General features: G+C 69.0%; 58 protein-coding genes and 3 pseudogenes (1 of these 61 cut by a window edge). 42 read left to right on the top strand and 19 right to left on the bottom strand.

What is annotated here, in order from left to right; genetic code table 11:
• Nucleotides 1-236: 236 nt before the first annotated feature.
• From infA to truA, 8 genes are all read left to right on the top strand, one after another.
• Nucleotides 237-458, top strand: a complete 222-nt coding sequence (infA, locus tag C1737_RS14340; RefSeq protein ID WP_003418601.1) for a translation initiation factor IF-1 — start codon at nucleotides 237-239, stop codon at nucleotides 456-458.
• A gap of 44 nt (nucleotides 459-502) precedes the next feature.
• On the top strand, nucleotides 503-616 hold the full coding sequence (rpmJ, locus tag C1737_RS14335) for a 50S ribosomal protein L36 (protein ID WP_003879483.1): 114 nt from the start codon (nucleotides 503-505) through the stop codon (nucleotides 614-616).
• Between the two features lie 170 nt (nucleotides 617-786).
• On the top strand, nucleotides 787-1161 hold the full coding sequence (gene rpsM / locus C1737_RS14330; RefSeq protein ID WP_007167900.1) for a 30S ribosomal protein S13: 375 nt from the start codon (nucleotides 787-789) through the stop codon (nucleotides 1159-1161).
• Between the two features lie 6 nt (nucleotides 1162-1167).
• The gene (gene rpsK / locus C1737_RS14325) at nucleotides 1168-1584 is read left to right on the top strand and encodes a 30S ribosomal protein S11 (RefSeq protein ID WP_007167901.1); all 417 of its coding nucleotides are present in this window, start codon (nucleotides 1168-1170) and stop codon (nucleotides 1582-1584) included.
• Between the two features lie 10 nt (nucleotides 1585-1594).
• Nucleotides 1595-2200, top strand: coding sequence for a 30S ribosomal protein S4 (rpsD, locus tag C1737_RS14320; RefSeq protein WP_067950708.1), 606 nt, complete (start codon nucleotides 1595-1597; stop codon nucleotides 2198-2200).
• A 79-nt stretch (nucleotides 2201-2279) separates the two neighbouring features.
• The gene (locus C1737_RS14315) at nucleotides 2280-3323 is read left to right on the top strand and encodes a DNA-directed RNA polymerase subunit alpha (protein WP_068098454.1); all 1044 of its coding nucleotides are present in this window, start codon (nucleotides 2280-2282) and stop codon (nucleotides 3321-3323) included.
• 107 nt (nucleotides 3324-3430) lie between these two features.
• Nucleotides 3431-4069 (top strand): 50S ribosomal protein L17, encoded by a 639-nt coding sequence (gene rplQ, locus C1737_RS14310; RefSeq protein ID WP_102418716.1) that lies wholly within the window; start codon nucleotides 3431-3433, stop codon nucleotides 4067-4069.
• Nucleotides 4047-4907 carry a tRNA pseudouridine(38-40) synthase TruA gene (gene truA / locus C1737_RS14305; protein ID WP_102418715.1) on the top strand — a complete coding sequence of 287 codons (861 nt, stop codon included), beginning with the start codon at nucleotides 4047-4049 and terminating at the stop codon, nucleotides 4905-4907. Before rplQ ends, truA begins: the two co-directional genes overlap by 23 nt.
• Here the strand turns inward: truA and C1737_RS14300 are convergent.
• Entirely contained in the window at nucleotides 4904-5524 is a 621-nt protein-coding gene (locus C1737_RS14300; RefSeq protein WP_102419955.1) for a cutinase family protein, read from the bottom strand. The genes truA and C1737_RS14300 overlap by 4 nt on opposite strands.
• Nucleotides 5525-5581: 57 nt before the next feature.
• Entirely contained in the window at nucleotides 5582-6436 is an 855-nt protein-coding gene (locus tag C1737_RS14295) for a cutinase family protein (protein ID WP_068098452.1), read from the bottom strand.
• Nucleotides 6437-6555: 119 nt separating this feature from the next.
• On the opposite strand from C1737_RS14295, the gene eccB reads away from it, so the two are divergent.
• Nucleotides 6556-7926 (top strand): type VII secretion protein EccB, encoded by a 1371-nt coding sequence (gene eccB / locus C1737_RS14290; protein WP_102418714.1) that lies wholly within the window; start codon nucleotides 6556-6558, stop codon nucleotides 7924-7926.
• On the opposite strand, the pseudogene mycP reads toward eccB, so the two are convergent.
• Nucleotides 7891-9200 (bottom strand): annotated as a pseudogene (gene mycP, locus C1737_RS14285) (type VII secretion-associated serine protease mycosin). The gene eccB and the pseudogene mycP sit on opposite strands and share 36 nt — an antisense overlap.
• Nucleotides 9152-10561, bottom strand: coding sequence for a type VII secretion integral membrane protein EccD (eccD, locus tag C1737_RS14280; protein WP_102418713.1), 1410 nt, complete (start codon nucleotides 10559-10561; stop codon nucleotides 9152-9154). The pseudogene mycP and the gene eccD overlap by 49 nt, the downstream one beginning before the upstream one ends.
• Nucleotides 10562-10653: 92 nt before the next feature.
• On the opposite strand from eccD, the gene eccCa reads away from it, so the two are divergent.
• From eccCa to C1737_RS14235, 9 genes and pseudogenes are all read left to right on the top strand, one after another.
• The gene (gene eccCa, locus C1737_RS14275; protein ID WP_102418712.1) at nucleotides 10654-14343 is read left to right on the top strand and encodes a type VII secretion protein EccCa; all 3690 of its coding nucleotides are present in this window, start codon (nucleotides 10654-10656) and stop codon (nucleotides 14341-14343) included.
• The gene (locus C1737_RS14270; RefSeq protein ID WP_102418711.1) at nucleotides 14340-15560 is read left to right on the top strand and encodes a type VII secretion-associated protein; all 1221 of its coding nucleotides are present in this window, start codon (nucleotides 14340-14342) and stop codon (nucleotides 15558-15560) included. The genes eccCa and C1737_RS14270 overlap by 4 nt, the downstream gene beginning before the upstream one ends.
• A 49-nt stretch (nucleotides 15561-15609) precedes the next feature.
• Nucleotides 15610-15927, top strand: coding sequence for a WXG100 family type VII secretion target (locus C1737_RS14265; RefSeq protein ID WP_067918393.1), 318 nt, complete (start codon nucleotides 15610-15612; stop codon nucleotides 15925-15927).
• Nucleotides 15928-15943: 16 nt separating this feature from the next.
• A complete protein-coding gene (locus C1737_RS14260; RefSeq protein ID WP_067918385.1) occupies nucleotides 15944-16240 on the top strand; it encodes a WXG100 family type VII secretion target in 297 nt (98 codons plus the stop codon).
• 233 nt (nucleotides 16241-16473) lie between these two features.
• A complete protein-coding gene (gene rplM, locus C1737_RS14255) occupies nucleotides 16474-16917 on the top strand; it encodes a 50S ribosomal protein L13 (protein ID WP_067918384.1) in 444 nt (147 codons plus the stop codon).
• A gap of 17 nt (nucleotides 16918-16934) precedes the next feature.
• On the top strand, nucleotides 16935-17402 hold the full coding sequence (gene rpsI, locus C1737_RS14250) for a 30S ribosomal protein S9 (RefSeq protein WP_369804512.1): 468 nt from the start codon (nucleotides 16935-16937) through the stop codon (nucleotides 17400-17402).
• A gap of 149 nt (nucleotides 17403-17551) precedes the next feature.
• Nucleotides 17552-18889 (top strand): phosphoglucosamine mutase, encoded by a 1338-nt coding sequence (glmM, locus tag C1737_RS14245; protein WP_102418708.1) that lies wholly within the window; start codon nucleotides 17552-17554, stop codon nucleotides 18887-18889.
• A gap of 43 nt (nucleotides 18890-18932) precedes the next feature.
• Nucleotides 18933-19262, top strand: coding sequence for a hypothetical protein (locus C1737_RS14240; protein ID WP_067925467.1), 330 nt, complete (start codon nucleotides 18933-18935; stop codon nucleotides 19260-19262).
• 2 nt (nucleotides 19263-19264) lie between these two features.
• Nucleotides 19265-20598: pseudogene (locus C1737_RS14235) on the top strand (hypothetical protein).
• A 4-nt stretch (nucleotides 20599-20602) separates the two neighbouring features.
• Here the strand turns inward: C1737_RS14235 and C1737_RS14230 are convergent.
• The 4 genes and pseudogenes from C1737_RS14230 to C1737_RS26720 all read right to left on the bottom strand — a co-directional run bounded on the left by C1737_RS14230 (nucleotide 20603) and on the right by C1737_RS26720 (nucleotide 23375).
• Nucleotides 20603-21654 (bottom strand): annotated as a pseudogene (locus C1737_RS14230) (LLM class F420-dependent oxidoreductase).
• A gap of 42 nt (nucleotides 21655-21696) precedes the next feature.
• Nucleotides 21697-22536: a dienelactone hydrolase family protein gene (locus C1737_RS14225; RefSeq protein ID WP_068098443.1), complete on the bottom strand. Its 840-nt coding sequence runs from the start codon at nucleotides 22534-22536 to the stop codon at nucleotides 21697-21699.
• 23 nt (nucleotides 22537-22559) lie between these two features.
• Nucleotides 22560-22781: an Rv1535 family protein gene (locus tag C1737_RS14220; RefSeq protein ID WP_068098442.1), complete on the bottom strand. Its 222-nt coding sequence runs from the start codon at nucleotides 22779-22781 to the stop codon at nucleotides 22560-22562.
• 447 nt (nucleotides 22782-23228) lie between these two features.
• Nucleotides 23229-23375, bottom strand: a complete 147-nt coding sequence (locus tag C1737_RS26720; RefSeq protein ID WP_156764500.1) for a hypothetical protein — start codon at nucleotides 23373-23375, stop codon at nucleotides 23229-23231.
• An 83-nt stretch (nucleotides 23376-23458) separates the two neighbouring features.
• On the opposite strand from C1737_RS26720, the gene glmS reads away from it, so the two are divergent.
• From glmS to C1737_RS14190, 6 genes are all read left to right on the top strand, one after another.
• Nucleotides 23459-25324 carry a glutamine--fructose-6-phosphate transaminase (isomerizing) gene (glmS, locus tag C1737_RS14215; protein WP_102418707.1) on the top strand — a complete coding sequence of 622 codons (1866 nt, stop codon included), beginning with the start codon at nucleotides 23459-23461 and terminating at the stop codon, nucleotides 25322-25324.
• 90 nt (nucleotides 25325-25414) lie between these two features.
• Nucleotides 25415-26308 (top strand): DUF4436 domain-containing protein, encoded by an 894-nt coding sequence (locus C1737_RS14210; RefSeq protein WP_102418706.1) that lies wholly within the window; start codon nucleotides 25415-25417, stop codon nucleotides 26306-26308.
• A gap of 79 nt (nucleotides 26309-26387) precedes the next feature.
• Nucleotides 26388-27251 (top strand): DUF4436 domain-containing protein, encoded by an 864-nt coding sequence (locus C1737_RS14205; RefSeq protein ID WP_102418705.1) that lies wholly within the window; start codon nucleotides 26388-26390, stop codon nucleotides 27249-27251.
• 91 nt (nucleotides 27252-27342) lie between these two features.
• The gene (locus C1737_RS14200; RefSeq protein WP_067926499.1) at nucleotides 27343-28020 is read left to right on the top strand and encodes a rhomboid-like protein; all 678 of its coding nucleotides are present in this window, start codon (nucleotides 27343-27345) and stop codon (nucleotides 28018-28020) included.
• Nucleotides 28021-28065: 45 nt separating this feature from the next.
• Entirely contained in the window at nucleotides 28066-29487 is a 1422-nt protein-coding gene (locus C1737_RS14195; protein WP_102419953.1) for an NAD(P)H-hydrate dehydratase, read from the top strand.
• Between the two features lie 15 nt (nucleotides 29488-29502).
• Nucleotides 29503-30897: a glutamate decarboxylase gene (locus C1737_RS14190; RefSeq protein ID WP_068098438.1), complete on the top strand. Its 1395-nt coding sequence runs from the start codon at nucleotides 29503-29505 to the stop codon at nucleotides 30895-30897.
• A 29-nt stretch (nucleotides 30898-30926) separates the two neighbouring features.
• Here C1737_RS14190 and C1737_RS26615 read toward each other — a convergent pair whose 3' ends face one another.
• Nucleotides 30927-31487, bottom strand: coding sequence for a hypothetical protein (locus C1737_RS26615; protein ID WP_142393461.1), 561 nt, complete (start codon nucleotides 31485-31487; stop codon nucleotides 30927-30929).
• A 548-nt stretch (nucleotides 31488-32035) separates the two neighbouring features.
• On the opposite strand from C1737_RS26615, the gene alr reads away from it, so the two are divergent.
• The 8 genes from alr to groL all read left to right on the top strand — a co-directional run bounded on the left by alr (nucleotide 32036) and on the right by groL (nucleotide 39147).
• On the top strand, nucleotides 32036-33202 hold the full coding sequence (alr, locus tag C1737_RS14185; protein WP_199182841.1) for an alanine racemase: 1167 nt from the start codon (nucleotides 32036-32038) through the stop codon (nucleotides 33200-33202).
• Nucleotides 33203-33251: 49 nt separating this feature from the next.
• Nucleotides 33252-34307 (top strand): alpha/beta fold hydrolase, encoded by a 1056-nt coding sequence (locus tag C1737_RS14180; protein ID WP_199182840.1) that lies wholly within the window; start codon nucleotides 33252-33254, stop codon nucleotides 34305-34307.
• Nucleotides 34308-34383: 76 nt separating this feature from the next.
• Nucleotides 34384-34821, top strand: a complete 438-nt coding sequence (tsaE, locus tag C1737_RS14175) for a tRNA (adenosine(37)-N6)-threonylcarbamoyltransferase complex ATPase subunit type 1 TsaE (protein WP_068098461.1) — start codon at nucleotides 34384-34386, stop codon at nucleotides 34819-34821.
• Entirely contained in the window at nucleotides 34818-35441 is a 624-nt protein-coding gene (gene tsaB, locus C1737_RS14170; protein WP_102419952.1) for a tRNA (adenosine(37)-N6)-threonylcarbamoyltransferase complex dimerization subunit type 1 TsaB, read from the top strand. Before tsaE ends, tsaB begins: the two co-directional genes overlap by 4 nt.
• Nucleotides 35438-35905: a ribosomal protein S18-alanine N-acetyltransferase gene (gene rimI, locus C1737_RS14165; RefSeq protein ID WP_102418702.1), complete on the top strand. Its 468-nt coding sequence runs from the start codon at nucleotides 35438-35440 to the stop codon at nucleotides 35903-35905. Before tsaB ends, rimI begins: the two co-directional genes overlap by 4 nt.
• A complete protein-coding gene (tsaD, locus tag C1737_RS14160) occupies nucleotides 35902-36933 on the top strand; it encodes a tRNA (adenosine(37)-N6)-threonylcarbamoyltransferase complex transferase subunit TsaD (RefSeq protein WP_102418701.1) in 1032 nt (343 codons plus the stop codon). Before rimI ends, tsaD begins: the two co-directional genes overlap by 4 nt.
• Nucleotides 36934-37133: 200 nt before the next feature.
• On the top strand, nucleotides 37134-37436 hold the full coding sequence (groES, locus tag C1737_RS14155) for a co-chaperone GroES (protein ID WP_007167930.1): 303 nt from the start codon (nucleotides 37134-37136) through the stop codon (nucleotides 37434-37436).
• A gap of 88 nt (nucleotides 37437-37524) precedes the next feature.
• Nucleotides 37525-39147, top strand: coding sequence for a chaperonin GroEL (gene groL, locus C1737_RS14150; RefSeq protein ID WP_102418700.1), 1623 nt, complete (start codon nucleotides 37525-37527; stop codon nucleotides 39145-39147).
• Nucleotides 39148-39307: 160 nt separating this feature from the next.
• Here groL and C1737_RS14145 read toward each other — a convergent pair whose 3' ends face one another.
• The gene (locus tag C1737_RS14145; protein ID WP_067928147.1) at nucleotides 39308-39991 is read right to left on the bottom strand and encodes a TetR/AcrR family transcriptional regulator; all 684 of its coding nucleotides are present in this window, start codon (nucleotides 39989-39991) and stop codon (nucleotides 39308-39310) included.
• A 299-nt stretch (nucleotides 39992-40290) separates the two neighbouring features.
• Between C1737_RS14145 and C1737_RS14140 the strand changes: the two genes are divergently transcribed.
• The 3 genes from C1737_RS14140 to C1737_RS14130 all read left to right on the top strand — a co-directional run bounded on the left by C1737_RS14140 (nucleotide 40291) and on the right by C1737_RS14130 (nucleotide 43087).
• The gene (locus tag C1737_RS14140) at nucleotides 40291-41490 is read left to right on the top strand and encodes a cytochrome P450 (protein ID WP_102418699.1); all 1200 of its coding nucleotides are present in this window, start codon (nucleotides 40291-40293) and stop codon (nucleotides 41488-41490) included.
• Between the two features lie 249 nt (nucleotides 41491-41739).
• Nucleotides 41740-42054 carry a hypothetical protein gene (locus C1737_RS14135; RefSeq protein ID WP_142393460.1) on the top strand — a complete coding sequence of 105 codons (315 nt, stop codon included), beginning with the start codon at nucleotides 41740-41742 and terminating at the stop codon, nucleotides 42052-42054.
• 106 nt (nucleotides 42055-42160) lie between these two features.
• Nucleotides 42161-43087, top strand: a complete 927-nt coding sequence (locus C1737_RS14130) for an LLM class F420-dependent oxidoreductase (protein ID WP_102419951.1) — start codon at nucleotides 42161-42163, stop codon at nucleotides 43085-43087.
• A gap of 33 nt (nucleotides 43088-43120) precedes the next feature.
• Here C1737_RS14130 and C1737_RS14125 read toward each other — a convergent pair whose 3' ends face one another.
• The 6 genes from C1737_RS14125 to whiB3 all read right to left on the bottom strand — a co-directional run bounded on the left by C1737_RS14125 (nucleotide 43121) and on the right by whiB3 (nucleotide 46951).
• A complete protein-coding gene (locus C1737_RS14125; RefSeq protein ID WP_102419950.1) occupies nucleotides 43121-43771 on the bottom strand; it encodes a DUF1345 domain-containing protein in 651 nt (216 codons plus the stop codon).
• A 51-nt stretch (nucleotides 43772-43822) separates the two neighbouring features.
• Nucleotides 43823-44224 (bottom strand): hydrogenase, encoded by a 402-nt coding sequence (locus C1737_RS14120; RefSeq protein ID WP_067928112.1) that lies wholly within the window; start codon nucleotides 44222-44224, stop codon nucleotides 43823-43825.
• A gap of 64 nt (nucleotides 44225-44288) precedes the next feature.
• Nucleotides 44289-45026: a superoxide dismutase family protein gene (locus C1737_RS14115; RefSeq protein ID WP_102418698.1), complete on the bottom strand. Its 738-nt coding sequence runs from the start codon at nucleotides 45024-45026 to the stop codon at nucleotides 44289-44291.
• 37 nt (nucleotides 45027-45063) lie between these two features.
• Nucleotides 45064-45543: a hemerythrin domain-containing protein gene (locus C1737_RS14110; RefSeq protein ID WP_102418697.1), complete on the bottom strand. Its 480-nt coding sequence runs from the start codon at nucleotides 45541-45543 to the stop codon at nucleotides 45064-45066.
• A complete protein-coding gene (locus C1737_RS14105; RefSeq protein WP_102418696.1) occupies nucleotides 45540-46397 on the bottom strand; it encodes a Rieske 2Fe-2S domain-containing protein in 858 nt (285 codons plus the stop codon). Before C1737_RS14105 ends, C1737_RS14110 begins: the two co-directional genes overlap by 4 nt.
• 245 nt (nucleotides 46398-46642) lie before the next feature.
• Nucleotides 46643-46951, bottom strand: coding sequence for a redox-responsive transcriptional regulator WhiB3 (gene whiB3 / locus C1737_RS14100; protein WP_067928104.1), 309 nt, complete (start codon nucleotides 46949-46951; stop codon nucleotides 46643-46645).
• Nucleotides 46952-47305: 354 nt separating this feature from the next.
• Between whiB3 and C1737_RS14095 the strand changes: the two genes are divergently transcribed.
• The 3 genes from C1737_RS14095 (at nucleotide 47306) to C1737_RS14085 (ending at nucleotide 49550) form a co-directional block, all read left to right on the top strand.
• Complete coding sequence (locus C1737_RS14095; RefSeq protein ID WP_199182839.1) at nucleotides 47306-48133, top strand: hypothetical protein; 828 nt, start codon at nucleotides 47306-47308, stop codon at nucleotides 48131-48133.
• Between the two features lie 90 nt (nucleotides 48134-48223).
• Nucleotides 48224-48799, top strand: a complete 576-nt coding sequence (locus tag C1737_RS14090; RefSeq protein ID WP_066945594.1) for a sigma-70 family RNA polymerase sigma factor — start codon at nucleotides 48224-48226, stop codon at nucleotides 48797-48799.
• Nucleotides 48786-49550: an anti-sigma-D factor RsdA gene (locus C1737_RS14085; protein ID WP_197509463.1), complete on the top strand. Its 765-nt coding sequence runs from the start codon at nucleotides 48786-48788 to the stop codon at nucleotides 49548-49550. The genes C1737_RS14090 and C1737_RS14085 overlap by 14 nt, the downstream gene beginning before the upstream one ends.
• A gap of 14 nt (nucleotides 49551-49564) precedes the next feature.
• Here C1737_RS14085 and C1737_RS14080 read toward each other — a convergent pair whose 3' ends face one another.
• The gene (locus tag C1737_RS14080; RefSeq protein WP_046186907.1) at nucleotides 49565-49972 is read right to left on the bottom strand and encodes a DUF5319 domain-containing protein; all 408 of its coding nucleotides are present in this window, start codon (nucleotides 49970-49972) and stop codon (nucleotides 49565-49567) included.
• Nucleotides 49973-50146: 174 nt separating this feature from the next.
• On the opposite strand from C1737_RS14080, the gene guaB reads away from it, so the two are divergent.
• The 3 genes from guaB to C1737_RS14065 are packed head-to-tail and all read left to right on the top strand — an operon-like array spanning nucleotide 50147 to nucleotide 54669.
• Complete coding sequence (gene guaB / locus C1737_RS14075; protein WP_067928096.1) at nucleotides 50147-51745, top strand: IMP dehydrogenase; 1599 nt, start codon at nucleotides 50147-50149, stop codon at nucleotides 51743-51745.
• A gap of 7 nt (nucleotides 51746-51752) precedes the next feature.
• Nucleotides 51753-52880 (top strand): GuaB3 family IMP dehydrogenase-related protein, encoded by a 1128-nt coding sequence (locus tag C1737_RS14070; RefSeq protein WP_067928094.1) that lies wholly within the window; start codon nucleotides 51753-51755, stop codon nucleotides 52878-52880.
• 52 nt (nucleotides 52881-52932) lie between these two features.
• Nucleotides 52933-54669, top strand: a complete 1737-nt coding sequence (locus C1737_RS14065; RefSeq protein ID WP_102418694.1) for a GMC oxidoreductase — start codon at nucleotides 52933-52935, stop codon at nucleotides 54667-54669.
• Nucleotides 54670-54839: 170 nt separating this feature from the next.
• Here C1737_RS14065 and C1737_RS14060 read toward each other — a convergent pair whose 3' ends face one another.
• Nucleotides 54840-55733 (bottom strand): TauD/TfdA family dioxygenase, encoded by an 894-nt coding sequence (locus C1737_RS14060; RefSeq protein WP_068098457.1) that lies wholly within the window; start codon nucleotides 55731-55733, stop codon nucleotides 54840-54842.
• Between the two features lie 60 nt (nucleotides 55734-55793).
• Here C1737_RS14060 and C1737_RS14055 point away from each other — a divergent pair, with 60 nt between their 5' ends.
• Complete coding sequence (locus C1737_RS14055) at nucleotides 55794-56360, top strand: TetR/AcrR family transcriptional regulator (RefSeq protein WP_067928089.1); 567 nt, start codon at nucleotides 55794-55796, stop codon at nucleotides 56358-56360.
• Nucleotides 56361-56363: 3 nt separating this feature from the next.
• Here the strand turns inward: C1737_RS14055 and C1737_RS14050 are convergent, their stop codons facing one another.
• Nucleotides 56364-56526 carry the final stretch of a glycoside hydrolase family 65 protein gene (locus C1737_RS14050; RefSeq protein ID WP_102418693.1) on the bottom strand. Its footprint extends 2204 nt past the window's final position, so 163 of the gene's 2367 nt are visible here — the last part of the coding sequence; the start codon falls outside the window, past its right edge; it ends in the stop codon at nucleotides 56364-56366.

Here is a 56526-nt window from a genome sequence, read left to right as displayed (position 1 = left end):
GTCGAGGAGGCGGCTGGGCGGCCGACTCGATTTCGCCGTCCGCGATTTTGGTCAGGGGCCCTGACCAGGTATCGTGGGACAACGGTGCGTCATCCGCGCCGACTTTTTGCGTGCCCTGTCTTAGGAATTCCCTGGAATTTCCTGCCCTTGGCTCACGTTGCTAGTCGGGCGAATGCTGCGCCGGAATGGGCGCACATCAAGGATACGAAACCAAAGACGAGGATTGCTGAACAGATATGGCCAAGAAGGACGGTGCCATAGAGGTCGAGGGCCGCGTGGTCGAGCCCCTGCCCAATGCGATGTTCCGCATTGAGCTGGAGAACGGTCACAAGGTGCTCGCCCACATCAGCGGCAAGATGCGGCAGCACTACATCCGCATCCTGCCCGAGGACCGGGTGGTGGTGGAGCTTTCTCCCTACGACCTGTCCCGGGGCCGCATTGTGTACCGGTACAAGTAACAGCCCGAACCCAAGACAACGAGAAAGAACAGGATCGAACAGCCGTGAAGGTGAACCCGAGCGTCAAGCCAATCTGTGACAAATGCAGGGTGATCCGTCGGCATGGGCGGGTCATGGTGATCTGCTCCGATCCGCGCCACAAGCAGCGCCAGGGCTAGCGGCGATCGCACACAACTGAATGCAGACCTCCCAGCACCACTGAACTGCTCGCATCTTTAGAGATGGGCCAGTTCATCCACGTCCGGACGGAGGCCGGGCCCCGCCCCAGCTTTGGAGCGGGAACGGGCTGGGAACAGACCTCCGCCTAGAAAAAGAGGAAACGCCACCTATGGCTCGACTAGTAGGCGTCGATCTGCCGCGCGACAAGCGGATGGAGATCGCGCTGACCTACATCTTCGGCGTCGGCCGCACCCGGTCGAACGAGATCCTGGCAGCTACCGGAATCGACAAGGACCTGCGCACCAGGGACCTGACCGACGACCAGCTGACCCACTTGCGTGACTACATCGAAGCGAACCTCAAGGTTGAGGGTGACCTGCGCCGCGAGGTGCAGGCCGACATTCGCCGCAAGATCGAGATCGGCTGCTACCAGGGCCTGCGGCACCGCCGCGGCCTGCCGGTGCGCGGCCAGCGGACCAAGACCAATGCGCGCACCCGCAAGGGCCCCAAGCGCACCATCGCAGGCAAGAAGAAGGCCAGGTAACCGCCCATGCCACCAGCCAAGAAGGCAGCCTCTGCGCCCAAGAAGGGGCAGAAGACCCGCAAGCGGGAAAAGAAGAACATCCCGCACGGCGCCGCGCACATCAAGAGCACGTTCAACAACACGATCGTGAGCATCACCGACCCGCAGGGCAACGTCATCGCCTGGGCGTCGTCGGGCCACGTCGGGTTCAAGGGTTCGCGGAAGTCGACGCCGTTCGCCGCGCAGCTCGCCGCCGAAAACGCCGCGCGCAAGGCGCAGGAGCACGGCGTGAAGAAGGTCGACGTGTTCGTCAAGGGCCCGGGCTCGGGCCGGGAGACGGCGATCCGCTCGCTGCAGGCCGCGGGCCTGGAGGTCGGCGCGATCTCCGACGTCACCCCCCAGCCGCACAACGGCTGCCGTCCGCCCAAGCGCAGAAGGGTCTAGGGAAAGAATCATGGCTCGTTACACCGGACCCATCACCCGCAAGTCGCGCCGGCTGCGCACCGACCTGATCGGTGGCGACCAGGCCTTCGAGAAGCGTCCCTACCCGCCCGGCCAGCACGGCCGCGCGCGGATCAAGGAAAGCGAATACCTGCAGCAGCTGCAGGAGAAGCAGAAGGCCCGCTTCACCTACGGCGTCATGGAGAAGCAGTTCCGCCGCTACTACGAAGAGGCCACCCGCCAGCCCGGCAAGACGGGTGAGGAGCTGCTCAAGATCCTGGAAAGCCGACTGGACAACGTCGTCTACCGCGCCGGGCTCGCCCGCACGCGCCGGATGGCCCGCCAGCTGGTCAGCCACGGCCACTTCAGCGTCAACGGCGTGCACGTCAACGTGCCCAGCTACCGGGTGTCGCAGTACGACATCATCGACGTGCGGGACGGCTCGCTGAACACGGTGCCGTTCCAGATCGCCCGGGAGACGGCGGGCGACCGCCCGATCCCCAGTTGGCTGCAGGTGGTGGGGGAGCGTCAGCGGATCCTGATCCACCAGCTGCCCGAGCGGGCGCAGATCGACGTGCCCCTCGCCGAGCAGCTGATCGTCGAGTTCTACTCGAAGTAACAAGACTTTTCGGGCCGCCCGGCCCGGAAACCTCAACGGCATCAAATAGCGGGTGCCGAGAAGGAGAAGAAGAAACACCATGCTGATCTCTCAGCGACCCACACTGTCGGAAGAAGTACTGTCCGACAACCGCTCGCAGTTCGTCATCGAGCCCCTGGAGCCCGGATTCGGTTACACCCTGGGCAATTCGCTGCGCCGGACGCTGCTGTCGTCGATTCCCGGCGCGGCCGTGACCAGCATCCGCATCGACGGCGTGCTGCACGAGTTCACCACCGTCGCCGGGGTGAAGGAAGACGTCACCGCGATCATCCTGAACCTCAAGAGCCTGGTGGTGTCCTCGGAGGAGGACGAGCCGGTCACCATGTACCTGCGCAAGCAGGGCCCGGGCGCGGTCACCGCCGGTGACATCGTGCCGCCCGCCGGTGTCACGGTGCACAACCCCGAGATGCACATCGCGACGCTGAACGACAAGGGCAAGCTCGAGGTCGAACTCGTCGTCGAGCGTGGCCGCGGCTACGTGCCGGCGGTGCAGAACCGGGCCTCCGGCGCCGAAATCGGCCGGATCCCGGTCGATTCCATCTACTCGCCGGTGCTCAAGGTGACCTACAAGGTGGACGCGACCCGTGTCGAGCAGCGCACCGACTTCGACAAGCTGATCCTGGACGTCGAGACCAAGAGCTCGATCACCCCGCGTGACGCGCTGGCGTCGGCCGGTAAGACGCTGGTCGAATTGTTCGGCCTGGCACGCGAACTCAACGTCGAGGCCGAGGGTATCGAGATCGGGCCGTCGCCGGCCGAGGCCGACCACATCGCCTCGTTCGCGCTGCCGATCGACGACCTGGACCTGACGGTGCGGTCGTACAACTGCCTCAAGCGCGAGGGTGTGCACACCGTCGGCGAGCTGGTCAGCCGCACCGAGTCCGACCTGCTCGACATCCGCAACTTCGGTCAGAAGTCGATCGACGAGGTGAAGGTCAAGCTGCACCAGCTGGGCCTGTCGCTCAAGGACAGCCCGGCGAGCTTCGACCCGTCGCAGGTCGCCGGCTACGACGTGGCCACCGGCACGTGGTCCACCGAAGGCGCCTACGACGACCAGGACTACGCGGAAACCGAACAGCTGTAAAGGCCGTCCGGTGACGATGCGGCCGCTGAGGAACCGGACACCTACAACAGAAGCCCGTCCCGGCCCTACCTGATACGGGGGCCGGCCCCCAATGAGGAGATAGTGCAATGCCCAAGCCCACCAAGGGCCCCCGCCTCGGCGGGTCGTCTTCGCACCAGAAGGCCCTGCTGGCCAACCTGGCCACGTCGCTGTTCGAGCACGGCCGGATCAAGACGACCGAGCCCAAGGCGCGCGCCCTGCGGCCGTATGCGGAAAAGCTGATCACGCATGCGAAAAAGGGCTCGTTGCACAACCGTCGAGAGGTGCTCAAGAAAATCCGCGACAAGGACGTGGTGCACGCCCTGTTCGCGGAGATCGGGCCGTTCTTCGCCGACCGCAACGGCGGCTACACCCGCATCATCAAGGTCGAGCCGCGCAAGGGCGACAACGCCCCGATGGCGGTCATCGAGCTGGTGCGGGAGAAGACGGTGACGTCCGAGGCGGACCGGGCGCGTCGCGTCAAGGCTTCCAAGAAGTCTGACGCGCCCGTCGCCGCGGCGGCAGCCCCTCAGGCGGCGGTCGAGCCCGAGGAAGCCGTCGGCCCGACGGCCGACGAGGTGACCGAGACGGCCGAAGCCCCTGAGACCGGCGACGCCGGCGAGGCCACCGAAGCCCAGGCCAAGGCCGAGGAGAAGGCCGACAAGGCCGTCGCCGCGCGGGCCGAAGCCGAAAAGGCCGCCGAGGCTGACGAGGCTGACGAGAGTTAGCGACGCCGTCCGTCTGCGGCTCGACATCGCCTACGACGGAACGGAATTCGCAGGCTGGGCGCCCCAGTCCGGCCAGCGCACCGTCGCCGGAGTGCTCGACGAGGCACTGACCACCGTCTTCCGCACGCCGATGCGGCTGCGGGCTGCCGGGCGCACCGACACCGGTGTGCACGCCACGGGCCAGGTGGCCCACGTCGATGTGCCATCGGACGCGCTGCAGTACGCCTACCCGCGCTCGTCGCGCGCGGGCGAGTCGGAATTCGAGCCGTTGGTGCGCCGGCTGGGCCGGTTTTTGCCCACCGACGTCCGGGTGCTCGGCATCGCCCGCGCCCCGGCGGGTTTCGACGCGCGGTTCTCGGCCCTGCGGCGCCACTATGTGTATCGGCTGTCGACCGCCCCGTACGGGGTGCAGCCGCAGCTGGCCCGTTACGTCACCGCCTGGCCGCGTCCCCTGGACGTGGACGCGATGGCCGCCGCGTCGCGAGAGCTGGTGGGACTGCACGACTTCGCCGGGTTCTGCCGGCATCGCCCGAACGCCACCACCATTCGCGAGCTGCAGCGCCTGGAGTGGTCACGCGACGGCGACCAGATCACCGCGCACGTCAGCGCCGACGCGTTCTGCTGGTCGATGGTGCGCTCGCTGGTGGGGGCGCTACTGGCCGTGGGCGAACACCGCCGCCCGATGTCGTGGTGCCGCGAATTGCTCACCGCCACAAGCCGATCCAGCGACTTCGCGGCCGCGCCGCCGCATGGGCTGACGCTGGTGCGCGTCGACTATCCGGCCGATGACCAGCTGGAGGCGCGCAACCTGATCACCCGGGACCTGCGCACCCGCTAGACCTTCTTCGCGACGAAAGTCGCGGCCTGGTTGGTCAATCCGGGCACGTAGCTCAGGTGCGACGCCCACCGGGTGCCGGGTGAGCAGATCGGGTCGCCCGGGTTGCACAGGTCGATGGTCTTGCCGGCGAATTCGGGGGTCAGGGCGCTCATCAGCTGGCCCGCCCGGCTCGACGGATTTCCGAACAGCGCCACGGCCGCGACGTGATCGGCGGCCGCGGGCGGCAGCGGCTGGCGGAAGCCCAGGCCCGGCAGCGGTGCGGCCGTGACGATGTCGACGACGGCGGCGCCCTGCGAGTACCCGCCGAGCACCAGCTTGGTGTTGGGGCAATTGCCGGCCATCTGCTGGATGTGGTCGCTGGCGTCGTTGGCGCCGTCGGCGGCGGCCAGGAAGTCCTTGTTCGCCGGATAGTTCACCCCGTACGAGCCAACGCTTTTGGAAGTCTGCTGGCGCAGCGAGTTGACGAACGCCCCGCCGACCTTGCCGACACCGGGCGGTTCGTCGGTTCCGCGGGCGAACACCACCTCAACGCCGGGGCAGGACGCGAAGGCCTGCGGAAGCAGTTGGGGAGCAACCACTATCGCGGCGCCCGCGAGCAGCCCGGCGCCCAGCGTCAATGGAATGAGCCGCACCCCACGATGTTAGGGGCGCGTTGGTCTCGCGCCGGTAACGATTCAGACGAGAGGTGCTTGCGGAGTCACCGTGGTCGGCGCCGCCGGCGTGGGCGCGGGGTCGGTTCCGCCGTGGATCGAGGGCGGCGACCCGGGCGGGGTCTGCTGCCCGTACACCGGCGACGGCGTGGCGCCGGGCTGGTTCGGGACGGGGCCCAGCGGCGGACCGAACGCGGGGCTGGACGGGCTCGAGCCGGCCAGTTTCTGGGCGACGAACGCCGCGGCCTGGGTGGTGTAGACGGGGACATAGCCCTCGGTGTGCCCGCTCCACTCGTTACCGGGGCCGGCGTGGCAGATCGGGTCGTTGGGGTTGCAGTAGTCGGCGGCCTTCGAGCCCAGCAGCGCGCTCTGGGTGGGCAGCGTGCCGCCGGCGCGGTCGGCCACGTCACCGAAGGTGACGACGGCCGCGATGTTGTTGGCGTACTGCTCGGGCAGCTTGTTGCCCCAGCTGATGCCGCCGATCGGGACGCCGGCCACGATGTCCATCACCGACGCGCCCTGCGAGTAGCCGCCCAGCACGATCTTGGTGTTGGGGCAGGTTTCCACGCTCTTCTTGACGCGGTCGATGGTGTCGTTGGCGCCGTCGCCGCCGTGCAGCTGCAGCTTGCTGGCGGCGTAGTTCACGCCGTAGGGCAGGATGTTCAGGCCGGTCTGCTGGCGCAGCGAGTCCACCAACGCGTCGCCGACGCGGCCCAGGCCGGCCGGTTCGTTGGTGCCGCGGGCGAAGATCACCTCGACGTCCGGGCAGTCGAACGCCTGCGCGACCGGCGCCGCGGCGGGGGATAACAGCAGGCCAGACGCGGTGACCAGCGCAGAGCCCCCGAGCCCGACGCAGCGACCTATCCGGTGAGAAAACACGCCGTAACTTTACCTACCCTAAGCACGGTTCGAAAGTTCGCTGACCTGTGGATCAGCTAAGCGGCCCCTCGGCCGGCCGCTCTACCGTGTGCGCAACGACTACGCACGCTGGGGGATCGGTGCCGGCTCAGCAGACCACGTGGCTGCACATCAGCGGCTACCGATTCCTGCTGCGCCGTATCGAGTGCGCGTTGCTGGGCGGAAACATCCACACCCTCGTCGCCCGCTCGCGTGCGCCGGCGGCGGCGCTGACGGTCGGGTCCGTGCTGGCGGTGATCGCCGTCGCGGGAGTCACGGTCGTCGCGCTGCTGCGGCCACGGGTGGCGCTGGACGACGCCCAACTGGTGATGGGACGAGAGTCCGGGGCGCTGTATGTGCGGGTCGGCGACACCTGGCACCCGGTGCTGAACCTAGCGTCGGCGCGGTTGATCGCCGCGACGGCCGCCAACCCCCGGCCGGTGCCCGAGGCGGACCTGGCGCGCGTCAAACGCGGGCCGCTGCTGGGCATCCCGGGCGCGCCCCAACTCATCGGCCGGCCGTTGGCGGCGGACGAGTCGGCGTGGACGATCTGCGATGCGGCGGGGGCCGGCGCGACCACCGTGATCGTCGGCCGGACCGACGAGCCGACGATCCCCCGCCCAGGTTCCGGGCAGGCCCTTCTGGTCGCACCCACCGGGGGTTCGCCGGCCTACCTGCTCTACGACGGTCAGCGTGCGGTGGTAGATGTCGCCGACGCCGCGGTGGTGCGCGCGCTCCGGTTGGAAGGGCGCACGCCGCGGACCGTCTCGCCGTCGTTGCTGAATGCGATTCCCGAGGCGCCGCCGATCAGGGCGCTCCGGATTCGCGGCGCCGGCGACGAGGCGGCCGCGATGCCCGGATTTGCGGTGGGCAGCGTGGTGCGTGTCGTGCGGGCCGGGGGTGACGAGTATTACGTCGTGCTGGCCGCGGGGGTCCAGCGCATCGGAGAGGTGGCTGCCGATCTGCTGCGCTTCGGCAACTCCGGGAGCACCGCCAACGTGGTCACGGTGGCACCCGACGCCATCCGCGCGGCTCCGATCGTCGACTCGCTGCCGGTGGCCGGCTTCCCGGACCGGGCGCCGGCACTCTCGGACGACGGCGGCACGTTGTGCGTCTCCTGGCAGGCGGCGGCGCCGGGGCGATCCGGCGTCACGTTCCTCGGCGGCGGCGGGCTCCCACTGCCGGCCGGTCATACGCCGCTGACCTTGTCACAGGCCGACGGCCACGGCCCCGCGCTGGACGCCGTGTACGTGCCGCCCGGCCGGAGCGCCTACGTGCGCGTCGGCGCACGCTACCTGGTCACCGACAGCGGGGTGCGGTTCGCGATCCACGATGACGACGCCGCGCGCGCCCTCGGGCTGCCCGTGCCGAATCCGGCGCCCTGGTCGGTCCTGGGGGTGCTGCCGGCGGGACCGGAGCTGAGCAAAGAGAAGGCCTCAATCGCCCGCGACTCGGTGCCGCCGAGCCCGTAGGCGGCTCGCGGCCAGCCCGGCGGCCAGCGCCATCCCCAGTAGGGCGAGGCAGCCGGCGGTGCCGCGCAACGCGGTGTTCCGCGCGTGGGCATCCGGCGATGCGACCGGCGCCGGCGGGGTGATCGGCGCGGGCGCCCGTGGCGGCGCGGTCGCGGCGAGACCGGCATCGGTGCTGACGGCCGCGAGCGCGTCGACGGTGCCGCTGCCGACGAGCGGATCCCAACCTTCGGGTGGGTGATGCGCCGTCGACTCGATGCGCTGCATCACCTGGCGCGCCGTCAACGCCGGGAACCGGGATCGGATCAGTGCGGCCAGCCCGCTGACCACCGGTGCGGCGTAACTGGTGCCGGACACCGGTTCCGAGCCCAGCGGCGTCACCGCCTCGCCGGGTGCCGCGACGTCCACCCAGGGGCCGGCAAGGGTGAATGCCGATGGCGCACCCGCGGCGTCCACCGAACCGACCGTCAGCACGTAGTCGTCGTACCACGCCGGGCTGACCGCGACCGTGACGTTGTCCCAGCCGGCATCCTGGCGCTGGGGCGGGCACTGCCCGGCTCCGCCGGTGTTGCCCGCCGCGGCCACGACGACCGCATTCTTGACGTCCACGGCGTAGGCCAGCGCGGCGCCCAGTGCGCGGTCATCCAGCGCCGACGCGATCGGAACGCAGGCAACCGAGGAGATGTTGATCACCGATGCGCCGAGGTCCGCGGCGGTGCGGACGGCTCTCGCCATGGTGTCGACGTCACCGACACCTGCGCGGGACCGATCTTTGGCGGGGGAGAACCTGGGGCTGGACTGCCGAATGCTGATCAAGGTGGCTTCGGGCGCCATCCCGCTCAAGCCTGGCGCCGTCGAATCCTCTGTCGCACCGATGATCCCGGCCACCAGGGTGCCGTGCGCGTCGCAGTCCTGGGTGCCGTCGCCGGTGGACACGTAGTCGCCGCCGGGCACGACGTCGGGTAGCAGGCGGTGGCGCGAAACGCCGGTGTCGATGACCGCGACTCGTTGCCCCGCACCGCGGGTCAGCCGCCACACCCGCGCCAGCTCAGGGAGCAATGCCGGCCGGTCGGGCGCCGACCCCGCCGTCATCGTGGCGCACGTCTCGGCTTCGGTAACCACTGGTCGTCGACCTTGGGAGGCGAAATCGCCTGCGCCGGTGGTATCCCGGTGGCCACCACCGCCACCAGTGCCAACGCCGACAGGATGCGCGCGCCGCGCGACCCCCTCACGCGAGATTCAATCCCCGGACGGTGCCATAGAGCCCACAGACCCATAAGGTCAGCGGGACCATTGCGGCCAGCGCCAGCCACTCCAGCGCCTGGACGCTTCGTCGGGCAAGCGGCGGCAGCGATATCGCGGGAGCGACGAAGCCGAGGTACATCGCCACGGCGGCCAGCGTTGCCGTCCCCGCGGCAAGCCATGGCCCGCGCCCCGAGGTGTTGAAGGCGGCAACGCCGAAGGTTGTTCCTACGACTCCGATCCCGGCCACGACGAACGCCGGCATCCGTCTGCTGTCACCGGAGTGCGCCCGCAGCAGTAGCAATGCGCCGGTGATGGCGCCGAACGCCATGCACGACAGGCGGGGCGCTCCGGCTGCCACGGTGACGGCGGCACCGACGGCCGCCGATGACGAAAACCCCGCGAGGAGACTCGACAGCCAGGCGTCGGCGCGGAGCGTTTGGGCCGCCAGGCGCGCCTCGGCGCCGGTCCTGTCGGCGTCCGGGGTCGGCGGGAGCTGGGGTGACAAACCCGCCAAGACGACCGATACCCGTGCCGCAGCCCCGAGTAGGCCGAGCGACACCAGTGCCGATGCCGCGCCGATGGTGTGCGGCGGGGCGGCAGTGAGCACGCCCACCAACGCGGCCACCGCGACAACCGTCGCGAGGCACGACGCCGCGGTCACCGCGACCACGAAGCGGCCGGCGGATCGTGTCGCCAGTATGCAGGTGGCGGCCGCGGCCGTCGCGGCCAGCAGGACATGGCAGAAACCCGGGGCGCCGGGAACCGCCAGGAACCCGGCAGCCCCTGCGAACGCGGTGGCGATCGCGCTGAGAGCCAGCCCGGCTACCGCGTCCCGGTAGACCCGGTGGGCGACCGCGGCGGAGAGCAAGGCGACCAGCGCCGCGGCCGTCGTCACCCCCACCGTGGCGTGGGCGTCGTAGGCGCCGGGAACGTTTCGGGCAAGCGCCAGGGCACCGACGACGGTCAGGCCGCCCGCGGTCATCGCACCGGCGATCCGGGCCGCCAGTCGACGCCGCGCGTCCGCCTTGTGATCCGCCACCAGTGCCTCCGACACGGCCTCCGCGACGTCATGGTGACGAGCGGCGGGCGGCGGAGCCGACGGCCGGCTCAGCAGCAGGACGTCGCCGTCAGCAATTCCGCTCTGGGCGAGCGTCTTCGACGGGTCCAAAGCGGCGGACCCGGGGAGTGACAGGTGATAGCGCCGGCCGGACAGGTCGCCGCCGGCATCGCCGGCGTCCAGGAGGTCCACGATCGACGGGGTCAGCACGGCGAGGGGAATCCCGGCCGGGAGTGCCAGGTCGGCGGCGGCGGCGCCGGAGTGGATCGAGACACGGCACAGCCCCGAATCGGTTGCACGCAATGGTGGCCCCTTCGGTTGGAATGCCGCGAACATAGCCAGGTTTCGGGCTTCGGGTATGCCGCTGTCCACAGGTGAGTTGTCGTCGTCGCCGGTGCTGCCTACCGTGCGTCCAACGGGAGGACGGGATGACCCAAGGTTTCGTGCCGGTGGCGCGGCGGCCACCGCCTGCGGTGGCTACCGCGGACCTCGTCGTCGAAGCGCCGCCCGACCCACCGCATCTGGCGGCAGCCGGCCTTTTGCCCCTCCTGTTGCCGGCCGTGCTGGGGCTCGCCGGGGTGGGGGTCATGGCGGCGGCGTTGCGGTCAGGGCCGGGTGGCGGCCGCCCTCCCATGTTGTTGGCGTTCCCCGTCATGATGCTGGCTTCGTCGCTCGTGACCGTCCTGTCCGGGCGTGCCAGCCGCCGGAGTGGTGGCATCGAAGCCGCTCGCCTCGACTACCTCGGATACCTCAGTAGGTTGCGCGCCACGGTCATGGAAACTGCCGCCGCGCAGCGTCTCTCGCTGGGCTGGCGTCACCCCGACCCGGACGCGCTGTGGACATTGATCGGTGGGCCCAGGATGTGGGAGCGGCGAGCGGCGGATCCCGACTTCTGCGTCGTCCGGGTGGGAATCGGAGCCCAGCCGCTCGCCCCCCCTTTGGTAGCCCCACCGGTGGCCGAGTCCGGTGATCCGGTCACCGTGGCCGCCTTGCGTCGCTTCCTGGCAACGCATTCCACGATCGTCGCACCGATCGTCGTCGGCCTGCGCGGAAGTCCGCGCGTCAGGATCGACGGTGATGTGACCGCGGCGCGCGGGCTGCTGCGCGCGATGCTCTGCCAACTCGCCGTCCTGCATCCCCCGAATCAGCTACTGATCGTCGCGGTGATCAGCGACCGGAACCGCTCGGAGTGGGAGTGGCTGAAATGGCTGCCGCACAACCAACACCCGGCCGCGTCGGACGCGGTGGGCGAGGTCCGGATGGTCTATCGCAGCGTGGGGGAGGCGCACGACGCGCTCGCCGGCGCGCGGCCGGCGCACGCGGTGCTGGTCGCCGACGTGGGCCAGACCGTCGCCGGGTGCGCGGGCGCGACCGTCGTCGAACTCGGCGGCGGTCCTGCCGGGACGCCGGTCACCGTGATCCTTGCTGATGAGACTCATCAGCCGTCGCGGCCGGACCGGATGGAGCCCATGGACGCGCTGGTATGCGCCCGCCGGCTGGCGAGATACCGGGCCGGCGCGACCGTTCACGGCGGCGACGGCGCGGACTGGCCGGCCCTGTTGGGGATCGGCGACGTGAGCCGATTCGATCCTGTCGCGACCTGGCGGAGCCGAGTCCACCGCGATCGGCTCCGCGTCCCGATCGGCATCAGCGCCGACGGCGCGCGGCTGGAACTGGATATCAAGGAAGCCGCCGAAAACGGCATGGGCCCGCACGGGCTCTGCGTCGGCGCCACGGGGTCGGGCAAGTCGGAGTTGTTGCGCACGATCGCGCTGGGCATGATGACGCGCCATCCTCCGGCTGAGCTGAATCTGTTGTTGATCGATTTCAAAGGAGGTGCAACGTTTCTCGATTACGCGCGGGCTCCGCACGTGGCGGCGGTGATCACCAATCTCGCCGACGAGGCCCCGCTGGTGGCTCGGATGCGCGACGCCCTGGCCGGTGAAATGAATCGCCGGCAACGGCTGCTGCGCGAATCGGGCTGCGTCAGCGCCGTGGCGTATGAAGCCAGGCGCCGTACGGGTGCGGCAGCACCGGGCCTGCCCACCCTGTTCATCATCGTCGACGAGTTCTCCGAGTTGCTCAGCCAGCACCCGGATTTCGCCGACATGTTCGTGGCGATCGGGCGGCTCGGCCGGTCACTGGGCATGCACCTGCTTCTGGCCAGCCAGCGGCTCGACGAGGGCAGGCTGCGGGGACTGGACGCCCACCTGTCCTATCGGATCTGCCTGAAAACCCTGTCGCCCAGCGAATCACGCGGCGTGCTGGGAACGCTCGATGCGTACGGATTGGGGAACGACCCGGGGGCGGGCTACCTGCGCACGAGCGTGGGCGAGCTGATCCGCTTCTCGTCGGCGTACGTTTCGGGACCGACCGCCGCCCACGCACCGGCCGCCCGACCCGTGGGGATAACTTCTGCGCAGCGGTTCGGCACTCACACGGTCGGCGCCATCACCCGCACCCAAGGGGTCGGTGTGCCGTCGGGGCGGACGGTCCTGCACGCCGTTTTGGACCGGCTGGCCGGTCACGGGCCGCCCGCGCACCCCGTCTGGCTGCCACCGCTGGACGCGGCGCCGGCGTTGCATGCGGTGCTTCGCGACGGGATGCCCGCGCGGTGCGAGCTGACGGTTCCCCTCGGCATCGTCGACCGTCCCTTCGAGCAGCGGCGGACGCCGCTGTTGATCGATTTGCGCGGTGCCGCGGGCAATGTGGCGGTCGTCGGAGCGCCCCAATCGGGGAAGTCGACGGCGCTGCGCACCCTGGTCACGGCGCTGGCGGCCACTCATGGGGCGGACCGGGTGCAGTTCTACTGCCTGGACTTCGGCGGCGGAACGCTGACGTCGACACGCGCGATCCCGCATGTCGGCGCGGTTGCCGGCAGGACCCAACCGCGGCTCGTCACGCGGATCGTTGCCGAATGCGAGTCGGTCATCCGTTCGCGGGAAGCCATTTTCAGCGACCGCGGAATCGGCTCGATGGCGGAATACCGTCGCCTTCGGGTGCAGCACCAGGCGTTCGCGGACGATCCGTTCGGGGACGTGTTCCTCGTCGTCGACGGCTGGGGGAATATGCGTGAGGAATTCGGAACGCTGGAGGCATCGGTCATCGCCATTGCGAGTCAAGGGCTTTCGTTCGGCGTGCATGTCGTGTTGGCGGCGTCGCGGTGGGCCGAGATCAGGCCGGCCCTGAGGGACCAGATCGGCACCCGCATCGAGCTGCGGTTGGGTGACCCCGCCGATTCCGAGTTGGACCGCAAAGCGGCCCAACATGTGCCCCATGGCAGACCGGGCCGCGGTCTTTGCGGTGACGGGTCGCACATGATGATCGCCTTGCCGCTGGCCGAGATTGGCCCGAGCGAGTCCGTTGCGCCGCCGATTCCGTTGCTTCCGGAGCGGGTGGAGCGTGACACCGTCGCGGACCGGGCGGGCGACCGTATCCTCCTGGGCATCGACGAGCGTCGGCTGCAGCCGGTGACGTGTGACTTCGACCGGCAGCCTCATTTGTTGATGCTCGGCGACAAAGGGTGCGGGAAGACCGCGGCGCTGCGGACGCTGTGCCGCGAGATCGTCCGGACGCAGAGCCCGACGCAAGCCCGTGTCGTGATCGTCGATTTCCGGCGCTCGCTCCTCGGTGTCGTCGAGTCGGAGCATCTCGGCGGCTACGCCACGTCACCCGGCGCGCTGGCCGCACTGCTGCCAGATCTGCTCGACCTGCTGCGGCGGCGTATGCCTCCGCCCGGCGCGACCCAGGCGCAACTGGCTACCGGGTCCTGGTGGTCCGGTCCGGACATCTATTTCGTCGTCGACGATTACGAACTGGTCGCCACCCTGGCCGGTAACCCGTTGGCGCCGCTCACCGAATACCTGCCCTACGCAACCGATCTGGGCCTGCATCTGGTCATAACCCGGCGGAGCGGCGGTGCCGAGCGCGCGATGTTCGAGCCTCTGCTGGCCGGATTGCGCGACTTTGGCTGCACGACGCTGATGATGAGCGGATTCCCCGGCGAGGAGGTGCCGTTCGGCTCCCGTCGCCCCACGCGGTTGCCGCCCGGACGCGGTGTCCTGCTCACCGGTGACGGCGACGAACAGCTTGTCCAGGTGGCCTGGAGCGCGCCGTGAAAGCGCATCGCGCCGTCATCGAGGCCGGTCCCGCCACGATCCGTCGATTATGTTGCGGCACAGGTGCGGTCGTCGACGGCGCGCCATCCGAGGTCGTCGACGCGGCGCTTGGCGCGATCGACGATCCGGTGGCGCTGGTGGGTGAGCGTCCGGTTGCGGTGGCTTCGCTGTGGACCGCCGCCCTGCGGTCGGCGATCTGCAAGGACGGCAAGGGTGCCGTCGTGCTGCACCCCTCCTGGTGGCCGTCGTCGCGCATCAAAATCCTGAGCTCGGCCGCGGCCACCGTGTCCGACGGCGCGCTCGTGCGGCCGCGGTCGTGGTTGCTCAGGCGGGCCGCCCATACCGATGCCGAACCGACGCTCGTGGAGATCACCGGCGGGATGGTGGTGATCGGTGGTGATCGCGTCGTCGCCGTACCGCGCCGCCCCCCGCGCCCCGTAGCCGACGAGGTGCTGGCCGCCCTCGCGCGCATCCCCGGGGACGTCGTGCTCATCGACGCGCCGAGCGAGGTCCCCGGGGCGCCGGCTCTGGCCGCGGCGATCGCCCATGGCGCGAGCGGCATCGGACGGACGGCGCTGCCCATCGACGACGCAGGACTGGCCCGGCTGGCCCGATCGGCGGTGTCCGATGTGGACGAGCCGGCCGGGCCACGCGGTCGCGGCGATCGTGCCCCGGGCCGCGCGCGGACCCTGGGCGGCCTCGGCGCGGCCGCCATGGTGCTTGCCGCGGCGGCCCCGGCCCTGGTTGGCCGGCATGGCGCGTCGGCCCCACCGCAGGTGGACGCGCCGCCGACCATGTTTCTCGTCGAGGGCCGGGTGGCGGTGACAGTGCCGGCGGGCTGGCCCACGCAGCGGGTGACCGGCGGGCCGGGATCGGCGCGAGTGCAAGTTACCTCGCCGTCGGATCCCGAAGTGGCCTTGCACGTCACACAGTCGCCGGTCACCGCCGAAACGTTGAGCGGCACCGCCGAGCGATTGAGACGCGCCATCGACGCGGAGCCCGCGGGATCGTTCGTCGACTTCGATCCCACCGGGACCAGCGCCGGCAGGCCCGCGGTGACGTACCGCGAAGTCCGCGCCGGTCACGAGGTGCGGTGGACGGTGCTGTTGGACGGGCCGGTGCGGATCAGCCTTGGGTGCCAGAGCCGGCCGGGCAAGGAAGAGGCCGTCCGTGCTGTCTGCGAGCAGGCGGTGCGGTCGGCGCACGCGATCGGATGAACTCCGGATCGGATGGAACCGAATGGGCGTCGACGCGGTCGAATTGAGTATGGCTACACCGAACACACTGAGCACTGACTTCGACCTGATGCGGTCGGTCGCCGGGACCACGGACGCCCGCAACGAGGAGATCCGGGCCATGCTGCAGGCGTTCATCGGCCGCATGAGCGAAGTGCCGCCGTCGGTGTGGGGCGGGGCCGCCGCAGGGCGGTTCAAAGAGGTGGTGGATCGCTGGAACGCCGAGTCGTTGCGGCTTTATCACGTCCTGCATGCGATCGGCGAGACCATCCGGCACAACGCGGCCGCCCTGCAGGAGGCCGGCCACGACCACGCGACCCACATCGCCGCCGCGGGCGGAAACCTCTAGTCGAAAGGGTTCACCCGTGGAATCGGCGCTGTCCTATAACTTCGGCGAAATCGAATATTCGGTGCGCCAGCAGATCCACACCACGTCGGCCCGTTTCAATGCCGCGCTGGAGGAGCTGAGGTCGCAGATCGCCCCGTTGCAGCAGTTGTGGACCCGCGAGGCGGCCGCCGCCTACCAGGTCGAGCAGCAGAAGTGGCACCAGTCCGCGACGGTGCTCAACGAGATCCTGGTCGAGCTCGGAAACGCGGTGCGCGACGGCGCCGAAGAGGTGGCGAACGCCGATCGGCGGGCGGCCGGCGTCTGGGGTCGGTAGCCGCACGCACCCATGGTCGTCTGTGTGGTCCCGGCGGAGGAGAGCCGCTGGGACCACACAGTCATTTTGACCTGCGGGGACGCTCATCGGTAAGCTGCTCGGTTGGCGTGCGGTACGCCGGGGCTCGGGTCAATGTCGGTCGCCGAGAACCCCTCCTTCTGGACCCACCGCCAACGCCTGACCGGCACCCGGCTCGACCCGGGATCCACCTCGAGAAAGAAAAGGTAAGCGCTGTGCCCACCTACGCGCCAAAGGCGGGTGACACCACGCGGTCGTGGTACGTCATCGACGCCACGGACGTAGTGCTTGGCCGCCTTGCCGTCGCGGCAGCCACCCTGCTGCGCGGCAAGCACAAGCCGACGTTCGCCCCCAATGTCGACGGCGGTGACTTCGTCATCGTCATCAACGCCGACAAGGTCGCCCTTTCCGGCGACAAACTGCAGAGCAAGCTGGCTTACCGCCACTCGGGGTATCCCGGCGGTCTGCACTCGCGCACCACCGGCGAGCTGATGGAGAAGCACCCCGACCGCGTCGTCGAAAAGGCGATCGTCGGCATGCTGCCCAAGAACAAGCTCAGCCGTCAGATCCAGCGCAAACTCCACGTCTACGCCGGCCCGGAGCACCCGCACGCCGCTCAGCAGCCGGTTCCGTACGAGATCAAGCAGGTGGCCCAGTGACCGATACGACCGAGGCCCTGGACACCACGGCCACCCCGGAAACACCGGACGTCCCGGCCGAGGCGCCCGCGCCCGCGGCCGCCGAATCCTTCGTGTTCGACCGGCCCATCCAGACCGTCGGCCGCCGCAAGGAGGCCGTGGTGCGGGTGCGCCTGGTGCCCGGCACCGGCAAGTTCGACCTCAACGGCCGCAGCCTGGAGGACTACTTCCCCAACAAGGTGCACCAGCAGCTCATCAAGGCCCCGCTGGTCACGGTCGACCGGGTGGACAGCTTCGACATCTTCGCCCTGCTCCATGGCGGCGGGCCGTCCGGCCAGGCCGGGGCGCTGCGGCTGGGCATCGCCCGGGCGCTGATCCTGGCGCAGCCCGAGGACCGGCCCGCGCTGAAGAAGGCCGGATTCCTCACCCGTGACCCGCGTGCCACCGAGCGCAAGAAGTACGGCCTGAAGAAGGCCCGCAAGGCGCCTCAGTACAGCAAGCGCTGATCAACCATCACGTTCTGGCCGCAACGGGGCCTCAAACTGGGGCGTCCCGCGCCTCCGTCGGCGTGTCTGCGCCCAAACGCGCCCCGTTTCGGTCAGAAAAGAACGGGCACGTTAGGTGAACGACCGCCAACTGTGAGAGGTTTTTCCGCATGGGTCGACTATTCGGCACCGACGGTGTCCGCGGGGTCGCCAACCGGGAGTTGACCGCCGAGCTGGCGCTCGAGCTGGGCGTCGCCGCCGCGCGGCACCTGGCCAGCGCGGGCGGGCCCGGCCGGCGGGTCGCCGTGATCGGGCGCGACCCCCGGGCCAGCGGCGAGATGCTGGAGGCCGCCGTGATCGCCGGGCTGACCAGCCAGGGCGTCGACGCGCTGCGGGTCGGCGTGCTGCCCACCCCCGCGGTGGCCTACCTGACCGGCGCGTATGACGCCGACTTCGGCGTGATGATCTCGGCTTCGCACAACCCGATGCCCGACAACGGCATCAAGATCTTCGGTCCCGGCGGCCGCAAGCTCGACGACGACACCGAAGATCAGATTGAGGCGCTGCTCACCGCGGAAGTCGGGATGCGCCCCGTCGGCGCCGGGATCGGCCGGGTCATCGACGCCGAGGACGCCGACGACCGCTACCTGCGCCACCTGAGCAAGGCCAGCACGCTGCGCCTCGACGGCCTGACCGTGGTGGTCGACTGCGCCCACGGCGCCGCGTCGTCGGTGGCGCCGCGCGCCTATCGCGCGGCCGGCGCGCGGGTCATCGCGATCAACGCCGAGCCCAACGGCCTGAACATCAACGACAACTGCGGCTCCACCCACCTTGATTCGCTGCGCGCCGCCGTCATCGCCCACCGCGCCGACCTCGGCCTGGCCCACGACGGGGATGCGGACCGCTGCCTGGCCATCGACGCCAACGGCGAGCTCGTCGACGGCGACGCGATCATGGTCGTGCTCGCGCTGGCCATGCGCGAGGCCGGCGAGCTGGCCTCGGACACGCTGGTGGCCACCGTGATGAGCAACCTCGGGCTGCACCTGGCCATGCGCTCCGCCGGGATCACCGTGCGCACCACCGGCGTCGGCGACCGCTACGTCCTCGAGGAGCTGCGGGCCGGCGACTACAGCCTGGGCGGCGAGCAGTCCGGCCACATCGTGATGCCCGCGCTGGGTTCCACCGGCGACGGCATCGTCACCGGGCTGCGGCTGATGACGCGCATGGTCCAGACCGGCTCGTCGCTGACCGAGCTCGCCGCGCCCATGCAGACGCTGCCCCAGGTGCTGATCAACGTCCGCGTCGCCGACAAGAACATCGCCGCCGCGGCGCCGGCGGTGCGCACCGCGGTCGGCGACGCCGAGGCGGAACTCGGCGACACCGGGCGAATCCTGTTGCGCCCCTCCGGAACCGAGCCCGTCATCCGGGTGATGGTGGAGGCGCCCGAGGCGGACGTCGCGCAGCGCGTGGCGAACCGGGTGGCCGAGGCGGTCAGCGCCGCGCACTGAATCTCCTCGGAACCCGGGCGCGCGTCCGGGCGTCGGATTAGGCATGAGATTCGACAGGGGAGTACGACCGGTCGCCGTGGCGCGCACCGAGATCGACGTCCCGGCGACGCACCGCGTCGCCGATCAGTTCCGCGCCGCCGCCGACCTCCTCGACCGCGCCCTCAGCGATCAGCTGGGCCGGCTGGCTTTCGGCGGGGCCTGCGCCGGGCGGGCGCACACCACGCGCGGTGACGCGCTACGCGCTGAACTGGAGCGGCTGACCCTGCAGGTGGCGCAGTGGTCGCGCGGGTCCGTGGAGATCGCCGCCGCCCTCCGGGGCAGCGCCGACCGTTACGCGGACGCCGAACTGTATGCCGCGGCGCGGATCGCCTGATCATGGCCGACCGGTTGGACGTCGCCGCGCGCCTCGCCGAAGGATTGCCCGCGGTCGAGCACACCCAGAGTTACGTGCGGGCGTGCCACGCCCTGGGCTACCAACACCCCGACCTCACGGCGCATCCCGCACAGGTCCACGACTGGTACGACACCGAAGACGGCCTGGACCTGCGCGCCCTCGACCGTGACTGCGCGGAGTTGCGCGCGGCGGGCGACGCGGTCTCCGAAGCACTGCGGATGCAGCGCGCCCAGGTGGCCGAGCTGGCCGCGGCGTGGACGGGGCCCGGCGGGGAAGCCGCCGTCCGGTTCCTTCAGCGCCACTGCGACGCCGCCTGCGCGGTGACCACCGAATTGCGCGCGGCGGCGCAACGGTGTGAATCACTGCGCGACAACCTGTGGTACCTGGTCGACTCGAAGGTCGCGACCGCCATCGCCATCGACGACCGCACTCAGGCGCTGCGCCCAACCTGGTTGGCCGCGGCAGCGACGGTCACGACCGGTGCGGGGGATCGGCCGGCCGCTGAAGGGGTGGTGCGCGAGCAGGTAATGCCCTACGTGGACAACGAGATCCGCGACGACTGGCTGACGACGATGCGCTCGACACGCGACGGTGTGGCGACCTCCTACGACATGGTCACCGACAGGATGGCCGCCGCGCCGGCCGCCCGCTTCGAAGCTCCCGGGGACCTCGGGACCGGTTACCAGCCCCTGCCGCCGGCCCCGCCCGCCGCAGCACGGGTGGCGGTCACTCCCGCTGCCGCCACCCCGCCGGCGGATCCGGCGCCGACCGCGGCGACCGTCGCGCCGTCTCCCCCCCCACACCGCAGCCGGACTGGGGATCGACGCTCGGTGACGCGGCCGGCATACCCGGGGAAGGACTGGGCGACGGGCTCGCCGGTGGTGGGCTCGGCGGGGGTGAAGGTCTCCTCGGGCTGGCCAGCAGGATCGTCGACGCGGTCGGTGGGCTGATCGGCTCGGCGGGCAACGGATCCGAAGCCACCGATCCTTTCGGCGAGGGAGACCCCTTCGGCGAGGACCCGTTTGGGGCCGACGACACCGATGACGAGCCCGCCAAACCGGAAGACGTCGGCGACGCGGTGGAGGCCACGCCCGACGCGGTGGCTCAGCCGGTCGACGCGCCGCTGCCCGCGGATGCGCCGCCGCCCGCGGATGCGCCGGCGCTGACAGACCCGGCGCCACCGGCGGTCGCCCCACCGCCAGACGCACGCGCACCGGCTGCCGCTCCCGCGGGGGGTGACCCGGGGCCTGCGGCGACCGAACCGAAGACGCCGTGCGAGATCGCCGCGGACCAGCTTCCGCAGGCCGGGCAGTGACGGCTCACGCGGGGCGCAGCTGGAGCACGTCCTCGACGAAGCGGACGGATTCGGCGCGGTCGGTGGCCAGCGGGCTGAGCAGCAGCGTCGTCACCCCGGCCTCGGCGAAGGCGGCCAGGCGTTCGGCGACGTACCCGCGCGGGCCCACCAGCGACATGCCGCGCACCAGATCGTCGGGCACCGCGTCGATGGCCTCGCGCTTGCGGCCCGACAGGTAGAGCTCCTGGATACGGTCGGCGACCTCGCCGAACCCGTAGCGGGTCGCCAGGGCGTGGTAGAAGTTGCGGCCCTTGGCGCCCATCCCACCCAGGTACAGGCCCAGCTGCGGCTTGACCCACGCCAGCCGCTCGTCGACGTCGTCGCCGATGGCCACCGACGCGTGCACCATGACGTCCAGCGGGCCCAGCGCCGGGTCACGCTTGGCGGTCCCGGCCGCCAGCGCCTCGCCCCACACCGACGCCGCCTTGTCTGGGAGGTAGAAGACGGGCTGCCAGCCCTCGGCGATCTCGGCGGTCAGCTCGACATTCTTCGGGCCCAGCGCGGCGATGCTGATCGGGATCCGTTCGCGCACAGGGTGATTGATCAGCTGCAGGGCCTTGCCCAAGCCGGTGCCGCGACCCGGGGGCAACGGGATCTGGTAGTGCTTGCCGTCGTGCCGTCGTGCCGCAGCCGCTCGCGACGCCACACCTTGCGACAGATCTCCACGATCTCGCGGGTGCGCCCCAGCGGGGCGTCGAACTCCACGCCGTGGAAGCCCTCGATCACCTGCGGCCCGGAGGTGCCGATCCCCAGCTGAAATCGGCCGTCGGACACGAAGTCCAGCCCCGCGGCCGTCATCGCCAGCAGCGAGGGCGTGCGGATGTAGATGGGAAACACCCCGGACGCCAGCTCGACGGTGTTCGTCTTGGCGGCCAGGTAGCCGAGCTGGCTCACCGCGTCGAAGGCGTACGCCTCGGCCACCACCGCGATGTCGATGCCGGCCTTCTCGAGTTCGACCACGCGGTCCACACCCTGATGAAACCCGCCCGAATAATCCAGGGCGATCCCGATTCGCATCAACGACAGATACCACGACGGCGACAGTGGGCGATTACCCCGTCACTTCAACAGCGCGACGATCTTCTCTTCCAGGGCGACCGGCGGCGCATCGGGGTCCAGCGGATCGGTCTTGGGCAGGTGGGCGTCCGGATCGGCGAAGTCGCGATACGTCTTGTCCCCGCCCAGCGTGGCGAGCAGGTAGCCGGTCAGCAGCGCCCGTACGGTGCGCTGGGTGCGCCGGTTCGGGCCGGCCAGCCCGAACACCTTGGTCAGCCGCCGGCCCTCCACCAGCCCGCCGGGCTGGGCCTTGCTGACGATGCGCAGCGTGGCGGCGTCCCACGCCCGCGACAGCGACAGCGCGTTGGAGTTCAGCGACCGCGGATCCCCCGGCGCGGTCAGGATCAACCCGGGCAGCTTCAGTGTCGCGGCCGGCTGTTCGGCCGGGGGACTGGTCACCGCGGGGAACAACGCGGCCGCCGCCGCCAGCTTCTTCGGCATGCCGGCCGCGGCGAACACGGCGGCCGAGCCGCCGAATCCGTGCCCGACCACGCCCAGCTTGGCGGGATGCACGCTGATCTTGCCCGGCCCGAGCCGGACACCGGACACGATGTCCAGCGCGGTGCCGAGGTCGAACGCGAAGTTGAGGACGGACGGGGCCAGGCCGCGTTCGGTGTCGGGGGCGCCGGCCACGATGCCCCACGACGCCAGGTGCTCGAGCAGACCCGAATAGTTGGCGGCCCTGGTGAGCCAGTCGTGTCCGAACGCGATCCCGGGCAATCCCAGCCCCGCCTCCGGGGTGTACACCACGCCCGGTAGACCGGCGAAGGCCAGGTCACCACGCAAAACCCGGTGCGGGCCACGGCGGCTGAGGGCTGCGACGAGCTTGCGGGTGCGGGCCACGCGTCGACGTTAGCGCATCGGTGCTAGGCCCTGACCTCGATCATGCCGACCCGCCAGAGCACCGCATACACGTGGCGCAGCGGGATGCTGAGCAACCGGGCGGCGGCGTCCACCATCGGGTCGCCACCGCCGATCGGCTCGCGGTGCCGCCGCTTGGGCGCCGGCTTAGGCGCCGGAGCCACCGTGAGGCTCGGCGCAGCAGCGGACGAAAGGGTCACCACATCGTCGAACAGAACAGCAGTCATGATTCTCCCCTTGAAGGTCTGCGAAATTTCGGATTAACATCTATTAACGGTTACTTATCCGGCGGCTTAAGCGTTCCTGGACTATTTATAACGAACCGAATTAGAGGTACGGCGAGAAACGCGCTTACCGGGTAGCTGGACGATCGGCATTGATGTCTGTCTTAAACGGTTATTGCTGAGAATTACTGTCGCGCTGCGCGCATTCATCCTGGTCGACCACATGATCACCCAGGTGCTGACCGATCATGCGGGCGTCAACGATCCGTCCTTTCTGCTGGCTTCGTGATTGCCAGTCATAGCCGATAAGCAGAATGTTAAGTAGCTGAATTGCTGGAGCGATGACGCCAATGAAAACGCCACGAATACATCAGGTGAAAACGCTTCTATCGTTTATGTAGACGGCATGAGCAGGACGGTCAGCGGCCGTGCGGCGGCAAACCGGGTGGATTAGTTCACGTGCAACTGCGCGGTGCGGTAGGCCGCTTCGCATTGCTCGACGGTTCCGGTGAAGGTGTAGCTGCGGTGTTGCGAGAAGATGACCGCGCCGGTGTGCTCGCTGAGGCGGAGTTGGAAACGTCGGTAGGGGTCGGTCAAACCAGGCCTTTCGTGCAGGTGGGCGGGCTAGCCATCACCGCGGAGTGCGGGGCCGGTGGCCCGCCTGCACTACCCTGGTTCAAATGTGCGGAATCGTCGGCTACGTCGGGCAGCAGCCTGCCTGCAAGGTCGTCATGGATGCGCTGCGCCGGATGGAGTACCGCGGCTACGACTCTTCGGGGATCGCACTCGTCAACGGCGCCGGCGCGCTCACGGTGTGTCGCCGCGCGGGCCGGCTGGCCAATCTGGAGGAGGCGGTCGCGCAGATGCCGCCGGAGTCGCTGGGCGGCGCCACCGGCCTGGGCCACACGCGCTGGGCCACGCACGGGCGCCCCACCGACCGCAACGCGCATCCGCACCGCGACGCCGCCGGCAAGATCGCCGTCGTCCACAACGGCATCATCGAGAACTACCCGAGCCTGCGCCACGAGCTGGAGGCCTACGGCGTGGAGTTCACCAGCGACACCGACACCGAGGTGGCGGTGCACCTGGTGGCGCAGGCCTACCGGCACGGGCCGACCTCCGGTGACTTCGCCGCCTCGGTGCTGGCCGTGCTGCGCCGGCTGGAGGGGCACTTCACCCTGGTGTTCACCAACGCCGACGAGCCCGGCACCATCGTGGCCGCCCGCCGCTCGACGCCGCTGGTGCTCGGCATCGGCGACGGCGAGATGTTCGTCGGCTCCGACGTGGCCGCGTTCATCCCGCACACCCGCCACGCCGTCGAACTCGGCCAGGACCAGGCCGTGGTGCTCACCGCCGACGGCTACCGGATCACCGACTTCCACGGCAACCCCGACGTCCAGTACCGCGAGTTCCACATCGACTGGGACCTGGCCGCCGCGGAAAAGGGCGGCTACGAGTACTTCATGCTCAAGGAGATCGCCGAGCAGCCCGCCGCGGTGGCCGACACCCTGCTCGGGCATTTCGTCGACGGCCGGATCCTGCTCGACGAGCAGCGGCTCTCCGATCAGGAGCTGCGCGAGATCGACAAGGTGTTCGTGGTGGCCTGCGGCACCGCCTATCACTCCGGGCTGCTCGCGAAATACGCCATCGAGCACTGGACCCGGCTGCCGGTCGAGGTGGAACTGGCCAGCGAGTTCCGGTACCGCGACCCGGTGCTGGACCGCAGCACCCTGGTGGTCGCCATCTCGCAGTCCGGGGAAACCGCCGACACGCTCGAGGCCGTCCGCCACGCCAAGGAGCAGAAGGCCAAGGTGCTGGCCATCTGCAACACCAACGGCTCGCAGATCCCGCGCGAATGCGACGCCGTGCTCTACACCCGCGCCGGCCCCGAGATCGGCGTCGCCTCAACCAAGACGTTCCTGGCGCAGATCACCGCCAACTATCTGGTGGGCCTGGCACTGGCCCAGGCTCGCGGCACCAAGTATCCCGACGAGGTCGAGCGAGAGTACCGCGAGCTGGAATCGATGCCGGACCTGGTCGCGCGGGTGCTCGCGATGATCGAGCCGGTGGCCGCCCTGGCGCACCGGTTCGCCCAGTCCTCGACCGTGCTGTTCCTGGGCCGCCACGTCGGCTACCCGGTGGCGCTGGAAGGCGCGCTGAAACTCAAGGAACTGGCCTACATGCACGCCGAGGGCTTCGCCGCCGGCGAGCTCAAGCACGGCCCCATCGCGCTGATCGAGGACGACCTGCCGGTCATCGTCGTCATGCCCTCGCCCAAGGGGCAGGCCACGCTGCATTCCAAGCTGCTGTCCAACATCCGCGAGATCCAGGCGCGCGGCGCGATCACCATTGTGATCGCGGAGGAGGGCGACGACACCGTGCGGCCCTATGCGGACCACCTGATCGAAATCCCTTCGGTGTCAACCCTTTTGCAGCCGTTGCTGTCGACGATCCCGCTCCAGGTGTTCGCCGCGTCGGTTGCCCAGGCCCGAGGTTACGACGTCGACAAGCCCCGCAACCTCGCGAAGTCCGTCACGGTGGAATAGCCGCGCCGCTTCGGCCGTATCGCCGCGCGATCCGGGCGGTTCCGTTAGATTTCCTTGGGAAACAAGACACTCCGCAGGGGTAGGAGCAGCATGCCGTCGGCGGTCCGAAGATTCGCCATAGCAGGTCTTGTCGTGCTCATCGTCGCGACGTACGTCGCGTTGATCGAGCTCTACGAGGACACCGTCGAAGGGGCGGCTCCCGGCACCCTGAGCGACAACGCGGAGTCGGTCACCCAGAGCATGGCGACGTTGACTGTGGAAGAGATGCAGTCGAACTACAGCGCGGTCGTCGCCAACCTGGCCGTGTCGCCAGGACCCGCGCTGTTGGATCCGGTCACCCACCGGCTCAAGGAAGACCTGGTGCTGCGCGTCAGATCTTCGGCCCAGCCCAGCCGGCGCGAATACACACCGGGCATGCTTCCCGGCGTCTTTCCGGTCCCGCTGACCATCGCCGGACACCTCGAACGGTGGCCGTTCGACAACTACGCCTCCGGACCGATCGAGGTGCAACTCTTCCCCGGCGGCGACACGACCAAGCCGCCCGAACTCATCCCGGTGCGACTCATCGACCATCTGTCCGGCTTCAAGGTCTCCGCCACCACGATCCCTGGCCACGAGGCGTACCGGCTGAGCGTGCGGCGCGCGCTGAGCACCGCGGTGTTCGGCATCGTCATTTGCGGTGTGCTCATCGCCATCGCCGGCCTGGGCCTGGTCGTGGCGATCCAAACGCTGCGTGACCGGCGAAAGTTTCAGCCCCCGATGACGACGTGGTACGCGGCGATGCTCTTCGCGGTGGTACCGCTGCGCAACGCGCTTCCCGGACTGCCCCCGTTCGGGGCGTGGATCGATGTGACCATCGTGCTCTGGGTGATCGTCGCGCTGGTGATCGCGATGCTGCTCTACATCACCTGCTGGTGGCGGCATCTGCGGCCGGATGTCGTCGCCACTCCACCGGCGGAGCCGGTCCCCGCGCCGTCGGGCTGAACCTTCGGCGATCGCTTGGAATTCCTTGTGTTTCAAGACTTTGACGGCCACGGTGGCCGAATCGGGTAGGGGGGCGGTCGTGAGGTACGGGATCATCGCTCTGATCGTGGGCGTCGTCGGGGCATACGTCGCGTCGGTCGCGCTCTATGCCAGCAGCGGGGGGCATCACCACCCGGAGATCCCGGCCGGCGGTGACCGGAGCACGGCCACCCTGGTCATCGAGGACGTCCAGTCGAACTACAGCGTGCTGATGGCCAATCTGACCATTTCGCCCGGATCGGCCCTGCTGGATCCGCAGACCCAGCACCTCAACGAAGACCTCAGTCTGCGAGTGCGTTCCGTGGCGACGCCGACCCGCCGCAGCTGGACCAAGGGCATGCTGCCCGGCGTCTTCCCGGTCCCGCTGACCATCGCGGGAGAGATCGAGAATTGGCCGTTCGACCACTACGGTTCCGGGCCGGTCGAGATCGAGCTCATGCACGGCCCCGGGAACGTGCCCGAACGCATCCCCGTGACGTTCGTCAACCACCTCTCCGGCTGGCGGGTGTCCGTCGACGGGGCCGGCCCCTACCGGGTGAGCCTGCACCGCTCGCTCAGCGCGGGGGCGTTCGGCATCGTGATCTGCGGGGTGCTCATCGCCATCGCCGGCCTGGGTCTGTTCGTCGCCGTCCAGACGGTGCGCAACCGACGGAAGTTCCAGCCGCCGATGACGACGTGGTACGCGGCGATGCTGTTCGCGGTCGTACCGCTGCGCAACGCGCTTCCGGGCTCGCCGCCCTTCGGGGGCTGGATCGACGTCACCCTCGTGTTGTGGGTGCTCGTCGTCTTGGTCATCTCGATGCTGCTCTACATCCTGTGCTGGTGGCGGCATCTGCGACCGGAGATTCCCGCGCCCGCCGCGACGGCAGCGGCGGATCCGGTCGCTGCGCCGTCGACCCCGTGAAGGCCGCCGACGGGTAATTCGCGCGACGCAGCGGCCAGCGTGCGAAGGTGATGACGTGACGAATGCACCGGTGCGGTCCCGACTGCGCAGCATGGGGCTCGCCGTCTGGCATTACGTCAGCAGCGCGCCGTTGACCTACGGCTGGCTGCTCGTGCTGCTCGTCACGACGCTCATCCAGCACTGGCTGCCCCAGCGGCAACTGCACTCGATGCTGATGCACCATTCCACCAACATCCACGGGCTGGCCCGCGATCCGCTCGATGTGCTGTTCTCCAGCCTGCTGTGGATCGACGGCGGCAACCTGGCGCCCTACCTGATCCTGTTCTCGTTGTTCCTGGCGCCGGCCGAACACTGGCTTGGCCAGTTGCGTTGGCTCACAGTGGGATTGAGCGCGCACATCCTGTCCACCTATTTCAGCGAGGGCCTGCTGTATTTCGCGATCGAGGAGCACGACGCGTCGGAACGGCTGGTGCACGCCCGCGACATCGGCGTGAGCTACTTTTTGGTCGGGGTGATGGCGGTGCTGGCCTATCACATCGCGCGACCGTGGCGCTGGGGCTATCTCGGCGTGCTGTTCGTCATCTTCGGCTTCCCGTTGATCGCGATGGACCGCATCGAGTTGAACTTCACCGCGATCGGACACTTCACCTCGATCCTCGTCGGGCTGTGCTTCTACCCGATGACCCGCCACCAGGACCCCCGACAGCTGACTCCCGCGCGACTGCGGGCCATGGCGCGGCGGCGCGGTTCACCCGAGGTGTCGGCCTGAGCGGCAGCGGCCAATTGCGCGACCCCTACCCGTAATGTGGCTGTGGTGCGGCACTACTACTCCGTAGACGCGATCCGCCAGGCCGAGGCACCGCTGCTGGCCAGCCTGCCCGACGGGGCCCTGATGCGGCGCGCGGCCTTCGGCCTCGCCGCCGAGATCATCGCCGAGTTGCGTGCCCGCACCGGCGGGGTGGCCGGCCGCCGGGTGTGCGCGGTCGTCGGCTCGGGCGACAACGGCGGCGACGCCCTGTGGGCAGCCACCTTCGTGCGTCGCCGCGGCGCGGCCGCCGACGCGGTGTTGCTCAACCCGGAGCACACCCACCGCAAGTCACTGGCGGCGTTCACCAAGGCCGGCGGTCGCGTGGTGGAAAGCGTCTCGCCCACAACCGATCTCGTCATCGACGGGGTGGTGGGCATCTCCGGCTCGGGACCGCTGCGCCCGGCCGCGGCCGAGGTGTTCGCGGCGGTCGACCAGGCGGGCGTCCCAGTGGTGGCCGTCGACATCCCCAGTGGCATCGACGTCGCGACAGGCGCCATCACCGGCCCCGCGGTGCACGCCGTCCTGACCGTCACCTTCGGCGGGCTCAAGCCCGTGCACGCGCTGGCCGACTGCGGGCGGGTGCGGCTGATCGACATCGGCCTCGACCTCCCGGACACCGACGTGCTGGGTTTCGAGGCCGGCGACGTGGCCGCGCGGTGGCCGGTGCCGGGCCCACGCGACGACAAGTACACCCAGGGCGTGACCGGAGTGATGGCCGGCTCGTCGACGTATCCGGGCGCGGCCGTGCTGTGCACCGGTGCCGCGGTCGCGGCGACGTCCGGGATGGTCCGGTACGCGGGCAGCGCGCACCACGAGGTGCTAGCCCACTGGCCGGAGGTGATCGCCTCACCCACCCCGGCATCGGCCGGGCGGGTCCAATCCTGGGTCGTCGGGCCGGGATTGGGCACCGACGACACCGGGGCCGCCGCGCTGTGGTTCGCGCTGGAGACCGACCTGCCGGTGATCGTCGACGCCGACGGGCTGACCATCCTGGCGGCGCACCCCGAGCTGGCCGCCAACCGCACCGCGCCCACGGTGCTGACCCCGCACGCCGGTGAATTCGCCCGCCTGGCGGGTAATCCCCCCGGGGACGACCGGGTGGGCGCGTGCCGCAAGCTCGCCGACACCTTCGGCGCCACGGTGCTGCTCAAGGGGAACGTCACCGTGATCGCCGATCCGGGCGGCCCGGTGTACCTCAACCCGGCCGGGCAATCCTGGGCGGCCACGGCGGGCTCCGGCGACGTGTTGTCCGGCATGATCGGCGCGCTGCTGGCCTCCGGGCTGCCGGCGGCCGAGGCGGCCGCGGCGGCGGCGTTCGTCCACGCCCGGGCGGCGGCGCTGTCGGCCGCCGACCCGGGGCCGGGGGACGCGCCGACGTCGTCGTCGCGCATGGTTCCGCACATCAGGGCGGCGCTGGCCGCCCTCTAGAAAGGACTCTCCGCAGTGCCCCAACATCCTTCCCTGCCCGCCCACGCGATCACCCCCGCGTACACCGGCCGCCTGTTCACCTCGCCGGTGCCGGCGCTGCGGATGCCCGACGAGTCGATGGACCCCGAGGCGGCCTACCGCTTCATCCACGACGAACTCATGCTCGACGGCAGCTCGCGACTCAACCTGGCGACCTTCGTGACGACGTGGATGGACCCCGAAGCCGGGAAGCTGATGGCCGAGACGTTCGACAAGAACATGATCGACAAGGACGAGTACCCGGCGACCGCGGCGATCGAGCAGCGCTGCGTGTGCATGGTGGCCGACCTGTTCCACGCCGACGACCTGGACGACGCCGACCCCTACAGTGCCTGCGGCGTGTCGACCATCGGCTCCAGCGAGGCCGTCATGCTGGGCGGCCTGGCGATGAAGTGGCGGTGGCGAGCAAAGGTCGGCTCCGGCAAAGGGGGAGGCTGGGAGGGCCGCCGGCCGAACTTGGTGATGGGCTCCAACGTCCAGGTGGTGTGGGAGAAGTTCTGCCGCTACTTCGACGTCGAGCCGCGCTACCTGCCGATGGAGGAGGGCCGCTACGTCATCACCCCCGAGCAGGTCGTGGACGCCGTCGACGAGGACACCATCGGCGTGGTGGCGATCCTGGGCACCACCTACACCGGTGAACTCGAACCGGTCGCCGAGATCTGCGGCGCGCTGGACAAGCTGGCCGCCGGCGGTGGGGTGGACGTGCCGGTCCACGTCGACGCCGCCAGCGGCGGATTCGTGGTGCCCTTCCTGCACCCGGAACTCAAGTGGGACTTCCGGCTGCCCCGGGTGGTCTCGATCAACGTCAGCGGTCACAAGTACGGGCTGACCTATCCCGGTGTCGGGTTCGTGGTGTGGCGCAGCAAGGAATACCTGCCCGAGGAGCTGGTTTTCCGGGTCAACTACCTGGGCGGCGACATGCCGACCTTCACCCTGAACTTCTCGCGCCCCGGCAACCAGGTGGTCGGCCAGTATTACAACTTCCTGCGGCTAGGCCGCGACGGTTATAGCAAGGTCATGCAGGCGCTGTCCGGGACGGCGCGGTGGCTGGGCGAGCAGCTGCGGGTCAGCGACCACTGCGAGCTGATCTCGGACGGTTCGGCGATCCCCGTGGTCGCGTTCCGGCTCGCCGGGGACCGCGGATACACCGAGTTCGACGTGTCGCACGAGCTGCGCACCTACGGCTGGCAGGTGCCCGCCTACACCATGCCCGACAACGCCACCAACGTCTCGGTGCTGCGCATCGTGGTGCGCGAAGGGCTGTCGGCCGACCTGGCCCGTGCGCTGCACGACGACGCCGTCTCGGCGCTGACCTCGCTGGACAAGCTCAAGCCCGGCGGCCACTACGACGCCCAGCATTTCGCGCACTGATTGAGGTTTCTCAATAATTATCGAATAGGTCATTGGCTGGGCGAATGCCCAGTCGCATGGCCACCCCGCTGCCGCAGACCGTCCAATTCTAGATAGCGCTGCCATCGTCGACTGGGTGTCAATTTCTCGGCACTATAACGAAATGATGTTGCGGTGATTTCTCGGTAATACCAACGAACTTCGGCGCCGTCCCATAACGTGCCCGTTAGTACGATGCCCACGCCATCGGGACGCGCCCGGAGTTCGCCGCTCGTTTTCTCGTCCGCGGGATTTAGCCAGTACACACGCCAGGTCCGGTCTTCGTTATCGTATACACGAATGGTAGTTCCATACCGGTCACCGCGAGATGGACGTGTACTGCGTCGATCGACACGAGGGGGAAAGATGAATAGATCCTGTATTGCGCGGCCCTCCAGTATCCAAGAACTGAGCAATTCTCCTCGACTGGCTTTTACGTTGCCGTCATCGTCATATACTCGGGCAGCCAGTTCCCAGTCGCCGATGATGAAATCGAAAAGGTCGTCATCTTTAGGAAGGTCCGGCGAACGTGTTGCTGATATGAGCGCTGCGGCAAAGGCTTCGGAATTCATGGCTTCAGATTTCATCGGGGTTGAAATGCGGTGCTTTACGAGACCATTGAGTGTTTCTCCGGCGGTACATCTGATGCGGGTGTGACTTGTGGTGCGTCGGGCGTGTCGTGCGCATGGACGCGGAGTCTTTGGGTCGAGGATTCGGTTCGACCAAAAACCCGCTCCAAAGTCGAGGAACGCACACGTTCACCTACTCTGCCATCTGCGACTTGCCCGATAAACCCTGCTTCATCAGCCCGCGCGGCTGCGCAATGAACTGCAGCACGGATACAAGCAAGTGAAGTGGATCAAAGGCATCGAGTTCCTGGCCAGCTACACCGAGATCCGCAGCGGCTACGGCGGTTATAGCGAAGATCACAAGTGCTTCGGGCGTCACCAGACGATCTGAGCGGGACATGTTCCCAGCTCGTCGCGGCCGGCTTGTCGCTCGGAGGCGGGCACGCGCGGTGCCGCCCGACGCGGGGACGCGTGGGGCTTCTGTGGCTGTTGTGACAAAGTGGCGTCGTTGGTCCGCCGCGCCTGCGGCCGGTTCTGGGACAATGGCGGCCGTGGCTGTTACGCTGATATCCCTGACACCGGGCCTGGTCGCCGAGGCCCTGGTGGACCTGGGCGCCATTGAGCACAACGTGCGGTTGCTGTGCGAGCACGCCGGCCGCGCGCAGGTGATGGCCGTCGTCAAGGCCGACGGCTACGGCCACGGGGCCACCCAGGCGGCGCGCGCGGCGCTGGCCGCTGGCGCGGCCGAGCTGGGGGTCGCCACCGTCGCCGAGGCGCTGGCGCTGCGCGCCGACGGGATCGCCGCGCCCTTGCTCGCCTGGTTGCACCCGCCCGGCATCGACTTCGGGCCGGCGCTGCTGGCCGACGTGGAGATCGCGGTGTCGTCGGAGCGTCAACTCGACGAGCTGCTGGACGCGGCGCGCCGAACGGGCCGCACCGCCACGGTCACCGTCAAGGTCGACACCGGGCTCAACCGCAATGGCGTCCACCCCGCCCAGTACCCGTCGATGCTGACCGCGCTGCGCCGGGCCGTCGCCGAGGAGGCGGTTCGGCTGCGCGGCCTGATGTCACACATGGTGTTCGCCGATCAACCCGCCAACCCCGTCAACGACCTTCAGGCCCAACGCTTCAGCGACATGCTGACGCAGGCGCGCGAGCAGGGGGTGCGGTTCGAGGTGGCGCACCTGGCGAACTCGTCGGCCACCATGTCGCGTCCCGATTTGGCCTTCGACCTGGTTCGGCCCGGCCTCGCCGTGTACGGTCTGAGCCCGGTTCCCGAGCTCGGGGACATGGGTCTGGTGCCGGCGATGACGGTGAAATGCCCTGTGGCGTTGGTGAAGTCGATCTGCGCTGGCGAGAGCGTCTCGTATGGGCACACCTGGACCGCCGAGCGCGACACGAACCTGGCGTTGCTCCCGGTCGGCTACGCCGACGGCGTCTTCCGCTCGCTGGGCGGACGATTGGACGTGTTGATCAACGGCAGGCGGCGGCCCGGGGTCGGCCGGATCTGCATGGACCAGTTCGTCGTCGACCTCGGCCCCGGCCCGACTGACGTGGCCGAGGGCGACGAGGCGATCCTGTTCGGGCCCGGCAGCAGTGGGGAACCCACCGCGCAGGACTGGGCCGACCTCCTCGGCACCATCCACTACGAGGTGGTGACCAGTCCCCGCGGGCGCATCACCAGGACCTATCGCGAGGCGCAAACCATTGAGTCCTGAGGGAGCCCGCAGGCGCCAGAGGGGGGCTTGGCTTGCGGGAGGGGCGGGGGTGACTGCCCTCGCCGCCATCGTCGGAGCCTCGGCCCGCCGTTCGATGATCCAGCGCACCCGCGGCATCGAAGATCCTTACGCCGACGAGGATTTCGACAGGATCGACGACGATCGCCGCTCCGTGGTGACCACCCCCGACGGCGTGTCGCTGGCGATCCGGGAAGCCGGTCCGGCGGACGCCCCGTTGACCATGGTCTTCGTTCACGGGTTCTGTCTGCGGATGGGCGCCTTTCATTTTCAGCGGACGCGGCTGCCCGAGCAGGTGGGCCCGGGCGTCCGGATGGTCTTCTACGACCAGCGCGGGCACGGGCAATCCGACGAGGCCGCGCCCGAGAGCTACACGCTGACTCAGCTCGGTCAGGACCTTCAGAGTGTGCTCGAGGTGGTCGCGCCGCGCGGGATGGTTGTGCTGGTCGGCCACTCCATGGGCGGCATGACGGTGTTGTCGCACGCCCGCCAATTCCCCGGCCAGTACGGGCGCCGGATCGTCGGCGCCGCATTGATCTCCTCGGCGGCGGAAGGCGTTGCCCGGTCCCCGCTGGGCGAGATCCTGAAAAACCCGGCGCTGGAAGCGTTCCGGTTCACCGCACGGTCCGCGCCGAAGCTGATGCACCGCGGCCGCAACGTGTCGCGCTCGCTGATCGGCCCGGTCCTGCGGGCCGCCTCCTTCAGCGACCTGCAGGTCAGCCGGAGCCTGGACGCCTTCTCGCAGCGAATGATGAACGGCACCCCCATCCCGACCATGGTGGAGTTCCTGGATGCCTTAGAGCACCACGACGAGACCGCAGGCCTGTGGACCCTGCTGCGCATCCCCACCCTGATCGCCTGCGGTGACCACGACCTGCTGACCCCGGACGAATACTCCCGCAAGATGGCGGCGTCGCTGCCGCAGTCCGAGCTGGTCATCGTTCGGGGGGCCAGCCACCTCGCGCTGCTGGACAAGCCCGAGGCGATCAACGACGGGCTGGTCCGGCTGGTCAAGCGGGCCACCCCCGGCCGCGCCGCGCTGACGGCCCGGTGGATGCGGGAAAGGCTGCGGCGGCGTGATCGCTGAAAGGTCTGATGGCGGCGACCCGCCGCGCCCGTCTTCGCCGCGCTCGCGATCGCCGCAAGACGCGGGCACGGCCACCCTGGATCGCGTCGAGGACACCGTCGCGCTGGGGTCGCGCCTCGGCGAGCAGTTGCGCGCGGGGGACGTGGTGGTGCTCACCGGACCGCTCGGCGCGGGAAAGACCGTGCTGGCCAAGGGAATTGCCGCGGCGATGGACGTCGACGGCCCGGTCACCTCACCGTCGTACGTGCTGGCGCGGGTGCACCCGCCGCGGCGCCCCGGCGCACCGGCGATGATTCATGTCGACATGTACCGGCTCTTGGACACCGACGGCGCCGGCCTGCTCGGCGAGCTCGACTCACTCGACCTCGACACCGACCTCGACGACGCGGTCGTCGTTGTGGAGTGGGGCGAGGGCATCGTCGAACGCCTCGCCGAGCGTCACCTCGACATCCGACTGGAACGCCTGAGCGGATCGGACGCGCGGATCGCCTCGTGGCAGTGGGTGCGCTCGTGACGCTCGTTCTCGCCCTCGACACCGCCACCCCGGCGGTGACCGCCGGGATCGTCCGGCGCGACGACATGACCGTGCTGGCCGAGCGGGTCACCGTCGACGCCCGGGCGCACGCCGAACGGCTCACCCCGAACGTGGTGGCCGCCCTCGCCGACGCCGGGCTGACCATGGGTGACCTGGACGCCGTCGTGGTGGGCTGCGGCCCCGGCCCCTTCACCGGCCTGCGGGTCGGGATGGCCACCGCCGCCGCCTACGGCCATGCGCTGGGCATCCCGGTGCGCGGCGTGTGCAGCCTGGACGCCATCGGGGTGCGTACCACCGGCGAGGTGCTGGTGGTCACCGACGCCCGCAGGCGCGAGGTCTACTGGGCGCGCTACCGCGACGGGTTCCGCATGGACGGACCGGGGGTCCACGCTCCGGTCGACGTCGATCCCGGCGGCGCGCAGGCGGTGGCCGGCTCCAAGGAGCATGCCGAGCCGTTCGGCCTGCCGCACCGCGGGCCGGTCTACCCCACCCCGGCCGGGCTCGTCGCCGCCGTGCCCGACTGGTCGCAACGCCCATTGCCGTTGGTGGCGCTGTATCTGCGCCGCCCGGACGCCAAACCCATGGCGGCGGGCGGATGACGGCCACGAGCGAGCCCGTGACGCTCGGTGCGCTGACCCCCGCCGACGCGGCGCGCTGCGCGGAGCTGGAAAGGCAGCTGTTCGACGGCGACGACCCGTGGCCGGCCGCGGCCTTCAACCGGGAACTGGCCAGCCCGCACAACCATTACGTGGCCGCGCGGGTCGGCGGCGTCCTCGTCGGGTATGCCGGAATCTCGCGGCTGGGCCGCACCCCACCGTTCGAGTATGAGGTGCACACCATCGGCGTGGACGCCGCGTATCAGGGGCGGGGCATCGGCCGCCGCCTGCTCGAGGAGCTGCTGGTCTTCGCCGAGGGAGGCGTCGTCTTCCTGGAGGTCCGCACCGACAACGAGGCGGCCATCGCGCTGTACCAAAGCGTCGGGTTCGAGCGGATCGGCCTGCGCCGGCGCTACTACCGCGCCAGCGGAGCCGACGCCTACACCATGCGCCGGGGCGCCCAATGATCATCCTGGCCATCGAAAGCTCCTGCGACGAAACGGGAGTCGGCATTGCGCGGCTCGACGATGACGGCACCGTGACGCTACTGGCCGACGAGGTGGCGTCCAGCGTCGACGAACACGTCCGCTTCGGCGGCGTGGTCCCCGAGATCGCGTCGCGGGCGCATCTGGAGGCCCTCGGCCCCACCATGCGCCGCGCCCTGGCGGCGGCCGGCCTGGGCAAGCCCGACATCGTCGCCGCCACGATCGGGCCCGGCCTGGCCGGCGCGCTGCTGGTCGGAGTGGCCGCGGCCAAGGCGTATGCGGCCGCGTGGGGGGTGCCGTTCTACGCCGTGAACCACCTGGGCGGCCACCTGGCCGCCGACGTCTACGAACACGGGCCGCTGCCCGAGTGCGTGGCGCTACTGGTGTCCGGCGGCCACACGCACCTCCTGCACGTGCGTTCCCTCGGCGAACCGATCGTCGAGCTGGGCAGCACGGTCGACGACGCCGCGGGCGAGGCCTATGACAAGGTGGCCCGGCTGCTGGGCCTGGGCTACCCCGGCGGCAGGGTGCTCGACGAGCTGGCCCGCAGCTGCGGCCGGGAGGCCGCAGAGGTCCCCGCCTTCCCGCGCGGCATGACCGGCCCCGCCGACGACCCGTACGCCTTCAGCTTTTCCGGGCTCAAAACGGCCGTCGCGCGCTATCTGGAGAGTCACCCCGACGCGGTGAACGCCGATGTGGCCGCGGGTTTCCAGGAGGCGGTCGCCGACGTGCTGACCATGAAGGCGGTGCGGGCGGCGACCCGGCTCGGCGTCTCGACGCTGCTGATCGCCGGGGGAGTGGCCGCAAATTCACGGCTGCGGGAGTTGGCCGAGCAGCGCTGCGCGGCGGCCGGCCTGACGCTGCGGATTCCGAGGCCGCGGCTCTGCACCGACAACGGGGCGATGATCGCCTCCTTCGCCGCGCACCTGGTGGCCGCCGGGGCGCCGCCCTCGCCGTTGGATGCGGCCAGCGACCCGGGCCTGCCGGTGGTAAAAGCCCAGGTGAGCTGATCGCCCTTAGCGAATACCCGCTACGCAGCGGGGTGCCCTTGAGTGCTAGCACTCTCGTGTATAGAGTGCTAGGTGGCAATCGGCCAAACCCTGTGCCGGCACCCGCGACGACGGCGCTCGGGCTCGGACGACTGCCGAATCCCTTGATAATTCCGGGGCAACCGCCCCGGACCCGATCTAACTAGTGGAGGGCTCCAATCGTGGCGAAGGTGAACATCAAGCCACTCGAGGACAAGATTCTCGTGCAGGCCAACGAGGCCGAGACCACGACCGCGTCCGGTCTGGTCATTCCTGACACCGCCAAGGAGAAGCCGCAGGAAGGCACCGTCGTCGCCGTCGGTCCCGGCCGCTGGGACGAGGACGGCGAGAAGCGGATCCCGCTCGACGTCTCGGAAGGTGACACCGTCATCTACAGCAAGTACGGCGGCACCGAGATCAAGTACAACGGCGAGGAGTACCTGATCCTGTCGGCGCGCGACGTGCTGGCCGTCGTATCGAAGTAAGCACCGTGGCCCGCCCCGGCGATCCCCGCGCATGTTCGCGGGTGATTTCCGGGGCGGCACGCGTTATCGCCCTTCTTAAAGGAGCCTGATGAGCAAGATCATTGAATACGACGAGACCGCGCGCCGCGCCATCGAGGCCGGCGTCAACGCGCTCGCCGACGCGGTCCGGGTGACATTGGGGCCACGCGGCCGGCATGTGGTGCTGGCCAAGGCATTCGGCGGCCCGGCCGTCACCAACGACGGCGTGACCGTCGCGCGTGAGATCGACCTGGAAGACCCATTCGAGAACTTGGGTGCCCAGCTGGTGAAGTCGGTGGCGACCAAGACCAACGACGTGGCGGGTGACGGCACCACGACCGCGACCGTGCTGGCGCAGGCGCTGGTCAAGGCCGGCCTGCGGCTGGGTGCGGCGGGCGCCAACCCGATCGAGCTCGGCGTGGGCATCTCCAAGGCGGCCGACGCCGCGTCCGAGGCGCTGCTGGCGGCGGCCACCCCGGTGTCCGGCAAGGACGGCATCGCTCAGGTGGCGACCGTCTCGTCGCGCGACCAGCACCTCGGCGAGCTGGTCGGTGAGGCGATGACCAAGGTCGGCGCCGACGGCGTGGTCAGCGTGGAAGAGTCTTCGACGCTGAGCACCGAGCTCGAGTTCACCGAGGGCGTCGGTTTCGACAAGGGTTTCCTGTCGGCGTATTTCGTCACCGACTTCGACTCGCAGGAAGCCGTGCTGGACGACCCGCTGATCCTGTTGCACCAGGAGAAGATCAGCTCGTTGCCCGACCTGCTGCCCATGCTGGAGAAGGTGGCCGAGTCGGGTAAGCCGTTGCTGATCATCGCCGAGGACATCGAGGGCGAGGCGCTGGCGACGCTGGTGGTCAACTCGATTCGCAAGACGCTCAAGGCGGTTGCCGTGAAGGCGCCGTTCTTCGGCGACCGCCGCAAGGCGTTCCTCGAGGACCTGGCCGTGGTCACCGGAGGCCAGGTGGTCAACCCCGACGCCGGCCTGCTGCTGCGCGAGGTCGGCACCGACGTGCTGGGCTCGGCCCGCCGCGTGGTGGTGAGCAAGGACGACACCATCATCGTCGACGGGGGCGGCTCCAAGGATGCGGTCGCCGACCGGATCAAGCAGCTGCGCGCCGAGATCGAGAAGAGCGATTCCGACTGGGACCGCGAGAAACTGCAGGAGCGGCTGGCCAAGCTGGCCGGCGGCGTGGCCGTGATCAAAGTGGGTGCGGCCACGGAGACGGCGCTCAAGGAACGCAAGGAGAGCGTCGAGGATGCCGTCGCGGCCGCCAAGGCCGCCGTCGAGGAGGGCATCGTCGCGGGTGGCGGGTCGGCGCTCATCGGCGCGCGCAACGCGCTGAAGGAGCTGCGCGAGTCGCTGACCGGCGACCAGGCGGCGGGCGTCGCGGTGTTCGCCGAGGCGCTCGCGGCACCGCTGTACTGGATCGCCACCAACGCCGGCCTGGACGGTGCGGTCGCCGTGAGCAAGGTCAGCGAGTTGCCGGCCGGGCACGGGCTCAACGCCGACAAGCTCACCTACGGCGACTTGATCGCCGACGGCGTGATCGACCCCGTCAAGGTGACCCGGTCCGCGGTGCTCAACGCCGCGTCGGTGGCGCGCATGGTGCTGACCACCGAGACGGCGGTCGTTGACAAGCCGGCCGACGAGCACGACGACCACGGCCACGGTCACGGACATCACCACCACTAGTCAGTAGGAACAGCGAGGCCCCCGTATCCGCTTCGGAACGGGGGCCTTCGCTTTGCCTATGGCTACGCCGCGGCCTCAAACGAGAGCCGTTCATCAGTGGGTACAGGTGGCAGCGTTGCGGGTTGGGGTTGGTAGCTCCGGGTGGCTGAATGCGCTCTGGTCACGCCAATTTGGCTGATCCGCGAGCGCTGGAAGTCAGTTGCCTGGCATGCGTGAGAGCGGTTAGTGCATCGATGTCGCGGGTCAGCTGGTGGTAGAGGACGGCCGGTCCAAGCCATCTGCCCACGAGACTGCGGAGTGCCACTGGGTTGAGTGGCCGCTCGGGAGGATCGAGCAGAACCGACTGAAGTGTGCGTACAGCGAGTTCGATGAGGTCGTCCATCGCAGCGTCGTCGAAGCCATGGGCGGCCCAGTCGACGTCATATCGCCGGAACATTTCTCGTCCGAGAGCAAATGCCGCACCGGCGGTGAACGAGGCTGACGTGCCACCCGGTAACCGTGTCTCTAGGAACCGCGCCATCAGCGGGTCGTCGGCGAACTCCTCGGCCGCGAATGCTACGCCCTCGACGACGGCAGCCGCCGGATTTGTCCACCCACGCAGGTGATCGGCTAAACGATCGAGAAAGCCGTCAGCCGAACGCATCTGACTGCCGACCAGAAGCGCTTCAGCCCCAGGAAAGTAACGGTAGATGGTCTGGCGGCTCACTCCCAGAACGCGGGCCAGGTCGCTGACGCGGATGGCCGATCCGCCTTCGGCAACCAAGGAGTCAACCGCGTCCAGAATCCTGTTGACGGCTTCCTCATCGGAGGCCGGCGTGTGGCCCGACCATCCATGGCTACGCAAGGGCAAGGCCCATCATCGTGCTCCAGTTCGGCATGACGTGACAACCTGAAGTTAAAGGTATTGCGAACTGGGGCCGAGGTCAACGATATCTTGTCGCTTCGAACATGCCAGTTCATACGAAATCTCAAGAGCGAGTGCGCGCCTGCCGCGCAGGAGTTCCTCTTCACCACACCGCGCGAATCCGCAACAGTCAACAATGACGCGACATTTTACTCTGATTTGTCTTGTCAGTCAGCGCTGGGTCTGCTGTGATACATCGAGGAATCGCGGCCGGTTCCGCTGCACCAGGAGGACGGACCATGACCGTAACTGAGGTCAACGACATTCGGTACGACCCCTACGATGTGGAACTTCTCGCCGATCCCTACCCAATGTTCCGGCGGCTGCGCGAGGAGTCGCCGCTGTACTACAACGAGCAATACGATTTCTATGCGCTCAGTCGTTTCCAGGACGTGAGTCGTGCGCTTGTCGACACCGGCACGTTCAGTTCAGCCCGCGGAATGATCCTCGAAGTGATCAAGGCTAACATCGAAATACCCCCCGGCATCATCGTTTTCGAAGACCCACCGGTTCACGACATCCATCGTAAATTGCTCGCGCGGATGTTCACCCCCCGCAAGATCGTTGAGCTCGAGGACAAGATTCGCGCGTTTTGCGCACAATGTCTCGACCCTCTCGTCGGCACTGGACGTTTCGATTTCATCGCCGATCTTGGCGCTCAGATGCCGATGAGAGTCATCGGAATGCTGGTCGGCATTCCCGAAGACGACCAAGAACAAGTTCGGGAACGCTCGAATGCCTCGTTGCTCACCGAGGCCGGCCAACCCATGACACTGGCCTCGGAAGGCGTCCACTACGACGAGGTGTTCGCCGCCTACCTCGACTGGCGCGCCGAACATCCCTCCGACGACATCACAACCGAACTCCTCAACGTCGAATTCGACGACGAGACAGGAGTCCGCCGAACCCTGACCCGCGACGAAATCCTGCTTTACATCAGCCTCGTCGCCTCCGCAGGCAACGAGACCACCACCCGACTCCTCGGCTGGGCCGGAAAAGTTCTTGCCGACCATCCCGACCAGCGGCGCGAAATCGCAGCCAATCATCGGTTGATTCCACAGACGATCGAGGAACTGCTGCGCTACGAATCCCCCGTACCGCACCTCGCCCGCTACGTCACCCGGGACACCGAGTGGTACGGCCACACAGTGCCCGAAGGCAGCGTCATGATGCCGCTGATCGCATCAGCTTGCCGCGACCATCGCCAATTCCCGCCTGACGGAGACCGATTCGACATCCACCGCCAGCCGCGTCAGCACCTGGCGTTCAGCGTGGGAGCTCACTTCTGCCTAGGAGCGGCACTCGCCAGGCTGGAGGCACGAATCGCGCTCGAGGAAATCCTCAGGCGCTTCCCCGAATGGGACATCGACACCCAGAACGCACACTTATCATCAGCGTCGGCTGTCCGAGGCTGGGAATCGATGCCCGCGTTCATCTAGCTCAGACGCATCGGCAAGGATTCCAGGCCCCGCAGCGAGACGATGGGCCGCATTCGCAGGCTGTTTTGGCGCCAAGTCATAAGCGTGCACTCGTACCACCGCCGGATGCAGACGGCCGGATCGGGCCCGAGCGTACTCAAGGCTGTTGATTCCCCGGATTCGGTTTGTTGGGATCGGTAGCCAGGCGGGGCTTGTGCACTGGTTTCCACCAAGACACCAGAGAGGACAGCCATCATGCCGCTTGCCCACATGACGAAGCGACTCACCGCCTCCGCAGTGCTGGCGGGGAGTACCGCGCTAACCGGGTGGGGTGTGGGCGTCGCTCACGCGGACACGATGGAACCGCACCGCTGGTGCCCGGGCGACCCGAAGCAGATGCCCTACGTGGTGAACCAGTACATCGACTGGGATTGGAGTGTCTGCCACACCTGGTATCCGACCCAATACGGGATGGGCAACGTCACCATGCAGGGCCGGCCGACCTCGATCTGGGACGGCGACAACCCGCCGATCGAAGCGATCACCATCCGCCATTGCCCGCCGATCAGCTTCATGTGCCCCTAGCGAATCCCGCGCCGGTCAGTGCCGAGCTCGCCGAATTCGCGCACAGGTAACTGATTAGCCCCGACGGTCGGAATGGAAACGACGCGCGGCCGTGTTGCAGTCGTGCGTGACCATTCGCCTCGGACTACAAATTCCCAACTTCTCCTACGGCACACCAGTCGCCGAACTGTTTCCCGCCGTCCAAGCCCAGGCCCGCGAGGCCGAAGGCGCCGGCTTCGACACCGTCCTGTTGATGGACCACTTCTACCAGCTACCGGGCCTCGGCGAGCCCGACGAGCCCATGCTGGAGGCCTACACCGCGCTCGGTGCCCTGGCCGCCTCGGTGGAGCGGGTGCAGCTGTCGACGTTGGTGACCGGCAACACCTACCGCAACCCGACCCTGCTCGCGAAGGCGATCACCACCCTCGACGTCGTGAGCGCAGGCCGGGCGATCCTCGGCATCGGGGCGGGCTGGTTCGAGTTGGAGCACCAGCAGCTGGGCTTCGAGTTCGGCACGTTCACCGAGCGATTCGAGAAGCTGCAGGAGGCGCTCGACATCATCGTGCCGATGCTGCACGGCGAGCGCCCCACCTTCACCGGCAAGTGGTACCGCACGGAAAGCGCGATCAACGAGCCCCGTTACCGCGACCACATCCCGGTCATGCTCGGCGGCAGCGGGGAGAAGAAGACGTTCCGGCTGGCCGCGCGCTACGCCGACCACCTCAACATCATCGCCGACATCGACCAGCTGCCCGCCAAACTGGAGGTGCTGCGGCAGCGCTGCGCGGAAATCGACCGTGATCCGTCCACGTTGGAGACCAGCGCGTTGCTGACCGTCGTCGTCGACGGTTACGGCGCGCCCAGCGACATCGGGGAGGCCCGCGGTGGGCGGGCGGTCACCGGCACCATCGACCGGATCGCCGACGAGATCAAGCGCCGGATCATTGACGTGGGCATCGACGGCGTGATCGTCAACCTGCCGACGCACCGCTACACACCCGGTGTCGTCACTGCGGTGGGCGAGGCGCTGAAGCCGGTCGTCGACGCGCGGTGAGGTGCCGGTTACGCGTCATCCTTCTCGGCATGATCAGGCCTTGGCGCCCAGCCCCGCGATCAAGTTGACGGTGACCGCCAAGACGACCGCGCCGAAGAGGTAGGACAGCAACGCGTGGCGCAACACCGTCGCCCTGATCGATGTCAGTCCGATCTCGGTGTCCGACACCTGAAAGGTCATGCCGACGGTGAAGGCGACATAGGCAAAGTCGCGAAAGCGGGGTGGCTCCGGGTCGTGGAAGTTGATTCCCCCGGGCCCGTCGGAGTAATAGAGGCGCGCGTAGTGCACGGTGAACAAGGTGTGTACGGCGAACCAGGACGCCGCAACGGTCAAGACGCCGACGACGGCGGCCGCTACCTTCTCGGGGCCCGAATGCGATGCAGCGGCCACCACGTAACCGACCCCGCCCAGGCTCGCGACGCTCGCGGACACGATGACCGCGTCGGCCACCCACCGAGTGGGGTCCTCCCTCGTCACGTATCTGCAGGTCTGATCGGCGTCCATACCGCCCAGCAGCAGCCGCGTCCACACCACGTAGACACCCGCGGTGACGATCCAGCCGACCAGCGCGAATCGCCACCCCAGCGCGTTGCCCACCGCGAGCGCCGCGGCGACTCCGAGCAGGGCGGCCACCGCGATCCGGGCCGCGACCGTGTCGCGAAACAACTGAACGAGGTTTTCCACCACCCGACCTAAGCACGAGCGTTCGTCGGCCGGCGCCAAAATCCCGGGCCGTCAGATCCCGACGATGACGATGACCACGCCCGCTATGATCGCCACGGCCAGTGACAGCAACAGGAAGCTGACGACCCGCTCCTTCGCCGCCGCGGCCTCGTGGTCGGCCGCTGCGATCGGCGCGAGCCTGCGGCCGGCGCCCCACGCCGCCGCGAGCAGGGTCGCGAGCCAGTTCGCGTAGGCGGCGTACACGATCAACACGACGGCCGTAACGCCCCAGGCGTAACTCAGGTGGAGGTGGGGCCAGAGCAGGCCGATCAGCACGAGGAACATGCCGTTGAGGACGGCCTCGAGGTGGCTCGACAGCGCCATGCGTGGATTCTTCAGCGCCGCGACGGCGAATCCGGTGAGCAGGCCGATCAGGAAGAGGACCAGCCCGAGCGTGAACAGCACCGTCTGCATGTCAGCACCCTAGGGGCGCGGTGCAGCGCATGTCTGCCGTTAGCGTGATCCGCGCCGCCTGCCGTCAGCGTGTGCCGGGTGGAAGGCTCGGCGGCGTCGTCGCGGTCGTGGTTGGCAGTGTCGACGTGTAGCCGGGGCTGCTGGTCACGGTGACGGTGCTCGTGCTCGTGGACGGCGGCGGCACTTCGGTCGTCGTCGTGATCGTCGTGACGCTGGTCGTTGTCGACGTGGACGACGTCGTCGTCGCGGACGCCGCTGCCAATACGCCGCAGGCCACCCGCTTGCCGGATTCACCGGTGGAGCTCGTGCTCAGGTTGTCCGCGGTCTGGTGCACGACGAGCGCGGTCCCCGAGCTGTTGCGCAGGTCCGAGGCCGTCAACAGGTTGGTGGTGGTGACGAGCTTGGCCGAGCCGTCGTTGCGCACCTGCAATGCGGTCAGGTCGCCGCTGGCCGGAAAACCCGTGTGGTCCGGCGCCTGGTAGACGCTTCCCGCGGTCTCGAAGTCACCGTCGCATTTGCCCACCGAATGGATTTGCAGCCCGTGAAAGCCCGGGCTAAGAACCTGATTGGCTCCGGTCTCCACGGTGACCGTCGCGTAGCCGTTCGCGAAATCGATGGTGGCGGTGCCGACCTGGTTTCCGTCGGCGCTCTTCAACTGCGTGGTCATCCGCTCCGTGCCGGGCGGCGCGCTCGAGGACGTCGAACTGGTGGCCTGGCCACCCTGCTGATTTGCGCATGCGGCCAACGGTGCAATGGTCACGGCAAGCACCGCGGTCGTGAAGGATACGCCCTTGTTCTTCATGGGCCCGTCGTACCCCGATTAGTCGCGGTCGAAACGATTACAGCAAACTCAGCATGGCCGTTCGGCCGCGGACGCGGAGCGTGTTGATGGTGGAACGACGTAGTCGGTCCATGCGCTCGAGCATCCGCTCACCCAGTGTTTCGAGCATGTCAGCGCTCAAATCTATTGGGGCCGGGCACAAGTCGCGCTCCTCTTCGCTGGCGTGGGCGTCCAGAACGGTGACGAACGAGTGCCATTCGTCCTCGTATTGCGGCGCGGTCGGCGGCGTCCGAAGGAGCACTGCCAGCTGATCCCACACCTGGCGGTGCTCGGCGTGGGCGATCGCGACCAGTGCGCTTGCCTCCGACACCGCCGGATAGAACAGGTCGTCCTCGATCCGCATGTGGATGTCGAGTTCGATCAACAATTCGTCGAGGGCATCCTGGCGTTCGCCGCTATCCGGGGGGAGCGCGGTGATCTCCTCGCAGAACCCGCGCAAGACTTTGTGGTGTTCGAAAAGCACTTCGTAAGCGTTCATTTCGTCACTCCGCGCACCTCGACGAATCCATCGCGGATGCGTATCGGGTAATGCGGCAGCGCCGCCGTCGCGGGCCCGCGCAGCACTTCTCCCGATTCGCAGTCGAAGCGGGAGCCATGCCACGGGCAGACGATCCGGTCGCGATCGATCCAGCCGTCGTCCATCGGCGCACCCAGGTGAGGGCAGCGCGCGCCGACGGCCAGCACCCGGTCGTCGGTGCGGTACAGAACCACGCCGACGCCGTCCACCTCGACCCGCTGCGGCTGGCCGTCGAGGGCCGTGGCCGGCAGCACCGGCGTCCAGTGCTCCCGACGCAGCCGATCACCGGAGCGGTCGACCCCGGTGCCCGACCCGAACACCAGGACGCCGCCCAGGTAGCCGCCGCTCAGGGTGAGGCCGTAACCCAGCGCGCTGGTCGCCATCCCGCGCGCGTGGCGCCCGTGCCGGCGATCCCACCACGACAGCGCGTACAGGCTCGTCGCGACCCCGTTCAGCAAGCCGTGCACAAGGCCGACCCGTCGCGCCTGCTCGTGGGTGTGTTGCCAGTCGGTCAGGCCGGTCGCGGCCGCGCCGAGGCTTCCGACGAGTCCGACGCCCAACGCGAACATGGACGCGTCACGCAGTTGAGCGGCACGCCCCGGCAGCGCGCAGGCCGCATCCATGGCTACGGTCGTCGTGACCGCTCCCGTCGGCACCGACGTGAGCGCCGGGTGCAGCGGATGGCCGAGCCAGGTGCCGTGCAGCGCATTGCTCACCCGGTCTCGATATCGGCCGGTGGCCGCGAATAGGAATGTCAGGCCATGCTCGAGCCGGTAGCTCGGCCGGTCGAGCCATTTCTGTCGCCCCAGGGCCATCGCCGGGGCATGCCCGCCATTAAAGACACGATCGACAAATCGGCGTGGTCGTTCAGTCACGGCACCCTCCTGTGCGCGTGAGCGAACCGGCGCGGGGCCCCCGACACGACGGAACGCCCGAATTCAGTCCGACGCGACGGAGGGGCTTTCAGCGCCGCGTCGAATGGACGCGGCCAGCCTGCGGCCTAGCCCATGACTGATAGACGGACCGCGACGGCGATTCGTTCAACCGTGCCGTGAAGCGCTCAGGCCGAGCGGCGGATGCCGCGCGTGCGGCCGATGTCGCCCTTCAGCAGCATGTCGCGCTCGGATTCGGACAAGCCACCCCAAACCCCATAGGGCTCACCGACTTCGAGCGCGTGAGAACGGCAGGCCTCGATCACCGGGCACCGCCGGCACATCTCCTTGGCGCGCTGCTCACGCTGCATGCGGGCGCGGCCGCGCTCACCGTCCGGGTGGAAGAACATCGACGAGTCAACGCCACGGCACAAGCCCTGCAGTTGCCAGTTCCAGATGTCGGCGTTGGGTCCAGGTAGCTGCTCCGGCTGTGGCATTGGTGTTTCCCTCTCTGCACGGCACGCCCAGTAAGGTCAGGATCGCGAAGCGATTGTGCAACTGAAATGAAGCGGCGTCACCGATGACTACCCGTCATGCGTAGACGTTAGGGCGGACGGCGAATTTGCGTCAATAGCCACTTAGCCCGGCAAAATATGTAATGGTTATAAAAGAATTAACGTCGCGTTCATCTGCCACCCAATGGCGAAACACGCACCGTGCTACCAGGCACTTGACCGGAACGAGATTTCCCAGCTCACAGGCCGAGGGAGGGCCAACCGCGATTAGTACAGGGCCTATCGTGATTAACAGTTCGGTAACGCGAACAGCACAAACTGTTTACTCCCATCGCCGTGATTGAAACTCGTCACACTTTTGTGATTGGCCGGACGCTGGCCGCCGCTGCCTTCGGTGACCAGCCCGGAACGTGGCCGCTGCCGTCCGCGGTCACGCCGGAGGACTTGTGGCTGCGCGCCGTGGCCGCGGGCGGGCAGGGCCGCTACGGGAGCGCCTACCGCGATCTGGCGGTGCTGCGGCGCAGCGCCCCCGCCGGACGGCTGGTCTCCCTGGCCCACAGCACACAGGGATCGTTTCTGCGCCAGCTCGGCTGGCACACCGTGGCGCGCGGCTGGGACGGTCGCGCCCTGGCGTTGGCCGGCAGCGCGGACGCGGCGGCCGACGCGCGGGCCGACGCCCTGATCGGGTTGGCGGCCGACGCGTTGGGCGTCGGCCGGTTCGCGGCCGCGGCGGTACTGCTGGCCCGCGCGGACACGGAGCTCGGCGCCGGACCGGTGCCCGACCGGCAGCCGGTGCGCCGCGCGTGGGTGGCCGCCGAACTGGCGATGGCCCGCGGCGACGGAACCCGCGCGGTCCGCGAGGCCACCGAAGCGGTGCGGCTCGCGGGCGCCATGGCCATCCCGTCGGCGCGGCATGCGGTCAAGAGCGAGGTGGTGCTGGCTGCCGCCCTGTGCAGCACCGGGGCCGTCGAGGGCGCCCGCGCGGTGGCGGATGCGGCCCTGGACGCCGCGGGGCTGCTTGGGCTGGTCCCGCTGCGGTGGGCGTTGGCGTGCTTGCTGATTGATCTCGGCAGCGTCACGTATTCGACACAGCAGCTACACGAAATTCGCGATGTCTGCGCAGGCCAAGTGCGGCGCGCCGGTGCGACGTGGCGTTCCGCTTGAAATGGCCTCCCGGCCGTTATTGTCATTTAGTTAGTTAGCCCGGTTAGCCCGCGATGTGCCCCGCTCGTAACGTTGGAGATACCGCCGTCGATGACAATTCAAGGGGATCGTCTCGACGCCGTGGTGGCCAAGGCCGTGGCGGGGGACAGCAACGCACTACGGGAGGTGCTGGAGACCATCCGTCCGATTGTCGTGCGATATTGCCGCGCGCGGGTCGGGACAGTCGAGCGGGGTGGCCTGTCAGCGGATGACGTGGCACAGGAGGTGTGCTTGGCGACTATCACGGCGCTGCCGCGTTACCGGGATCGGGGACGTCCCTTCCTCGCTTTCCTGTACGGCATTGCGGCGCACAAGGTCGCGGACGCCCATCGCGCCGCCGGCCGCGATCTGTCCTACCCGACCGAGGTGATCCCCGAGCGCTGGTCATCCGACGCGGGCCCGGAACAGCGGGCCATCGAGGCCGATTCGGTCAGTCGGATGAGTGAACTGCTGGAAATCCTGCCCGCCAAGCAGCGGGAGATCCTGATCCTGCGCGTCGTCGTCGGCCTGTCCGCCGAGGAGACCGCGTCCGCCGTCGGCAGCACCACCGGAGCGGTCCGGGTGGCCCAGCACCGCGCGCTGTCCCGGTTGAAGTCCGAGATGATCGCGGCAGGTGACTGTGCCTGAATCCCTGGACGAATTCGCCCGCACCGACCTGCTTCTCGACGCGCTCGCCGAGCGGCGGCCCGTGCACGTCGGTGACCCCGACATGGACGCGATGGCCACCCTGCTGGAGGACTGGCGCGACAACCTGCGGTGGCCGCCGGCCAGCGCGCTGGTGTCGGCCGAAGAGGCGGTCGGCGCCCTGCGCACCGGGTTGGCCGAGCGCCGGCGCGGTCGCCGCGCCCTGGCGACCATCGGATCCGTGGCGGCGGCGCTGTTGGTGCTGAGCGGCTTCGGCGCGATGGTGGTCGAGGCCCGCCCCGGGACCACGCTGTACGGGCTGCACGCGATGTTCTTCGACCAGCCGCGGGTCAACGAGAAGCATCAGGCCTTGCTGTCGGCCAGGGCCGACCTCGCCAAGGTGCAGGAATCGATCGACCAAGGCCAATGGGACCAGGCCCGGAATCAGCTGACCGAGGTGAGCAGCCTGGTCCAGTCGATCGACGACCCGGCCAGCAAACAGGAGCTGACCAACCAGCTGAACCTGCTGAATCTCCGGGTGGCCACGCGCAACCCGAACGCGACGCTGCCACCCCCGGCGAACACCCCGTCGGCCTGGTCGACGCCGACCACCCCGGTCCCCACGGCGGCGGCCACGCCCTCCGAGAGTTCCCCGAGTCCGTCAGCGACGCCGTCGCCGAGTCAGTCGTGGAGCAAGCACCGGCATCACGGCCAGACGTCCGCACCCTCGGCGGTGGCGCCGAACAATCCCTGACGACGGGCTAACCGTCAGCGGCGGTAACCGTCAGCGTCCGAGGTGGCCTCGTTGAGCGAGGCGTCGGCGTATCCCCGGCAGTAGTCCCACGTGACGTAGGCGTCCGGTTCGGGGTCGTAGGCCGGCTCGTGCGGGCGGACGGTGCCGTCGATCAGCAGCTGCAACAGGTTCGCCCGGAGCATGTCCCAGTCGTGATAGTGGTCCTGCTGGCATTCGTCACAGCACACCACGAGTCCGCGAATGCCCTTGTGCGCCAACAGGGCCTCGTAAACCGCCAGGTCGGCCAGGTCGGCCTCGACCGCCATCCGCTCCTGGGCGTCCAGGGGTTGCCCCGGCTCTACGGCTTCCAGCGCAGCCGACGGATCGCAGGGGTCGTCGGCGAAGGGGTCGGGCGGCAAACCCGGTGGGAGGTGATCGCGCACGCACACTAGCCTACGCAGCCGGGCCGGGATAACGCCAGCAGGCAAGCCGCCCGTCGTTTCCGTGCCGGTTTGGGCCGGTTGCCCCCCCGCGGCGCGCCCCGGCAAGCGGTTGGAGGGGACGGCCGAGCCGATAGGATGGGGTTCTCGCGCCGCATCGTATGGAGGGCCCCACCGATGACCCGTGGCATGTCCCACCTGGAAGACAGCTCCGACCTCGTCGGCAGCCCCTACGTGCGCGATCCACGCATCGGGGGGCTGATCGACGACCCGGTGCCCACCGGGGGTGACAACCCGCACAAGGTCGCGATGCTGGGCCTCACCTTCGACGACGTCTTACTCCTGCCCGCCGCCTCGGATGTGGTCCCCGCCACCGCCGACACGTCCAGCCAGCTCACCAAGAAGATCAGGCTCAAGGTGCCGCTGGTCAGCTCGGCGATGGACACGGTCACCGAGTCGCGGATGGCCATCGCGATGGCCCGGGCGGGCGGCATGGGCGTGCTGCACCGCAACCTGCCCGTGGCCGAACAGGCCGGCCAGGTCGAGATGGTGAAGCGCTCGGAGGCCGGCATGGTCACCGACCCCGTCACCTGCCGCCCGGACAACACCCTGGCCCAGGTCGACGCGCTGTGCGCCCGCTTCCGGATCTCGGGCCTGCCGGTGGTCGACGACACCGGGGCGCTGGTCGGCATCATCACCAACCGGGACATGCGGTTCGAGGTCGACCAGACCCGAAAGGTCGCCGAGGTGATGACCAAGGCGCCGCTGATCACCGCCCAGGAGGGGGTGAGCGCCGACGCCGCCCTGGGGCTGTTGCGGCGCCACAAGATCGAGAAGCTGCCCGTCGTCGACGGCCACGGCCGGCTCACCGGGCTGATCACCGTCAAGGACTTCGTCAAGACCGAACAGCACCCGCTGGCCACCAAGGACAGCGACGGCCGTCTGCTGGTGGGTGCCGCCGTCGGCGTCGGCGGCGACGCCTGGGTCCGGGCGATGATGCTGGTCGACGCCGGGGCCGACGTGCTGATCGTCGACACCGCGCACGCGCACAACCGGCTGGTGCTCGACATGGTCGGCAAGCTCAAGGCCGAGGTGGGCGAGAAGGTCGAGGTGATCGGCGGGAACGTCGCCACCCGCTCCGCGGCCCTGGCGCTGATCGACGCCGGTGCCGACGCGGTCAAGGTCGGCGTGGGGCCGGGCTCGATCTGCACCACCCGGGTGGTGGCCGGGGTCGGCGCGCCACAGATCACGGCGATTTTGGAAGCAGTGGCGGCATGTCATCCGCATGGCGTGCCGGTGATCGCCGACGGCGGGCTGCAGTATTCCGGCGACATCGCCAAGGCGCTGGCCGCCGGTGCCTCGACGGCCATGCTGGGCTCGCTGCTGGCGGGCACCGCCGAGGCCCCCGGCGAGCTGATCTTCGTCAACGGCAAGCAGTTCAAGAGCTACCGCGGCATGGGTTCGCTGGGCGCCATGCAGGGCCGGGGTGGCGCGAAGTCGTACTCCAAGGACCGCTACTTCGCCGACGACGCATTGAGCGAGGACAAGCTGGTGCCGGAGGGAATCGAGGGCCGGGTGCCGTTCCGCGGCCCGCTGTCCTCGGTGATCCACCAGCTCACCGGCGGTCTGCGGGCCGCGATGGGCTACACGGGCTCGCCGACCATTGAGGCGCTGCAACAGGCGCAGTTCGTCCGGATCACCTCGGCCGGACTGCGCGAAAGCCATCCGCACGACGTCGCGATGACCGTCGAAGCGCCGAACTACTTTGCGCGCTGAGGCCGGGATGGTGGAGATCGGGATGGGCCGCAACGCCCGTCGCACCTATGAGCTGAGCGAAGTCAGCATCGTGCCGTCGCGGCGCACCCGGTCGTCGCAGGACGTGTCGACCGCCTGGCAGCTGGACGCCTACCGGTTCGAGATCCCGGTGGTGGCCCATCCGACCGACGCGCTGGTGTCCCCGGAGTTCGCCATCGAGCTCGGCCGCCTCGGCGGGCTGGGCGTCCTCAACGGCGAGGGGCTGATCGGCCGGCACGCCGACGTGCAGGGCAAGATCGCCCAGCTGGTCGAGGCCGCCAGCAAGGAGCCCGAGCCGTCGGCGTCGATCCGGCTGCTGCAGGAGTTGCACGCCGCCCCGCTGAACCCCGACCTGCTGGGATCCGCGGTCGCGCGCATCCGGGAGGCCGGGGTGACCACGGCGGTGCGGGTCAGCCCGCAGAACGCCCAGGCGCTGACCCCGGTGCTGCTACAGGCCGGCATCGACCTGCTGGTCATCCAGGGCACCATCGTGTCCGCCGAGCGGGTGGCCAGCGACGGGGAACCGCTGAACCTGAAGACGTTCATCTCCGAGCTCGACGTCCCGGTGGTGGCCGGCGGGGTGCTCGACCACCGCACCGCGCTGCACCTGATGCGCACCGGCGCCGCCGGCGTGATCGTCGGCTACGGCTCCACCCGGGGCGTGACCACCAGCGACGAGGTGCTGGGCATCAGCGTGCCGATGGCCACCGCCATCGCCGACGCCGCGGCCGCGCGGCGCGAGTACCTCGACGAGACCGGCGGCCGTTACGTGCACGTGCTTGCCGACGGCGACATCCACACCTCCGGCGAGCTGGCCAAGGCGATCGCCTGCGGGGCCGACGCGGTGGTGCTCGGCACGCCGCTCGCCGAATCCGCCGAGGCGCTCGGCGAGGGCTGGTTCTGGCCCGCCGCGGCGGCGCATCCGTCGCTGCCGCGTGGGGCGTTGCTGCAGATCGCCCTCGGCGAGCGGCCGCCCCTGGAGCGGGTGCTCAACGGGCCCTCCGACGACCCGTTCGGTTCGCTGAACCTGGTCGGCGGCCTGCGCCGGTCTATGGCCAAGGCGGGCTATTGCGACCTCAAGGAATTTCAGAAGGTCGGGCTCGCCGTCGGCAGCTGAGCCCGGCGAGGGCCGCTGGCTTGTTACCTGTGAGTAAGGCCATACTGGTGCGATGAGGCCGGATTACGACGTTCTGATCATCGGTTCGGGGTTCGGCGGCAGCGTCAGCGCGCTGCGGCTGACCGAAAAGGGCTACCGCGTAGGCGTATTGGAGGCCGGGCGGCGGTTCGCCGACGAGGACTTCGCCGAGACGTCCTGGGACCTGCGCAAGTTCCTGTGGGCCCCGAGGCTCGGTTGCTACGGCATCCAGCGGATCCACCCGCTGCGCAACGTGATGATCCTGGCCGGCGCCGGCGTGGGCGGCGGCTCCCTGAACTACGCCAACACCCTCTACGTTCCGCCGGAGCCGTTCTTCAAAGACCGGCAGTGGTCGCACATCACCGACTGGCGCGACGAGTTGATGCCCCACTACGAGCAGGCGAAACGGATGCTCGGGGTGGTCACGAACCCCACCTTCACCGACGCGGACCGCATCCTGAAGGAGGTCGCCGACGAGATGGGTTGCGGGGACACCTTCGTATCCACGCCGGTCGGGGTGTTCTTCGGCCCCGACGGCTCCAAGACCCCGGGCAAGACCGTGCCGGACCCGTACTTCGGCGGCGCGGGACCGGAGCGCACCGGCTGCCTGGAGTGCGGTTGCTGCATGACGGGCTGCCGCTACGGCGCCAAGAACACGCTGCTGAAGAACTACCTCGGCCTCGCCGAATCGGCCGGGGCGCAAGTGATCCCGATGACCACCGTCAAAGGCTTCCAGCAGCGGCCCGACGGGACGTGGGAGGTCCGCACCGTGCGCACCGGCAGCTGGCTGCGCAGGGACCGGCGCACCTACACTGCGACGCACCTGATCCTGGCGGCGGGCACCTGGGGGACGCAGCACCTGCTGTTCAAGATGCGCGACAAGGGCAAGTTGCCGCGTCTGTCCGAGAAGCTGGGTGTGCTGACGCGCACCAACTCCGAGTCCATCGTCGGCGCCGGGAAACTCGAGGTCGACCCGAACCTGGACCTGACCCACGGGGTGGCCATCACGTCGTCGATCCACCCCACCGCCGACACGCACGTCGAACCCTGCCGCTACGGCAAGGGCTCCAACGCGATGGGCCTGTTGCAGACCCTGATGACCGACGGCACCGGCCCGGAGGGGACCGACGTGCCGCGCTGGAAGCAGCTGCTGGACCAGGCCCGCGAGGACCCGCGGCGGATGATGCGGATGCTCAACGTTCACCAGTGGAGCGAGCGCACGCTGATCGCCCTGGTCATGCAGCACCTGGACAACTCGATCACCACCTACACCAAACGCGGGAAGCTGGGCATCCGGTGGTACACCAGCAAGCAGGGCCACGGTGACCCCAACCCGGCGTGGAACCCGGTCGGCAACAAGGTCACCCGGCGCATCGCCGAGAAGATCGACGGCGTGGCCGGCGGCACCTGGGGCGAGCTGTTCAACATCCCGCTGACCGCGCACTTCCTCGGCGGCGCGGCGATCGGCGACGGCCCCGAGCAAGGGGTGATCGACCCGTACCACCGGGTCTATGGCTACCCCACGATGTTCGTCGTGGACGGCGCCGCCATCTCGGCGAACCTGGGCGTCAACCCGTCGCTGTCGATCACCGCACAGGCCGAACGGGCCGCGTCGCTGTGGCCGAACAAGGGCGAGACCGATCAGCGCCCGCCGCAGGGGCAGCCGTACCGCCGGCTGGACCCGATCGCGCCCGAGCACCCGGTGGTGCCCGTCGACGCACCGGGTGCGCTGCGCTGGTTGCCCATCACCCCGGTGAGCTCGACCGGTTAGCTTGCGATCGCCTCGCTGCTCGGTCGGTCGGCGACCCGCAGCGCTCGGCTACGCCTAGCTTGCGATCGCCTCGCTGGTTGGTCGGTCGGCGACCCGCAGCGCTCGGCTACGCCTAGCTTGCGATCGCCTCGCTGGTTGGTCGGTCGGCGACCCGCAGCGCTCGGCTACGCCTAGCTTGCGATCGCCTCGAGCGGGGCGCCACTGACCACCCGGCTGCGTTCCCGGTGGATGTTGAAGGGCACGTCGCCCATCAACGTGACCCGGTGCATCAGCCGGGGCTGGTCGTCGTAGTCGTCGACCGCCCGGTGCTGGGTGGCCCGGTTGTCCCAGATGGCGACGTCGCCCGGTGCCCAGTTCCAACGAATGGTGTTCTCCGGCATGGTGATTCGCCGTTGCAGCATTTCGAAGAGCACGGCCGATTCGTAGCTGTCAAGGCCGACGAACCCGCGCACGAAATCTCCCAGCAGCAGCGTGCGCTCGCCGGTCTCCGGGTGCACGCGCACCACGGGATGCTCAGTCCGGAAATCCGGCTTTTCGAAGGCCTGCCGGAACGAGCGCTGCGCGTCGGTCAATGCCTGCGGGGTGATGTAGTCATAGCGGTTGGTGTGTAGGGCCCACAGGTCGTCGACGAGCCACGTCAGCGGCTCGGGCAGGTCGTCGTATGCCGCCGCGGTGTTGGTCCACAGTGTGGACCCGCCGTAGCGGGGCAGGGTGACGGCGCGCAGGATCGAGGCCGCCGGATAGTTGGCCACGAACGTGACGTCGGTGTGCCAGCGGTTGGCCTTGCCGTACTCGGAGTTGATCGGGGTGATGACCGGCGCGTTCTTGGCGGCGAGCAGCTCGGCGGCCGGGTGGCCGACGGGGGTGCCCAGCAGGCCGGCGAACGCCAGCTGCGCCTCGTCGTCGAGGTGGTGCTGGTGGCGGAAGAAGATCACCTTGTGGGCCAACAGCGCCTGGCGGATCTTTTCGACCACCTCGTCGTCGAGGTCGCCCCCGAGGCGCACCCCGTCGACCCGAGCGCCGATACGGCTGCCCAGCTTGGTGACGGTTATCTGACCAATCATTTTCATCAGTCCTTGCGTGAAGGTGTGTAGTCAACTGACTACATCGAGTAGTGTAGACACATGACTACAGCGCCCGCAAGTGGCCGCTCGAACATGCCCACCGGACGGGCCGAGGTGGCCGCGGCCATCCTGGAGGCCGCCACCGACCTGTTTGCCGAGCGCGGCCCCGCCGCGACGTCGATCCGGGACATCGCCGCTCGGTCCAACGTCAACCACGGGCTGGTGTTTCGGCACTTCGGCACCAAGGAGAACCTCGTCGGTGCCGTGCTCGATCACCTGGGCGCCAACCTGACTGCGCTGCTGAACGCCGGGGCGCCCGCCGACGAACTGGACCGGGCCCTCGACCGGCAGATGCGCGTGATGGCCCGCACCGTGCTGGACGGGTATCCGGCGGGGCAGCTGCAGAAGCGCTTCCCCAACATCGCGGCGATACTCGAGTGGGTGCTGCCGCTTCACGACAACGAGACAGAAGGGCGGCTGGCCGTAGCCAACGCCCTTGCGCTGCAATTTGGTTGGCGGCTCTTCGCACCGATCCTGCGGTCGGCGACGGGGATCGAGGCGCTGACGGACGCCGAGATACGCCAGGCGGCCGGCGCCGAGGTGGGGCGGATCCTCAATCCGGGCTGACGCTCACTTGTTCCGGGTGAGCGCCCGGCGGTGGAGCGGCTCGCGGCCCGGCGGCTGCTGCGGGGGCGGCAACAGCGGCTTGCGGGGTTGCAGCGCAATGGTTTTCGGCGCATCGGTGGTCAGGGTGACCTCTTCGCCCGCGTGCCGGATGGTGAGCTGGCCGCCC

Origin of the sequence: Mycobacterium sp. 4858 (assembly GCF_900240975.1) — a bacterium.
Taxonomy (GTDB): domain Bacteria; phylum Actinomycetota; class Actinomycetes; order Mycobacteriales; family Mycobacteriaceae; genus Mycobacterium.
This window is presented reverse-complemented; position numbering and strand designations above follow the sequence as displayed.

Bases quoted from the DNA above. Each gene is read 5' to 3' on its own strand.
- C1737_RS14240 (WP_067925467.1), top strand. From the start codon at position 18,933: ATGAGATTCGACAGGGGAGTACGACCGGTCGCCGTGGCGCGCACCGAG.
- C1737_RS14065 (WP_102418694.1), top strand. From the start codon at position 52,933: ATGAGGCCGGATTACGACGTTCTGATCATCGGTTCGGGGTTCGGCGGC.
- C1737_RS14055 (WP_067928089.1), top strand. From the start codon at position 55,794: ATGACTACAGCGCCCGCAAGTGGCCGCTCGAACATGCCCACCGGACGG.
- eccD (WP_102418713.1), bottom strand. From the start codon at position 10,561: ATGTTCGCGGCATTCCAACCGAAGGGGCCACCATTGCGTGCAACCGAT.
- C1737_RS14265 (WP_067918393.1), top strand. From the start codon at position 15,610: ATGGCTACACCGAACACACTGAGCACTGACTTCGACCTGATGCGGTCG.
- C1737_RS14115 (WP_102418698.1), bottom strand. From the start codon at position 45,026: ATGAAGAACAAGGGCGTATCCTTCACGACCGCGGTGCTTGCCGTGACC.
- rpsD (WP_067950708.1), top strand. From the start codon at position 1,595: ATGGCTCGTTACACCGGACCCATCACCCGCAAGTCGCGCCGGCTGCGC.
- eccCa (WP_102418712.1), top strand. From the start codon at position 10,654: ATGACCCAAGGTTTCGTGCCGGTGGCGCGGCGGCCACCGCCTGCGGTG.
- rpsM (WP_007167900.1), top strand. From the start codon at position 787: ATGGCTCGACTAGTAGGCGTCGATCTGCCGCGCGACAAGCGGATGGAG.
- rimI (WP_102418702.1), top strand. From the start codon at position 35,438: ATGACGGCCACGAGCGAGCCCGTGACGCTCGGTGCGCTGACCCCCGCC.
- C1737_RS14105 (WP_102418696.1), bottom strand. From the start codon at position 46,397: ATGGCCCTGGGGCGACAGAAATGGCTCGACCGGCCGAGCTACCGGCTC.
- C1737_RS14135 (WP_142393460.1), top strand. From the start codon at position 41,740: ATGACGAAGCGACTCACCGCCTCCGCAGTGCTGGCGGGGAGTACCGCG.
- C1737_RS14060 (WP_068098457.1), bottom strand. From the start codon at position 55,733: ATGATTGGTCAGATAACCGTCACCAAGCTGGGCAGCCGTATCGGCGCT.
- C1737_RS14090 (WP_066945594.1), top strand. From the start codon at position 48,224: ATGACAATTCAAGGGGATCGTCTCGACGCCGTGGTGGCCAAGGCCGTG.
- rpsK (WP_007167901.1), top strand. From the start codon at position 1,168: ATGCCACCAGCCAAGAAGGCAGCCTCTGCGCCCAAGAAGGGGCAGAAG.
- C1737_RS14200 (WP_067926499.1), top strand. From the start codon at position 27,343: ATGGGGCTCGCCGTCTGGCATTACGTCAGCAGCGCGCCGTTGACCTAC.
- tsaD (WP_102418701.1), top strand. From the start codon at position 35,902: ATGATCATCCTGGCCATCGAAAGCTCCTGCGACGAAACGGGAGTCGGC.
- C1737_RS14110 (WP_102418697.1), bottom strand. From the start codon at position 45,543: ATGAACGCTTACGAAGTGCTTTTCGAACACCACAAAGTCTTGCGCGGG.
- guaB (WP_067928096.1), top strand. From the start codon at position 50,147: ATGACCCGTGGCATGTCCCACCTGGAAGACAGCTCCGACCTCGTCGGC.
- whiB3 (WP_067928104.1), bottom strand. From the start codon at position 46,951: ATGCCACAGCCGGAGCAGCTACCTGGACCCAACGCCGACATCTGGAAC.
- C1737_RS14070 (WP_067928094.1), top strand. From the start codon at position 51,753: ATGGTGGAGATCGGGATGGGCCGCAACGCCCGTCGCACCTATGAGCTG.
- C1737_RS26615 (WP_142393461.1), bottom strand. From the start codon at position 31,487: ATGAATTCCGAAGCCTTTGCCGCAGCGCTCATATCAGCAACACGTTCG.
- C1737_RS14210 (WP_102418706.1), top strand. From the start codon at position 25,415: ATGCCGTCGGCGGTCCGAAGATTCGCCATAGCAGGTCTTGTCGTGCTC.
- C1737_RS14220 (WP_068098442.1), bottom strand. From the start codon at position 22,781: ATGACTGCTGTTCTGTTCGACGATGTGGTGACCCTTTCGTCCGCTGCT.
- groL (WP_102418700.1), top strand. From the start codon at position 37,525: ATGAGCAAGATCATTGAATACGACGAGACCGCGCGCCGCGCCATCGAG.
- C1737_RS14140 (WP_102418699.1), top strand. From the start codon at position 40,291: ATGACCGTAACTGAGGTCAACGACATTCGGTACGACCCCTACGATGTG.
- infA (WP_003418601.1), top strand. From the start codon at position 237: ATGGCCAAGAAGGACGGTGCCATAGAGGTCGAGGGCCGCGTGGTCGAG.
- C1737_RS14120 (WP_067928112.1), bottom strand. From the start codon at position 44,224: ATGCAGACGGTGCTGTTCACGCTCGGGCTGGTCCTCTTCCTGATCGGC.
- glmS (WP_102418707.1), top strand. From the start codon at position 23,459: ATGTGCGGAATCGTCGGCTACGTCGGGCAGCAGCCTGCCTGCAAGGTC.
- glmM (WP_102418708.1), top strand. From the start codon at position 17,552: ATGGGTCGACTATTCGGCACCGACGGTGTCCGCGGGGTCGCCAACCGG.
- rplQ (WP_102418716.1), top strand. From the start codon at position 3,431: ATGCCCAAGCCCACCAAGGGCCCCCGCCTCGGCGGGTCGTCTTCGCAC.
- C1737_RS14315 (WP_068098454.1), top strand. From the start codon at position 2,280: ATGCTGATCTCTCAGCGACCCACACTGTCGGAAGAAGTACTGTCCGAC.